Annotated in this window: 53 protein-coding genes (1 of these 53 running past the window's edge); 28 read left to right on the top strand and 25 right to left on the bottom strand. The window is 72.0% G+C overall.

Going from position 1 to position 57,046, the window contains the following annotated elements; all coding sequences use genetic code 11:
* The first annotated feature begins 94 nt into the window (after nt 1-94).
* Nucleotides 95-1,444, top strand: coding sequence for a fibronectin type III domain-containing protein (locus ABH929_RS13940; RefSeq protein ID WP_404561650.1), 1,350 nt, complete (start codon nt 95-97; stop codon nt 1,442-1,444).
* 289 nt (nt 1,445-1,733) lie between these two features.
* On the opposite strand, the gene ABH929_RS13935 is transcribed toward ABH929_RS13940, so the two are convergent.
* A complete protein-coding gene (locus ABH929_RS13935; protein ID WP_404561649.1) occupies nt 1,734-2,660 on the bottom strand; it encodes an NAD-dependent epimerase/dehydratase family protein in 927 nt (308 codons plus the stop codon).
* Between the two features lie 123 nt (nt 2,661-2,783).
* On the opposite strand from ABH929_RS13935, the gene ABH929_RS13930 reads away from it, so the two are divergent.
* The 4 genes from ABH929_RS13930 (at nt 2,784) to opgC (ending at nt 8,709) form a co-directional block, all read left to right on the top strand.
* On the top strand, nt 2,784-3,524 hold the full coding sequence (locus ABH929_RS13930) for a TetR/AcrR family transcriptional regulator (RefSeq protein WP_404561648.1): 741 nt from the start codon (nt 2,784-2,786) through the stop codon (nt 3,522-3,524).
* A gap of 252 nt (nt 3,525-3,776) precedes the next feature.
* Nucleotides 3,777-5,801 (top strand): glycosyltransferase, encoded by a 2,025-nt coding sequence (locus ABH929_RS13925; RefSeq protein WP_374114454.1) that lies wholly within the window; start codon nt 3,777-3,779, stop codon nt 5,799-5,801.
* Complete coding sequence (locus ABH929_RS13920; RefSeq protein ID WP_404561647.1) at nt 5,798-6,208, top strand: ATP-binding protein; 411 nt, start codon at nt 5,798-5,800, stop codon at nt 6,206-6,208. Before ABH929_RS13925 ends, ABH929_RS13920 begins: the two co-directional genes overlap by 4 nt.
* Nucleotides 6,205-8,709: an OpgC domain-containing protein gene (gene opgC, locus ABH929_RS13915; protein ID WP_404561646.1), complete on the top strand. Its 2,505-nt coding sequence runs from the start codon at nt 6,205-6,207 to the stop codon at nt 8,707-8,709. Before ABH929_RS13920 ends, opgC begins: the two co-directional genes overlap by 4 nt.
* Before the next feature lie 69 nt (nt 8,710-8,778).
* Here opgC and ABH929_RS13910 read toward each other — a convergent pair whose 3' ends face one another.
* The 8 genes from ABH929_RS13910 to ABH929_RS13875 form a co-directional block, all read right to left on the bottom strand.
* The gene (locus tag ABH929_RS13910; RefSeq protein WP_404561645.1) at nt 8,779-9,687 is read right to left on the bottom strand and encodes a hypothetical protein; all 909 of its coding nucleotides are present in this window, start codon (nt 9,685-9,687) and stop codon (nt 8,779-8,781) included.
* A 95-nt stretch (nt 9,688-9,782) separates the two neighbouring features.
* Nucleotides 9,783-10,397, bottom strand: coding sequence for a response regulator (locus ABH929_RS13905; protein WP_404561644.1), 615 nt, complete (start codon nt 10,395-10,397; stop codon nt 9,783-9,785).
* Nucleotides 10,394-11,767 (bottom strand): sensor histidine kinase, encoded by a 1,374-nt coding sequence (locus ABH929_RS13900; RefSeq protein ID WP_404561643.1) that lies wholly within the window; start codon nt 11,765-11,767, stop codon nt 10,394-10,396. Before ABH929_RS13900 ends, ABH929_RS13905 begins: the two co-directional genes overlap by 4 nt.
* A 263-nt stretch (nt 11,768-12,030) precedes the next feature.
* Nucleotides 12,031-13,134 (bottom strand): Gfo/Idh/MocA family protein, encoded by a 1,104-nt coding sequence (locus ABH929_RS13895; protein ID WP_404561642.1) that lies wholly within the window; start codon nt 13,132-13,134, stop codon nt 12,031-12,033.
* Entirely contained in the window at nt 13,131-13,976 is an 846-nt protein-coding gene (locus ABH929_RS13890; protein WP_404561641.1) for a ThuA domain-containing protein, read from the bottom strand. Before ABH929_RS13890 ends, ABH929_RS13895 begins: the two co-directional genes overlap by 4 nt.
* 47 nt (nt 13,977-14,023) lie before the next feature.
* Nucleotides 14,024-14,914 (bottom strand): carbohydrate ABC transporter permease, encoded by an 891-nt coding sequence (locus ABH929_RS13885; RefSeq protein ID WP_111084887.1) that lies wholly within the window; start codon nt 14,912-14,914, stop codon nt 14,024-14,026.
* A complete protein-coding gene (locus ABH929_RS13880; RefSeq protein WP_111084886.1) occupies nt 14,911-15,771 on the bottom strand; it encodes a carbohydrate ABC transporter permease in 861 nt (286 codons plus the stop codon). The genes ABH929_RS13885 and ABH929_RS13880 overlap by 4 nt, the downstream gene beginning before the upstream one ends.
* A gap of 148 nt (nt 15,772-15,919) precedes the next feature.
* The gene (locus ABH929_RS13875; RefSeq protein WP_205464016.1) at nt 15,920-17,131 is read right to left on the bottom strand and encodes a sugar ABC transporter substrate-binding protein; all 1,212 of its coding nucleotides are present in this window, start codon (nt 17,129-17,131) and stop codon (nt 15,920-15,922) included.
* Nucleotides 17,132-17,305: 174 nt separating this feature from the next.
* Between ABH929_RS13875 and ABH929_RS13870 the strand changes: the two genes are divergently transcribed.
* From ABH929_RS13870 to ABH929_RS13850, 5 genes are all read left to right on the top strand, one after another.
* Nucleotides 17,306-18,322 carry a LacI family DNA-binding transcriptional regulator gene (locus ABH929_RS13870; RefSeq protein WP_404561640.1) on the top strand — a complete coding sequence of 339 codons (1,017 nt, stop codon included), beginning with the start codon at nt 17,306-17,308 and terminating at the stop codon, nt 18,320-18,322.
* A gap of 492 nt (nt 18,323-18,814) precedes the next feature.
* Nucleotides 18,815-19,552 (top strand): acyl-CoA dehydrogenase, encoded by a 738-nt coding sequence (locus ABH929_RS13865; protein WP_404561639.1) that lies wholly within the window; start codon nt 18,815-18,817, stop codon nt 19,550-19,552.
* Between the two features lie 8 nt (nt 19,553-19,560).
* Nucleotides 19,561-20,112 (top strand): signal peptidase I, encoded by a 552-nt coding sequence (locus tag ABH929_RS13860; protein ID WP_404561638.1) that lies wholly within the window; start codon nt 19,561-19,563, stop codon nt 20,110-20,112.
* Nucleotides 20,109-20,837 (top strand): hypothetical protein, encoded by a 729-nt coding sequence (locus ABH929_RS13855; RefSeq protein WP_404561637.1) that lies wholly within the window; start codon nt 20,109-20,111, stop codon nt 20,835-20,837. Before ABH929_RS13860 ends, ABH929_RS13855 begins: the two co-directional genes overlap by 4 nt.
* Nucleotides 20,834-22,681 carry a choice-of-anchor G family protein gene (locus tag ABH929_RS13850; RefSeq protein ID WP_404561636.1) on the top strand — a complete coding sequence of 616 codons (1,848 nt, stop codon included), beginning with the start codon at nt 20,834-20,836 and terminating at the stop codon, nt 22,679-22,681. Before ABH929_RS13855 ends, ABH929_RS13850 begins: the two co-directional genes overlap by 4 nt.
* Nucleotides 22,682-22,748: 67 nt before the next feature.
* On the opposite strand, the gene ABH929_RS13845 is transcribed toward ABH929_RS13850, so the two are convergent.
* Nucleotides 22,749-23,195, bottom strand: a complete 447-nt coding sequence (locus tag ABH929_RS13845) for a MarR family winged helix-turn-helix transcriptional regulator (RefSeq protein ID WP_194648820.1) — start codon at nt 23,193-23,195, stop codon at nt 22,749-22,751.
* A 121-nt stretch (nt 23,196-23,316) separates the two neighbouring features.
* On the opposite strand from ABH929_RS13845, the gene ABH929_RS13840 reads away from it, so the two are divergent.
* Nucleotides 23,317-24,300: a helix-turn-helix domain-containing protein gene (locus tag ABH929_RS13840; RefSeq protein ID WP_404561635.1), complete on the top strand. Its 984-nt coding sequence runs from the start codon at nt 23,317-23,319 to the stop codon at nt 24,298-24,300.
* Between the two features lie 7 nt (nt 24,301-24,307).
* Here the strand turns inward: ABH929_RS13840 and ABH929_RS13835 are convergent, their stop codons facing one another.
* Entirely contained in the window at nt 24,308-25,339 is a 1,032-nt protein-coding gene (locus ABH929_RS13835; protein ID WP_404561634.1) for a LacI family DNA-binding transcriptional regulator, read from the bottom strand.
* Between the two features lie 145 nt (nt 25,340-25,484).
* Between ABH929_RS13835 and ABH929_RS13830 the strand changes: the two genes are divergently transcribed.
* The 4 genes from ABH929_RS13830 to ABH929_RS13815 all read left to right on the top strand — a co-directional run bounded on the left by ABH929_RS13830 (nt 25,485) and on the right by ABH929_RS13815 (nt 31,160).
* A complete protein-coding gene (locus ABH929_RS13830; RefSeq protein WP_404561633.1) occupies nt 25,485-26,783 on the top strand; it encodes an ABC transporter substrate-binding protein in 1,299 nt (432 codons plus the stop codon).
* A gap of 2 nt (nt 26,784-26,785) precedes the next feature.
* On the top strand, nt 26,786-27,808 hold the full coding sequence (locus tag ABH929_RS13825) for a carbohydrate ABC transporter permease (protein ID WP_111084878.1): 1,023 nt from the start codon (nt 26,786-26,788) through the stop codon (nt 27,806-27,808).
* Complete coding sequence (locus tag ABH929_RS13820) at nt 27,808-28,689, top strand: carbohydrate ABC transporter permease (protein ID WP_123313217.1); 882 nt, start codon at nt 27,808-27,810, stop codon at nt 28,687-28,689. Before ABH929_RS13825 ends, ABH929_RS13820 begins: the two co-directional genes overlap by 1 nt.
* Before the next feature lie 107 nt (nt 28,690-28,796).
* Nucleotides 28,797-31,160 (top strand): glycoside hydrolase family 3 N-terminal domain-containing protein, encoded by a 2,364-nt coding sequence (locus tag ABH929_RS13815; RefSeq protein ID WP_263089571.1) that lies wholly within the window; start codon nt 28,797-28,799, stop codon nt 31,158-31,160.
* A 73-nt stretch (nt 31,161-31,233) separates the two neighbouring features.
* On the opposite strand, the gene ABH929_RS13810 is transcribed toward ABH929_RS13815, so the two are convergent.
* Nucleotides 31,234-32,448, bottom strand: a complete 1,215-nt coding sequence (locus ABH929_RS13810; protein WP_263089532.1) for an FAD-dependent monooxygenase — start codon at nt 32,446-32,448, stop codon at nt 31,234-31,236.
* A gap of 38 nt (nt 32,449-32,486) precedes the next feature.
* Here ABH929_RS13810 and ABH929_RS13805 point away from each other — a divergent pair, with 38 nt between their 5' ends.
* Entirely contained in the window at nt 32,487-32,978 is a 492-nt protein-coding gene (locus ABH929_RS13805) for a MarR family winged helix-turn-helix transcriptional regulator (RefSeq protein ID WP_205464027.1), read from the top strand.
* Nucleotides 32,979-33,005: 27 nt separating this feature from the next.
* Here the strand turns inward: ABH929_RS13805 and ABH929_RS13800 are convergent, their stop codons facing one another.
* Entirely contained in the window at nt 33,006-33,392 is a 387-nt protein-coding gene (locus tag ABH929_RS13800) for a VOC family protein (RefSeq protein WP_263089530.1), read from the bottom strand.
* A 52-nt stretch (nt 33,393-33,444) separates the two neighbouring features.
* Here ABH929_RS13800 and ABH929_RS13795 point away from each other — a divergent pair, with 52 nt between their 5' ends.
* The 3 genes from ABH929_RS13795 to ABH929_RS13785 all read left to right on the top strand — a co-directional run bounded on the left by ABH929_RS13795 (nt 33,445) and on the right by ABH929_RS13785 (nt 36,085).
* Entirely contained in the window at nt 33,445-34,485 is a 1,041-nt protein-coding gene (locus ABH929_RS13795) for a LacI family DNA-binding transcriptional regulator (RefSeq protein WP_404561632.1), read from the top strand.
* A gap of 90 nt (nt 34,486-34,575) precedes the next feature.
* The gene (locus ABH929_RS13790) at nt 34,576-35,607 is read left to right on the top strand and encodes a Gfo/Idh/MocA family protein (RefSeq protein ID WP_263089527.1); all 1,032 of its coding nucleotides are present in this window, start codon (nt 34,576-34,578) and stop codon (nt 35,605-35,607) included.
* Nucleotides 35,608-35,620: 13 nt separating this feature from the next.
* The gene (locus tag ABH929_RS13785) at nt 35,621-36,085 is read left to right on the top strand and encodes a heme-degrading domain-containing protein (RefSeq protein WP_263089525.1); all 465 of its coding nucleotides are present in this window, start codon (nt 35,621-35,623) and stop codon (nt 36,083-36,085) included.
* Nucleotides 36,086-36,278: 193 nt separating this feature from the next.
* Here the strand turns inward: ABH929_RS13785 and ABH929_RS13780 are convergent, their stop codons facing one another.
* From ABH929_RS13780 to ABH929_RS13740, 9 genes are all read right to left on the bottom strand, one after another.
* Nucleotides 36,279-36,578 (bottom strand): Dabb family protein, encoded by a 300-nt coding sequence (locus tag ABH929_RS13780; protein WP_205464032.1) that lies wholly within the window; start codon nt 36,576-36,578, stop codon nt 36,279-36,281.
* Complete coding sequence (locus tag ABH929_RS13775; protein WP_404561631.1) at nt 36,575-37,510, bottom strand: TolB family protein; 936 nt, start codon at nt 37,508-37,510, stop codon at nt 36,575-36,577. Before ABH929_RS13775 ends, ABH929_RS13780 begins: the two co-directional genes overlap by 4 nt.
* 39 nt (nt 37,511-37,549) lie before the next feature.
* Entirely contained in the window at nt 37,550-38,149 is a 600-nt protein-coding gene (locus ABH929_RS13770) for a TetR/AcrR family transcriptional regulator (RefSeq protein WP_404561630.1), read from the bottom strand.
* Complete coding sequence (locus ABH929_RS13765; RefSeq protein ID WP_404561629.1) at nt 38,142-38,993, bottom strand: alpha/beta fold hydrolase; 852 nt, start codon at nt 38,991-38,993, stop codon at nt 38,142-38,144. The genes ABH929_RS13770 and ABH929_RS13765 overlap by 8 nt, the downstream gene beginning before the upstream one ends.
* 148 nt (nt 38,994-39,141) lie before the next feature.
* Nucleotides 39,142-40,167, bottom strand: coding sequence for a glycosyl hydrolase family 18 protein (locus ABH929_RS13760; protein ID WP_404561628.1), 1,026 nt, complete (start codon nt 40,165-40,167; stop codon nt 39,142-39,144).
* A 12-nt stretch (nt 40,168-40,179) separates the two neighbouring features.
* Nucleotides 40,180-41,802, bottom strand: a complete 1,623-nt coding sequence (locus ABH929_RS13755) for a long-chain fatty acid--CoA ligase (RefSeq protein WP_404561627.1) — start codon at nt 41,800-41,802, stop codon at nt 40,180-40,182.
* Between the two features lie 49 nt (nt 41,803-41,851).
* Entirely contained in the window at nt 41,852-42,448 is a 597-nt protein-coding gene (locus tag ABH929_RS13750) for a TetR/AcrR family transcriptional regulator (protein ID WP_404561626.1), read from the bottom strand.
* Between the two features lie 19 nt (nt 42,449-42,467).
* Nucleotides 42,468-42,629: a hypothetical protein gene (locus ABH929_RS13745; protein WP_205464039.1), complete on the bottom strand. Its 162-nt coding sequence runs from the start codon at nt 42,627-42,629 to the stop codon at nt 42,468-42,470.
* Between the two features lie 81 nt (nt 42,630-42,710).
* Nucleotides 42,711-42,932, bottom strand: coding sequence for a hypothetical protein (locus tag ABH929_RS13740; protein ID WP_205464040.1), 222 nt, complete (start codon nt 42,930-42,932; stop codon nt 42,711-42,713).
* Between the two features lie 254 nt (nt 42,933-43,186).
* On the opposite strand from ABH929_RS13740, the gene ABH929_RS13735 reads away from it, so the two are divergent.
* Both ABH929_RS13735 and ABH929_RS13730 read left to right on the top strand, forming a co-directional pair.
* Nucleotides 43,187-44,137, top strand: coding sequence for a helix-turn-helix domain-containing protein (locus ABH929_RS13735; RefSeq protein WP_263089518.1), 951 nt, complete (start codon nt 43,187-43,189; stop codon nt 44,135-44,137).
* 87 nt (nt 44,138-44,224) lie between these two features.
* Entirely contained in the window at nt 44,225-45,199 is a 975-nt protein-coding gene (locus ABH929_RS13730) for an endonuclease/exonuclease/phosphatase family protein (protein ID WP_404561625.1), read from the top strand.
* A gap of 67 nt (nt 45,200-45,266) precedes the next feature.
* Here ABH929_RS13730 and ABH929_RS13725 read toward each other — a convergent pair whose 3' ends face one another.
* Genes ABH929_RS13725 through xylA form a run of 3 tightly spaced genes read right to left on the bottom strand, consistent with a single transcriptional unit; the run spans nt 45,267 to nt 48,962 of the window.
* A complete protein-coding gene (locus ABH929_RS13725) occupies nt 45,267-46,277 on the bottom strand; it encodes an acetylxylan esterase (protein WP_404561624.1) in 1,011 nt (336 codons plus the stop codon).
* A gap of 12 nt (nt 46,278-46,289) precedes the next feature.
* Nucleotides 46,290-47,759 (bottom strand): xylulokinase, encoded by a 1,470-nt coding sequence (locus ABH929_RS13720; protein WP_404561623.1) that lies wholly within the window; start codon nt 47,757-47,759, stop codon nt 46,290-46,292.
* A 12-nt stretch (nt 47,760-47,771) separates the two neighbouring features.
* Complete coding sequence (gene xylA, locus ABH929_RS13715; RefSeq protein ID WP_263089514.1) at nt 47,772-48,962, bottom strand: xylose isomerase; 1,191 nt, start codon at nt 48,960-48,962, stop codon at nt 47,772-47,774.
* 97 nt (nt 48,963-49,059) lie between these two features.
* Here xylA and ABH929_RS13710 point away from each other — a divergent pair, with 97 nt between their 5' ends.
* The 7 genes from ABH929_RS13710 to ABH929_RS13680 all read left to right on the top strand — a co-directional run.
* Nucleotides 49,060-50,241, top strand: a complete 1,182-nt coding sequence (locus ABH929_RS13710) for a Gfo/Idh/MocA family protein (RefSeq protein ID WP_404561622.1) — start codon at nt 49,060-49,062, stop codon at nt 50,239-50,241.
* Nucleotides 50,238-50,945: a ThuA domain-containing protein gene (locus ABH929_RS13705; protein ID WP_404561621.1), complete on the top strand. Its 708-nt coding sequence runs from the start codon at nt 50,238-50,240 to the stop codon at nt 50,943-50,945. The genes ABH929_RS13710 and ABH929_RS13705 overlap by 4 nt, the downstream gene beginning before the upstream one ends.
* Nucleotides 50,942-52,042, top strand: a complete 1,101-nt coding sequence (locus ABH929_RS13700; protein WP_404561620.1) for a Gfo/Idh/MocA family protein — start codon at nt 50,942-50,944, stop codon at nt 52,040-52,042. Before ABH929_RS13705 ends, ABH929_RS13700 begins: the two co-directional genes overlap by 4 nt.
* 70 nt (nt 52,043-52,112) lie before the next feature.
* Nucleotides 52,113-53,165, top strand: coding sequence for a sugar phosphate isomerase/epimerase (locus ABH929_RS13695; RefSeq protein ID WP_263089509.1), 1,053 nt, complete (start codon nt 52,113-52,115; stop codon nt 53,163-53,165).
* A 147-nt stretch (nt 53,166-53,312) separates the two neighbouring features.
* Nucleotides 53,313-54,650 carry an ROK family protein gene (locus ABH929_RS13690; protein ID WP_404561619.1) on the top strand — a complete coding sequence of 446 codons (1,338 nt, stop codon included), beginning with the start codon at nt 53,313-53,315 and terminating at the stop codon, nt 54,648-54,650.
* Complete coding sequence (locus ABH929_RS13685; RefSeq protein WP_205464049.1) at nt 54,647-55,684, top strand: NAD(P)-dependent alcohol dehydrogenase; 1,038 nt, start codon at nt 54,647-54,649, stop codon at nt 55,682-55,684. The genes ABH929_RS13690 and ABH929_RS13685 overlap by 4 nt, the downstream gene beginning before the upstream one ends.
* A gap of 205 nt (nt 55,685-55,889) precedes the next feature.
* Nucleotides 55,890-57,046, top strand: partial view of an MFS transporter gene (locus tag ABH929_RS13680; RefSeq protein WP_404561618.1) — the 5' portion only. It continues 226 nt past the right edge of the window; only the first 1,157 of its 1,383 coding nucleotides appear in the window; its start codon is at nt 55,890-55,892; the stop codon falls past the right edge of the window.

The raw sequence follows: 57,046 nt of genomic DNA, 5'->3' as shown, positions 1-57,046 counted from the left end.
CACATCACGCCCGGACCCGTTCCCCTGGCTCCTGAGCGGTGCTGTGATACCGGAAGCCGTGACGCAGGGAGCCGCGGGGAAGAGGGGAACGCACGTGTACCGAGCACTCATCACCGTCGCAGCAGCGGCGGCGCTCGTCATCGGGGGAGTGGCGCCGGCGACGGCTGCCCCCTCGTCTCCGTCCTCGGCGCCGGGTGCGCCGACCTCCGTCCGGGTCTCGGGCGCTGCCGACAGCGCCACCGTCACCTGGGGTGCCCCGAAGTCCGGCGCGAAGGTCACCGGGTGGACCGTGGCGATCGCCCCCGTGCAGCAGCAGCCCGACGACGGCGTCGACCGGCTGCCGGCGAAGGCACGGTCCGACCGGTTCGGTGACCTCACCCCGAAGACGACCTACACGTTCTCGGTGCGGGCGGTCAGCGGCAAGAAGGCCGGGCGCGCGGTGGCCGTCCGCTACACGGCACCGGCCGTCGTGGAGACGACGCAGTCGCTCTTCGCCCTCGACGCGTCCGGCAACGTCGTGCGGTTCGCCGGGGACGGTTCCGGCACCGGGAAGGTCGTCGCAGCGAACGGGACCGGCTTCACCGCGGACGACGTCGGTGACGTGTTCACCCCGTCGGCCGACCACACCTCGATCCTCTTCCACCCCGCTGACGGCAGCGCGACGCGGACCCTGGCGACCGGCCTGCACCTGACGCCCGACCTGCGTTCCGACGTCGCCGGCAACCTGTACTGGATCGACTCGGTGACGGGTGCGGTGCAGAAGCTCCCCGTCGGCAGCTCCACCGCGGCCACGGCCGTCACGTTCCCGGCCGCGCAGAACTCGGCGTCCCGCTCCCAGTGGGCCGTCGGCCGTGACGGCACCGTCTCCGCCTACACGAGCACGGCCACCGGGGGCCTGGTCAACACCGCCAGCCCGACGGGCACCGTGACGAAGCGGACGGTGGCGTTCCCCGCCGGCCAGACGTACGGGTACCTGTCCGGGCTGCTCGCAGACGGGTCCGGAACCCTCTACGTGTCCTTCCAGTCGCCGGGCGGCTCGGGGTACTTCGGCTGGTACGCCCTGCCCGCCCGCGCCACGGCGTTCACCGTGATCGAGCCGCGGATCGCGTTCGAGTACGCGGCGGTCAACTCGACCGACCTCACGATCCTGCAGTCCGCGCAGTGGTGCGCCGCGATCAGCGAGGGGAGCCCCGGCGGCTGCCACGTCGACCGGACCCTGACGCACCAGTTCGTCCGCAACGCCTCCGGCGCGACCACCGAGCGCACGACGAGCGGGATCACCGCGAACGGTCGTGCACCGTACGTCGGGGCGACGGATGCCCAGGGCGACGTCTTCGTCGCGATCGACGGCGGCGCGACGCCGGGGCTCTGGCGCGTGCCGGCCTCCGGCGGGGCTGCGCAGCAGCTGTCGTCGGCGCAGTACTCGCGGCTGCTGGTGATCTGACCGGCAGACCGAGGCAGGACGGGGTGGGACGCAACGGCGCGTCCCACCCCGTCCTGTGTCGCGGGGTGGGCGGCGTGCGGCGCGCGGGACGTGCGGGCCCCAGGTTCCAAGATCTTGGATCCTCGACGCTCCCTGCGCTGATCCGTGGAACCTCGGCGGCACACCTGCGGCGTGTTGTGGAACCTCGGCGCCACCGCGCCCCGCCCGGCACCCCGCCCGGCACCCCGCCCACGGCACCCCGCCCACGGCACCCCGCCCGCCGCACCCCGCCCGCCGCGCCCCGCCCGCCTCACCCCACCCCCGCGACGGTCCGGCGGCACACCTCGTCCCACGGGGTCGGCTCGATGCCGAACACCGTGCGGCTCTCGGCGTCGTCGACCACGTACGGCGCTGTCCACTGGTAGCTCATGTCGGCGAGCTCCCGCATCATCGGCGACACGAGCCCGAGCGCACGGATCGCCACCGCGGGCATCCGGCGGACGGGCACGGGTGCCTTGCCGGCCGAGGCCAGCACCTCGGTCAGTGCCTGCCGCTGGGTACGAGGAGCGTTGCTCGGCACCATCCACGTGCGGCCGTGTGTCCGCTCGTTCGAGGCCGCCGCCATCAGGGTCCTGGCGACGTCGAGCACGTCGGTGAAGGTGTGCGGCAGGTCGGTCCTGCCGATCATCGTCACGGCCTTCCCCCGCAGCGCGGCCGGCAGCACCCGCGTGACGTGCCCGTTCGCCCCGATGCCCGGCCCGACGTAGTCCGAGGCCCGGACCTCGACCGCGCGGACCCGTCCGGCCCGGTGCGCCGCCAGCGCGTCCGCCCACATCCGCGCGCGGAGGATCCCCTTGTGGTCGGTCGCCGCGTCCGGGGTGTCCGGGTGCATCGGTCCGTCGACCGGGCCGTACGGGTACAGGTTCCCGGTGATGGCGTAGACGGCTCCGGTCCGCTCGGCAGCGGTCAGCATCGACGCCGCGAGCGGTGGCCAGGTGCGCTCCCACTGGGTGTAGTCGCCGGGGTTCGCGCAGTTGTACAGCACGGCGGCGCCGTCGGCTGCCCGGGTGAGCGCCTCGGCGTCGGAGGCGTCGAGCGCGAGGTGTCCGACCCCTGACAGGCCGGTGTCGCGGCCCGAGCGTGTGGCGACGGTGACGTGATCGCCGCGTTCGGCGAGCAGTGCGGCGACGTGGCGGCCCACCGGGCCGGCGCCGATGACGAGGTGGTGGTGCGACATGGTCCCTGCTTCCGTCGGTTCGCGAGAGCGGTGCTCTCGCAACCAGGATGCGTGCTCGGCGACGAAAGAGCAAGAGCACTGCTCTCATTTGTGTGCAGTGCTCTCGTGTGTCATGGTGGCCGGATGGCCCCGACAGCACGCGAGCTCGCCCGGCAGACGGTGCGGGCGGACATCCTGGCCGCCGCGCGCACCCGCCTCACCGACGAGGGGCCCGCAGCGCTCAGCCTCCGAGCCGTCGCCCGCGACGTCGGCATGGTGTCGTCCGCGGTGTACCGCTACTTCCCGAGCCGCGACGACCTGCTCACCGCGCTGCTCATCGTCGACTACGACGAACTCGGCGCAGCGGTCGAAGCTGCGGACGCCGCGGCCGGCCCGGAACCGGGTGCACGCTGGGTCGCCACGTGCCGCGCGATCCGATCGTGGTCCGTCGCGCACCCGGGCGACTTCGCGCTGCTGTTCGGGTCGCCCGTGCCGGGCTACGCCGCACCGCGCGAGACGATCGCGCCCGCCGCGCGGACGACGCTCGCGCTGGTGCGGGTGGTGGCCGACGCGGCCGCGCCCGGCGGGGACGTCACGTCGGCATCGGGAGTGGACGGGAGGCCCGGATCACCCGCCGCGCCCACGGCGGCTCCCGGGGCGGCCGGTCCCGCCGTCGCGGACGCAGTGACCACCCTGCGGTCGTTCGGCATCGCCCTGCCCGACGAGGTCCTGGTCCGCACCCTGATGGCCTGGTCGACGGTGTTCGGGACGATCTCGTTCGAGCTCTTCGGTCACTTCGTCGGCTCGGTGTCCGACGGCGCCGCCTACTTCGACCAGGTGATCGCGCGGCTCGCCGACGACCTCGGGTTCGCCGCAGCGTTCTGACCGGTCGTCTGGTCGGTCCGGGCCGTTGTCCACGACTCGCACTCGGGGCCTGACAGAGTGCCGGTCGCTGCGGTAGACAGGTCCTTACGCCGAGGTCGTGCCCGACGACCGGAGCGGACGGACGGCACGGTGCCCCCTGGGCAGCGGCCGGACGACACCACACCCGGGCGCGCGCTGCGGCCGGGTCCGCGCGGATCAGGAGGCACCCTTGCGACGCAGCTCGGCCGACGGCCCCGCAGACGGAGTGACCGGGTGACCGCGCTCGAGGTCAGCCGCCAGGACCGCCGCCGGCTCACCACCGGCACGGCCCGTCGTCGGCTCGTCACGGTGCGGACGGTCGCGCTCCTGGCGTCGATCGCCGGGGTGAACTACGTCGTCTGGCGCTGGGCCGCATCGGTGAACTGGCACTCCTGGTGGATCGCCGTGCCGCTCATCCTGGCCGAGACCTACAGCGTGATCGACTCGCTCCTGTTCGCGTTCGGGGCGTGGCGCCTGCGCGAGCGCGGTGAGCCCCCGACGAAGCCGTCCTCCGACGTCACTGTCGACGTCTTCATCACCACCTACAACGAGCCCGTCGAGATGGTCGTGCGCACGGCCCGTGCGGCGCAGGCGATCACCCACCCGCACACGACGTGGATCCTCGACGACGGCAACCGCCCCGAGATGCGTGCGGCCGCCGACTCGCTCGGCATCGGCGTCATCACCCGTGGCGCCGACTGGATCGACCGTCCCCGGCACGCCAAGGCCGGCAACCTCAACAACGCCCTGCTTGCGACCCAGGGCGAGTTCCTGCTCATCCTCGACGCCGACCAGGTGCCCGAGCCCGGCATCCTCGACCGCACGCTCGGCTACTTCAAGGACCCGCGGATGGCGCTCGTGCAGACGCCGCAGTGGTTCGAGAACGTTCCCGAAGCGGACCTGCTCGGCAGTCAGGCGCCGCTGTTCTACGGGCCGATCCAGCAGTCGAAGGACGGCTGGAACGCCGCCTTCTTCTGCGGGTCGAACGCGATCCTGCGGCGCGAGGCCCTGATGCAACTCGGCATCTCCCGCTACGTGGTCGAGGTCGAGGCCTCGGTGCAGCGCACGATCACGACGTCGCGGAAGCTGTTGGCCCGTGCGCGTGAGACCGAGACGGATCCGCGGGTGCTCGGTGCGCTGGACGAGGCCGAAGCCGTCGTCGACCGCGCCCGCGACCAGGTCCGGGCCGGCGAACCGCTCGGCGACGTCACCTACGCGTTCCAGCGGGGGATCGACACGATCGCCTTCCGGTTCGCCGCCGCCGACCTCGAGTCCGTGCGGAACGACCTGCAGGAACTCGCCGCGATGTCGACCGACGCGAACACCTTCGCCGGGCTCGACGACGCCGCGCTCGACGTGCTCGGGCGGCGCGACGCATCGCCGGTGGCGGCCATCGAGTCGATCGCGGTGCTCGCACGGGCACTCGACGTCAACCGCGACGACGAGGCGCAGCCGATCATGCCGCTGGCGACGATCTCGGTGACCGAGGACATGGCCACCGCCATGCGGCTGCACGGGCTCGGCTGGAAGTCGGCGTACCACGACGAGATCCTGGCGAAGGGCCTGGCGCCGGAGGACCTGCCGACCATGCTCGTGCAGCGGCTCCGCTGGGCGCAGGGCACCATGCAGGTGTTCTTCCGCGAGAACCCGCTGGTGCAGAAGGGCCTGTCCTGGGGCCAGCGTCTGATGTACTTCTCGACGATGTGGAGCTACCTGTCCGGGTTCGCCGCGATCGTCTACATCGCGGCCCCGGTGCTCTGCCTGTCGTTCGGCGTCGTGCCGGTGCAGGCCTACAGCGTCGACTTCTTCGCCCGGCTGATCCCGTTCCTCGTGCTCAACCAGCTGCTGTTCTGGGTGGTGGCCGCCGGCAGACCGACGTGGCGCGGGCAGCAGTACTCGCTCGCGCTGTTCCCGGTGTGGATCGAGGCGGTGACGAGTGCGTTCGAGAACGTGTTCCGCGGCAAGCCGCTCGGGTTCCGGGTCACGCCGAAGGTGCGCGACGAGACCGAGCAGAAGCCCCGGTGGGACCTCGTCAAGCCGCAGCTCATCGCGATGGGGGCGCTGGTCGCGGCACTGCTCCTGATCGGCATCCGGTACCTGACGGGCCAGGCGTCCGGCATCGCGCCGCTCGTCAACACCGCGTGGGTCGTCTTCGACCTGTTCATCTTCAGCATCGTGATCCGGGCCGTGCGCTACCGCGGCCCGAGCACGGGGATCCAGTCAGAGCACGAGTCGAGCACCGCCGGAGGACCACTGTGAGCGCCGAGACCACCTTCGACGTCGCCGCGACGCCCGTGTCGCTCGACGAGGTCCAGGACCGCTTCGGCGTCTGGTGGGACGGACTCGGCATCGACGACGCCCGGCTCCGCTTCGCGCTGGAGACCGCGCTGGCCGAGGTCGCCGCGAACATCGTGGAGCACACCACGCGGGCCGACCAGGAGACCGGTCGGCGCTACACCGTGCGGCTCGAGGCGACCGATCGGGCACTCACCGCGGAGCTCACCGACAACGGTCTGCCCGTGGACATCGACCTGAGCGCCGTCACGATGGCCGACGTCGAGCATGAGAGCGGACGCGGCCTGGCGCTCGCGATCGCCGCCCTCGACCGTCTGGAGCACCGGCACGAGCACGGACACAACGTCTGGACGCTGGTGTGCGACCGGTGAGGCTGCTGGCGGCCCGCGTGGTCGCCGTCCTCGTCACGATCGCGACACTCCTGCTCGGCGGAGCGCTGCCCGCGTCCGCGATGACGGTGCACGCGGCCGCGGCGACGGAGCCCGCGAGCGGCACGACCTGGTTCGGTCCGGACCTCGACTGGGGCGACGACTCCCCGGCGGGCTACGAGGGACGGCTCGGCGCGACGCCGTCGATGTACGGGGTGGAGATCGACTACCCGCTCGACCGCTCGGCCCGGCGGGAGCTCCTCCGCGCGACGCGTGCCGCGGCGACGCAGGGCGCGGTCCTCGTCGTGAGCCTCGAGCCCGGGCAGTCGCTCCGGTCACTCGACGCCGCCGACGCCCGCGCCGTGAACACCGTGTTCCAGGAGATCCACGACCAGTACGACACCCAGGTGCTCGTGCGGTTCGCGCCGCAGATGAACGGCACGTGGGTTCGTTGGGGACAGCAGCCGACGCAGTTCGTGCAGGCGTTCCGGACGCTCGCGACCGCGGTGCACGGCGGCGACTCCGAGGCGCGCATGGTGTGGTCGCCGTCGTACGGTGCGGGCTACCCGTTCGGCGAGTCCGCCGGGCGCCTGGCGGACCTCTCCGCGACCGACGTCGCGAAGCTCGACACCAACGGCGACGGTGAGCTGACCGCGGCCGACGACCCCTACGAGCCGTACTGGCCGGGCGACGCCGCGGTGGACTGGGTCGGGTTGTCGATGTACTACTTCGGCAAGGGCAAGTCGACCGAAGCCGCTGGTCGTGACGTCCCCCTCACCCGCAACGACGTGCCGGAGCGCGGCGAGGTCGAGTCCCGGTTCGACGAGACGTGGGGCTACGAGCAGCAGCAGGCGGACAGCTTCTACGACCGGTTCGCCGTCGACGGCGACCGGCCGATGCTGCTCGACACCGGTGCGTTGTACGACCACACCCGCCGGGGCGACGCAGAACTGCCGGTCAAGCAGGGCTGGTGGCGGCAGGTGATCGCCTCGGTCCAGGACCGCCCGTTGGTCCGGGGCGTGACCTTCCTCGAGACGAACCGCCGCGAGCCCGAGGCCGGAAACCGTGTCGCCGACTGGCGCGACACCGCGGTGCCGGGGATCGCCGGTTCGTTCCGCACCGACCTCGAGCGCGGCGACCACTTCGCCTTCGGGCCTGTCACGGACCGCGTCACCACGCACCAGGGCAACACCGCGACCGACCAGCAGTACGACACCGGCGGCGACCAGATGGCGTGGATCGTCTGGGTCGCGGTGGGCTTGGCGGTGGTGTTCCTGCTGAGCGGGCTGTTCGGCCGGTTGCTGCCGAGCTGGCGCTACCCCGACGACGGGAAACCCGGGCGCGACCTGCGGCTCGACCTGTTCCGCGGGTTCATCATCCTGGCGGTGGTGATCACCCACATCGAGATCGGCGGGCCGTACTCGTACCTCACGCTGCACGCGGTCGGTGCGATCACCGGCGCCGAGATGTTCGTGTTCCTGTCCGGCATGGTCCTCGGCATGACCTACCCGTTCGCCATCAAGAAGTTCGGCGAGTGGGCGGCTGCGATCGGGGCGTGGAAGCGTGCCCGCAAGCAGTACCTCGTCACGCTCGTGGTGATCGCGGTCGTCTTCGCGCTGAGCTTCGTCCCGTTCCTGAACACCGACGCGATCACGACGTTCACCGACCGGGGGACCGGTACCGGGGGCGTCGGTGCCGAGGGCCGGGTGTACGACCTGTACCCGAACGCGATGCAGCTGCTCGGCTACCCGCCGCCGTGGTACGCCATCCGACAGTTCCTGCTGCTCGAGATGGGCCCGTGGCCGTTCAACATCATGGGCCTGTTCGTGGTGCTGAGCCTGTTCATCCCGCCCCTGCTCTGGCTGATCCGCCGCGGCTTCTGGTGGGTGGTGCTCGTCGTGAGCTGGGCGCTGTACGTGTTCCAGGCGCTCAACCCGGAGTTCCGCCCGCTGAACTCGCAGTTCGAGGCGGTGTTCCCGCTGCTCACCTGGCAGGTCGTGTTCACCCACGGACTCGTGCTCGGGTACTACCGACGGCAGATCATCGGCGCGCTCACCGGGCGGCTCGGCAAGGTCCTGGTCGGCATCGGCGTCGGCGGCTACGCGGCGTTCCTGGTGTACGTCTGGGCGGCGAACCACGCCGGGTTCACGCCGGTCCCGTTCCCGGCGTCGATGTACGAGGACCTGTACAACACGGCGTACCAGCGGGTGGACCTGCAGTGGGGCCGACTGGTCGACATCGCGTTCTTCGCGATCGTTTCGTACGCGATCCTGACGGTGTTCTGGAAGCCGATCTCGACGGCGATCGGGTGGCTCTGGATCCCGATCGGGCAGGCGAGCCTCTACGTCTTCGTCTGGCAGGTGTTCTTCGCGCTGGCGATCGCATCGATCCCCGGCGTGCCGTGGGGCGACTTCTGGATCGGCTTCGTGGTGCACTCGGCGTTGATCCTGCTGGCCTGGTACATGGTGCGGAAGAAGTTCCTGTTCTCGGTCATCCCGCGCTGACGCGCGCACCGACGGACGGGAGGCCCGTGGCGGCGTCGCCACGGGCCTCCCGTCCGTGTCCGGGTCGCGTCAGCGGACCGCGACCACCAACGGCGTCGGGTTCACCGGGTCCGGCGGGACGGGGAGCGAGCCGCGGATCTGGTTCTGCGCCTGGCAGTCGCTCGTGCAGTTGGTGGCACCCTGCGACAGCTCGACGGCGTCCTCGCCGAGCACGCCGCCCAGCCGGCCACCGGGCTGGACGGTCCACGTGGTGGTCGTCGCGGTCTGCGACGTCTTCGTGGCGACCTGCGGGCTGTCCTTGCCGAGGAGCATCTGGTGCGAACCACTGCCGGACGCCACGGCCGCGACGCCGTCACCGAAGTTGATCTTGCCCGTGTACGGGTTCGTGAAGTAGAAGAGTCCCGCACCGAGCGTGTGGGTGAACGTCACCGGGCCGGCGAACTCGGTCTCCATCTGGAAGACGCCGCCCTGGGCGCCGTCCTTCGCCTGGATCTTGTACTTGCCCAGACTCGTCGAGAAGATCGCGACCAGAGTGTCGTCCTTCACGTCGAGCGACGCCAGCTCGGCGCCGGCGAGTTGGCCGGCGGTGAGCGACGGGACCTTCGAGGCGAACACCACCGTCGGCTTCGTCACCATCCGCTGCGTGTCCGCCGCACCGGTCAGGGTGTAGTCGTACACGCCGAGGTCGGCGATGCGGATGTCGAAGCCGTTGTGCTTGCCACGGACCTTGATCGAGCCCGAGACGGCGACGCCTTTGACCTTGAAGTCCTTCCCCACTGCGGGGTTCGTCGTGGTCCCGTTCACCGTGACGGCGTAGTCGCCACCGGTCGAGGTCTTGCCGGACGCGTTCGCGGGGGAGACCCCGACGAGGGCGGCTGCGGCCACGGCGCCGAGGGAGACCGCGGCGGCGATGCCGGTGAGTCGGCGGCGCGTGCGCACGGTGTGCGTGGAAGCCGGGTTCGTGGGTGCGGCGTGCATGGGTGCCTCCTGGGGAGGGGCCGGGGTGGCCCGTACACGTCGATCGTCGCCGGACCCGGTCGACGGCACCATCGGACCTTGGTACTAGTACCCGGTCACCAGCCGTGGTCGCGGGCCCAGAGTGCGGCGCTCGTCCGGTCGGCGACCCCGATCCGCCGGAACAACGAACCGACGTGCACCTTCACGGTCCGTTCGGCGATCCCGAGTTCGGTGGCGATCTGCCGGTTCGACAGTCCGCGAGCGAGCCGCACCAGGACGTCACGCTCGCGTGGGGGCAGGTCCGGACCTGGGTCGGCGGGCGCGGCCCCGGGCAGGAGCGCACGGGCCACCCGCGGGTCGATGGGCGTCTCGTCCCGGCCAGCGGCGCGAACCGCGGCGACGACCTCGTCGGGGGAGGCGTCCTTGAGCAGGTAGCCGGTCGCGCCCGCGGCGAGTGCGGCTCGGACGCGGTGGTCGTCGGAGAACGTGGTGAGGACGAGCACCCGGACATCGGGCAGCAGGGCGCGCACCTGCCGGGTGGCCTCGACCCCGCCGGCGCCCGGCATCGACAGGTCCATCACCACGACGTCGGGTCGGAGCGCGGGGGCGAGCGCCACGGCGTCCTCGCCCGTCGACGCCTCGCCGACGACCGCGCAGTCGTCGGTCGTCGCGAGGACGGCGCGCAGGCCGCCCCGGACGAGGGCGTGGTCATCGACCAGGAGCACCCTCACCGCAGGTCCTCGGCGTCCGCGGGGACCTCGAGCTCCCAGGTGGTGCCGGTGCCGGACCCGGTGCGGAGGCGCAGGGACCCGCCGGTGTCCTCGGCGACCTCGCGCAGCAGCGTCGTCCCGAGGTGCCCGGCGCGGGTCGAGCCGACGACGACCGCCGGGTCGAACCCGGTGCCGTCGTCGGCCACGACCACGCGCACGACGGCTCCGGACCGGTCCACCGTGACCTCGACGCGGCTCGCCCCGGCGTGCTTGACGGTGTTCCAGACGGCCTCGCGGACGAACCGCACGACCGCGAGGAGCGCCGCCGGCGAGGCGTCGACGACGTCGGGCGAGCGGATGACCGTGGTCAGTCCGGCGGCGCGAGCCCGTGCGCAGGCGTCCTCGAGCGCGGGAGCGAGTCCGTCGGGCGTCGGGGCCGCTGGACGGATCGTCGACATCGACGTCCGGAGCGATGACACCGCCGACCGGAGCACGACCGCGACGTCGCGCGTGGCGGGGTCGGCGCCCAGCGACAGGGCGAGGCCGGCGACGTCCTGCACCGGGCCGTCGTGCAGTTCCGCGGCCATCCGGCGACGTTCGGCGGCCTCGGCGTCGAGCGCGCGGCCGAGCAGCCGTTCGCGCAGCCGCTGGCCGGAACGGATGCGGACGAGCAGCCAGAGCAGCAACGGGACGAGCAGTGCGAGCACGACGGCGACGACGCCGAACGCCAGGGCGGCGAACGACCCCCGCAGGTCCGCAGCTCGGGCGAGCACGTCGTCGTAGGGCTGGTACGCCTCGAACAGCAGCGCTTCCCCCGAGGGCGTGTGCACCGCCTGGTACGCCTCGAGCAGCGGCCCGTGTCCGCGTTCGTAGCGGTTCTCAGGCTCGTCGAGGTCGGACACCTCGGCGTCGGACCGGTCGGACTCCAGTGCCTCGAGGTCCTCGGCGGACAGCGGGAACCGCTCGCCGACCAGCCGCCGTTCATCGGACCACAGGACGGTCCCGTCCGCCGCCCAGAGCTTCATGCGCACGGCCGATCCGGCCCGGAGCTCGCCGGCGACCGCGTCATCCAGTCGAGTTCGGGCGGCGGCGTGATCGGCGTCGGTCGCGGCCGGGTCGGCGATCACGTCGAGCAGCGCCGGTTCGACCACGACCCGTGCCAACGCCGCGGTGTCGGTGGTCGCGTCGCGGACGGCGAACGACTCGGCGATGCGCTGGGAGACGAGTGCCCCGGTGGTCGCGACGGCGGCCCCGCCGACCACGGCGGCGAGGACGACCCCGACGAGGACGCGCCCCCACGGAGTCCGCCCCGTCCGTCGCCGCGGGTCGGCGGCCACCACCACGACCGGCTGCGCGGTCGTGCCACTGTCCGACGACCGTTGTCCGTGCACAGGGACACCGTAACCGGCGCGCCGTGATCGTGGAACAGGCGGACGGGAGGCCCGTGGCGGCGTCGCCACGGGCCTCCCGTCCGTCCTCGGTCGCGTGCACCGCACGCGCCGCGCCCGACAGGAGCGGTCGCGGTCCCGACTCGCCGCTCACGTCCGCCGAGGTTCCGATCGGGAGCCTGACGGCCGCCGACATGCCGAGATCTCGGAACCTCGGGGGAACACGCGCGGGCGTGCCGCGCGGGCGTGCCGGGCGGGTCGTGCGCCTACGACGTGGGCACGGACGCACTCAGCGCCTCGCGCACCGAGCCCCACGCGGCCAGGCGGTCGCGGACCGCCTCGTGCCGCTCGGCGGCGAGTGCGTCGGCGTGTGCACGCTCGAGCACCTCGTCGATGACGATGCGCTGCCCGGTGCGGGTCGAGGCGATCGCCGCCTCGACCATCGCGAGGCTCATGACGTTGCCGTGCACCTCGCCGTCCGGGGTCTCGCCCGAGCGCACGGCGTGCACGAAGGACGTCAGCGCCCCGGCGATCTCGTGCCCCACACTGGCAGCGGCCGACGGCGCACCGGCGGTGCCGTCGAGGTCGCTGGACGGGTCGTGGTCGCCGTCCCACAGCGCCGTGCCGGCGGCACCCGAGGCCCGCCAGTCGCCGTTCCACGAGGTCTCGGCGCCCGGTGCGCACCACGAGCCGTCGTACACGTACCGGACGTCGTCCTCGAAGGCGAAGACCGCTGCTGCCGCCGCGTCGCCGCGGTACCAGGACCACGACGGGTTCCACGACTCGCAGTACACCGACACCGGGTCGCGTTCGAGCACGTAACGGGCGGAGTCGAACGCGTGGATCGCCATGTCGAGCAGCAGGACGTCGTCCATCTGCTCGCGGAAGCCGCCGAAGTGCGGGGCCTTGGCGAACCGGGTGCCCAGGCCGCCGATCGCGCCCAGACCGCGCACGTGCTGACGGAACGCGACGAGCTGGTCGTTGTAGCGCCGCGACTGCGACACCATGAACAGCTGTCCGGTGGCCTCGGCTGCCGCGGCGAGCGACAGTGCTTCGGCGACGGTCTGCGCTGCGGGCTTCTCGCCGAGCACGGGGAGACCCGCGTGCAGAGCCTGCAGTGTGACGGGGTGGTGCGCGACCGGGACGGTGATGTCGAGCACCGCCTGTGCGCCGGTCTCGGCGGCGAGCACGGTCAAGTCGGTGCCGACGGGGATGCTCGGGTCGCCGGCGTGTTCGGCACCGGCCCGGGCGGCGTCGAGGTCGAGGTCGACGATGCCGACCAGCTCGACGTCGGGGTCGGCTGCGACGGTGCCGAGCCAAGCCCGACCCATGCCCCCGGCGCCGACCTGCAGGACGCGGAGCGCGGTCACGCCTGCGCCCCGGCGTGGTCGTCGACGGGGGCGTCGCCGACGGCGGCGTCCTCGACAGGGGCGTCCTCGACGGGCGCGTCGTCGAACGGGCCGCGGTAGTGCTGCCCATCGAAGTACTCGCCGAGGTCGTAGCGGCGGAGCGTCGGGATCTCACGCTCGCGCTCCGGCCGCGCCCACTCGGTCGCGTTCGCGATCACGCGGCGGACGTCCTCGTGGTGGTACACGGGGAAGTCCTGGTCGCCGGGCGAGAAGTAGAAGATCTTCCCCAGGCCGCGGCGGTACGTCATGCCGCTCCGGAACACCTCGCCGCCGGTGAAGCCCGAGATGAAGACGAGCTCGTCGGGGGTCGGGACGTCGAAGTACTCGCCGTACATCTCCTGCTCGGGGATGACGATCGGGTTCGGGACACCGCGGGTGATCGGGTGCTGCGGGTTGACGGTCCAGACGAGTTCTTGGTCGTGCTCGCTCCGCCAGCGCAGGGTGCACGTGGTGCCCATCAGCTTGCCGAAGATCTTCGACCAGTGGCCGGAGTGCAGGACGACCAGGCCCATGCCGGACAGGACGTGCTTGTGCACCCGGTCGACCACGGCGTCGTCGACGTCCTGGTGCGCGGCGTGCCCCCACCAGGTCAGGACGTCCGTCGCGGCCAGGACCTCGTCGGTCAGGCCGTGCTCGGGCTCCTGCATGGTCGCGGTCCGGACGACGGCCTCGGGCAGGTTCTCGCGGATGCCGTCGGCGATCGCGCCGTGCATGCCGTCGGGGTACCGCTCGGCGACGTGCTGCTCGACCTGCTCGTGGACGTTCTCGCCCCAGACGGTGATGCGCAGCGGGGTGGTGGTCATGGTGTGCCTTTCTGGCTGGGTTGCGTGGTGGCGTCGGTCCGGGGCCGTCACTTGACGGCACCGCCGAGGGCACCAGCGGAGATGTACTTCTGCGCGAAGATCAGCAGGACGGCAGCGGGCAGGGACGCCAGCACCGAGGTCGCCATGACGGGCCCCCAGTCGGTGACGTTCGACCCGATGTAGTTGTAGATGCCGAGCGTGATCGGTCGGACCGCGGTGGTCGACGTCAGGGTCAGTGCGATGAGGAAGTCACCCCACGCGCCGAGGAACGTGAAGAGCGCCGCGGTGACGATGGCGTTCCGGCTGATCGGCACGACGATCGACACGAATGCCCGGAAGTCGCTGGCGCCGTCGACGAGTGCCGCCTCGACCAGGCTCGGCGGGATCGACTCCATGAACGCCCGCATGAGCAGGATGGCGAACGGCACCTGGACCGCGCTGTCGGCCAGGATCAGCCCGACGTAGCTGTTGAGCAGCCCGATGTTGTTGAACAGCGTGTACAGCGCGTTCGCGATGACGATCGCCGGGATCATCTGGGTGATGAGCAGCACGAGCAGGAACACGCGGCCGCCGCGCATCCGGAACCGGGCCAGCCCGTAGGCGGCCGGCGTCGCGATGGCCAGCGTCAGCAGGACGGTGCCGAGGCCGATGATCATGCTCGACAGGAAGTTCTGCCCCTGCTGGGCGAACGCCGCCTCGTACCCGGCGAAGGTGGGGGAGAACGGGAACCACGTCGCCGTGGCGGCGCCGGACGTCGCCTGCAGGCTGGTGTTCACCATCCAGTAGACGGGGAACACCATGATCGCGAGGAACACGCACCCGAGGATCGTGAACGGGATGCCCTTGGCGGAACCGCGCGGGCGGGGTGCCCGGGTGGTCCGCTTCGTCGTGATCGCGCGGGTGGCGGTGACGGTCTGGTTCGCGAGTCCGACGCTCATTCGTCGACCGCCTTCCGGGAGATCGCGATGTAGACCATCGCGAAGACGAACGAGACGACGATGAGCACGTTGCTCACCGCGGCTCCGATGCCGAACTGGAAGTTGATGAACGACTGGTGGTACGCGTTCGTGGCGAGGGTCTGCGTCGAGTTCGCCGGCCCGCCGCCGGTCAGGCCGAGGATGATGTCCACGACCTTCAACGTGTAGACGACCCCGAGCACGACCACGACGCTGACCACCGACCGGATGCTCGGCCACGTGATGTACCAGAACGCCTTGAACCCGGTGGCGCCGTCGAGCGACCCGGCCTCGTAGAGCTCCGGCGGGACGGACTGTAGGCCGCTGTACAGGATGGTCGTGTTGAACGGGATGCCGAGCCACACGTTGACGCCGATGACGGCGATGAGCGCGAGGCTCGGGCTGACCAGCCACGGGACCGGGGCGATGCCCACCAGGCCGAGGAGCTGGTTGAGTGCCCCGCTGTCCTGGTCGAGCAGCCACTTCCACACCGCGCTCGAGGCGATGAGCGGCAGCAGCCACGGCAGGAGCAGCAGCCCCCGCAGGAAGCCCGACAGCGGGAAGTGCCGGCGGAAGAACAGCGCGAGGCTCAGCCCGATGACGAACTGCAGGATGATCGAGCCGGCCGTGAACAGGGCGGTGTTCACGAGGCTCGTCGTGAAGACCGAGCTCTGGAACACCGAGATGTAGTTGCCGAGCCCCACCCAGGGGGCTTCGCCGGTGAAGAAGGTCGCCGTCGTGTAGTCCTGGAAGGACATGATGATGTTCTTCACCACGGGGTAGCCGAAGAAGACGGCCACGAAGACCGCCGCTGGCACCACGAAGAGCCATCGGGTCACGCCGGATCGGAACCGGGCTCGTCGCTGCCCGGGTCGGGGGGTCACCACGGGCGGGATCGTCCGTGGTCGTGTCTGTGTCGAGGCGCTCACGCCGGGGTCCTTTCCTGCACGCCGGAGGGAGCCGACCGGTCGGCCGGCTCCCCGTGGACTACTGCTCTTGCGACTGCGCCTGCTTGAGCGCTGCCTCGGGGCTGGCCTTGCCGGTGAGGGCGAGCTGGACGGCGGTGTAGATCTTCGTGGCGGCCTTGGGCCAGTCGGGTCCGAGCTCACCGGTGCGGGCGCGGGCGGTCTGCACCGTGGTGACGAAGGACGCGACCTGCGGGTGGTCCTTCGCCCAGGCGGCGCCGGCCTCGAGGTTGGTCGGCACGTTGCCGCTCACCTCGGACAGGGTCTTCTGCATCTTCTGCGAGTGGAGGCAGCCGACGAACTTGCCGGCGAGCTGCATCTTGTCCTTGTCGCCGGTCTGCGGGACGGTGAACGCCTCGCCGCCGAGCGGTGCGACCGTGGCCTCGCCGGTGCGCGTCGGGATCGGCACGCTGTCGAACTCCAGGCCCTTCTTCTCGTTGAGCGCCGGCAGCTGCCAGGGACCGTTGATCATCATCGCGGCCTTGCCGGCCAGGAACTGGTTGTTGACGTCCGCCTGGGCCCAGTTGATCGAGCTCTTCGACATCGAGCCGTCGTCCTGCAGGTCCTCGACGAGCTGCAGCGCCTGGGTGGCGTCCGCGGTGGCGATGTCCTTCTCGTCGCCGCCGTTCGACCAGAAGAACGGCAGGAACTGCCAGGTGCCCTCGTACGTGTTGATGTTGCTCATCGCGAAGCCGTAGGTCGAGCCCTTGGTGAGTGTCTTCGCGGCGGCCTTGAGCTCGTCCCACGTCTTGGGCGGCTGGACGCCGGCGTCCGCCAGGAGCTTCTTGTTGTAGTAGAGCGCGATGGAGTTCGTGTTCGACTGCAGGCCGTACAGCTTGCCCTTGTAGGTGCTCGCCGCCTTCACGCCGGGGACGTCGCCGTCGGCGTCCAGACCGTAGTCCGACAGGTCGGACAGGGCACCGGAGGAGGCGATCTGCTGGACGTCGGGGTTGTCGAGCATGAGGACGTCGGGCAGCGTCTTCGACGATGCCTGCTGCAGCACCTTCGCGATCAGGCCGGCGCCGGCGACGTGGTTGATCGTGACCGTCGCGCCGACGTCCTTCGCGCACTGCTTGTAGACCGGGTTGTAGTTCGCGTCGTAGTAGTCCTCGATCGTCAGGGCCTTGCTGCCGCCCGACGAGGCCGATCCGGAGCCGGAGCAGCCGGACAGGACCAGGGGGATCGTGGCGACGACGGCGACTGCGCCGACGAGGGCGCGCGTCCGGCGGGACATGGAGGGGAATCTTTGCTTCATTGCAGAGCTCTTCTCTTGACGGATGCTGGGGCAGGCACGCATCGACGAGGCCGCTGACGTCATCGTCGCTGTGCTCCTGGGGCGAGAAGCTAACAGATAAGCGCTTCACCTGTAAAGCGCTTTTCTGTCTTCCCGCGCGCTAGGATCAGCGCCATGGCCACGATGCAGCAGGTCGCCGATCGGGCGGGGGTCTCGATCGCCACCGTGTCCTTCGTGGTGAACGGGACGAAGTACGTGACCCCCGGCACGACCGCGCGGGTGAAGACCGCGATGCGCGAGCTGAAGTTCCGCGGCAACGTCGTCGCCCGGGCCCTGGCGAGCCGGCGGACCCGGATCATCGCGCTGCTGTTCCCGACCACCGGCAACCGCTTCAGCCCGACGACCTCGCAGTTCTTCATGAGTGCGGCGGAACGGGCGTCCGAGCGGGGACACCACCTCGTGCTCTGGCCGGTGGACCCCGCTGGTGACGACCTCGACGACCTCGTCTCGGGCGGGCTCGTGGACGGCGTCATCCTGATGGAGGTGCGGATGGACGACCCGCGGGTCGCTGTCCTCACCGAACTGGGCGTGCCGTTCACCCTGATCGGCCGGACCCGTGACAGCAGCGGTCTGCCCTTCGTCGACATCGACTTCGAGACGACCATCGAGGACAGCCTCGACCACCTCGAGACGCTCGGGCACCGCCGCTTCGGACTCGTGCTCGAGGACCTCGAGGGCACCCCGATGGCCGGCTACGCCCCGCACCTGCGCGTCGAGGCGACCTTCCGGCGAGCGATCGCCGAGCGCGGGTTGGCCGGAACGGTCGTCACCGCCGGGCCGGGCAGCGACGGCGGACGCCAGGCCACGAGCGACCTGCTCGCGGCGGACCCCGACGTCACCGCGCTGCTCGTGATGAAGGACGACTCGTCCGCCGGCGTCCTGGTCGGGCTCTACACCGCCGGCCGGCGGGTCCCCGAGGACGTCTCCGTGCTCAGCATCGCGTCGTCCGAGGCCAACGCCGACCAGCACTACCCGCGGCTGTCGACCATGGTCGCGCCGGGACAGGAGCTCGGGATCCGAGCCGCCGACGCCCTCATCGAGCAGCTCGACGGCACGTCCGACGACCTGCCGCACTTCCTGCTGCCGTGCACGCTCCGCACCGCGGAGTCCACGGCCCCCGCGCCCGCCTGACCACCTGACGGCCCCATCCGAGTCTCGGCGCCGCGTCCCCGAGACTCGGGCGCAGCGACAGTCCTCGCGCCGGCGCCCCCGAGGACTGTCGCCCACCCCGAGACTCGACCCGCGCCCGTGACGTGGCCAGGAGACCGACGGGAGGCGCGGGGCGGGCCCGCACCGCGCCTCCCGTCCGACGGGTGGTCGCGTGACCCGCCCGCGAGACTCGCGCACAGCGACTCGCCTCGCACCGTCAGCCCCAAGGACTGTCGCCTACCCCGAGACTCGGCAATGCGCCCGCCCACCCACCGGCCGATCGTGATCCTGGTGCTCGTGTTCCGCCGCTCGATCGTGTCGGGCCTCACCTCCGGTGCGGTCAAGGGGTGACGCGTCCATTGATTCCTGAGGGATAGTCCGCCAGGATCGGAGCAGACGTCGATGGCGACGGCCGGGACCAACCACCCCGGCCGTGGCCGCCACCGATCGGCGTCACGGATCAGGAGACTCGTCATGGCTGACAGCACTGCGCCCCCGCGCACCCGCACCCACGGCCGTCGCGCCGCGGACGACACCGCCCGCCGCACCCGGCGCCGCAACCGGGTGTTCGCACTCGCTGCCGGCGGGGTCCTCGTCATCGGTGGCGCGGGCTACACGCTCGCGTCCTGGACGGACACCGAGTGGGTGTTCGGCGGCGACGGCTCGGGCGGGCCGGGCGTCGGCACCTCCGGATTCGAGGTCGAGCAGAACGTCACGGCACCGTTCGCCGCGGCTGGCTTCACCTCGGACGAGACGAACCCGGGCCAGGCGCTCCGGTTCACCGTCGACGCGCTCGCCCTGTCGCCGGGCACGGCGACCTACGCCCCCGTCGCGCTCCGCACCACCGCCGACTCGATCGCCGGCGACCTGGTGCTCCGAGCAGCGGTCCCGGCGTCCGGGGTCACGGTCTCCGACGCCGACGACGTGCTGTGGAACGCCCTGCAGGTCCGGGTCGCCGCGATCACGGACACCACCGCCGTGTGCGACGCCACCGCGTTCGACGTGCCGTGGACGAGCGTCGCGTCCGGGCCGCTCGGCACGGCTGCCGCGACGATCGCGCGGCCCCTCGCCGCTGCCGGCGGGTCGACGCAGGTGTACTGCTTCGAGGTCTCGCTGCCGGCGTCGCCGACGCTGCCCGCCGGCACCACGGTCGACGCACTCCAGGGGCGGACGGCCGCGCCCGCGTGGCAGTTCGCCGCCGAGTCCGACTGAGCGCGGCCGTGCGCGGCCCCACCGCGCCGACGTCCTCCGACGAGGGCGCGGCGCCGCCCCGTCGTCCCGCCGACCGCGTCCGCTCCGTCGTCCTGACGGTCGCCGGCGCGATCGGACTCACGTGCCTGCTCGCCTGGGCCGCCGTGGCGTTCACCGGGCTGTCGTTCGTCGTCGTCACCACCGGGTCGATGGCCCCGACGATCCCTGCGGGCGGGCTCGCCATCACGCACCGCGTGCCCGCGGCCGAGATCACCGACGGGGACGTCGTCACGGTCCCACGTGCGGGGTCGGCCCTGCCCGTCACCCACCGGGTGGTCGCGGTGGACCGGGTCCCGGGGGACACCGCGGCGCGGTCGCTGACCCTGCGGGGCGACGACAACGCATCGGACGACCGCGACCCGTACGTCGTCCGGCACGCCGGACTCGTGCTCGCGCACGCGCCCGGCCTGGGCTCGGTGCTCGTCGTGGTCACGAGTGCCCCGGCCCGTGGGCTGGCGGTCGCGGTCGTCGGCGTGCTCGTCGCGTGGGCGTTCTGGCCGGCCCGGCGGGAGGACTCGTGACCCGCGTCCTCGCCACCTCCGCGGCGGTCGCCGCGGTGCTCGTCGGTGCGACCGGGATCGGCACGACGGCGGTGGCGGTCGCCGCGACGGACTGGAGGCCCGTGGCCGAGACCGGCACGCCGGGCCGGCTGGTGCTGCACACCGGTCCGGAGCCCCTCGTGCTGCCCGGGGCGGGGCACGACGGCGACGTCACGTGGCAGGTGCGGACGAGCGTCGACGAACCCGGCCCCGTCACCCTCGACCTGCAGCTCACCGGGCGGGGCGGGCTGCCGGGCGGGACGGACGGCGTGCTCGTGTCGGTGGCGACGTGCGACCAGCCGTGGGGCGACCCGTCCGGTGCCCCCACGTGCGGAGGACAGGTCGCTGCCCTCGTCGACGCCGTCCCCCTCGTCGACTGGGCGGCCACCGTGCCGTCGGTCCGTGTGCCCGATGCGGACGGCGACGGGGCGGCGTACCTGCTCGTCCGGTTGTCCCTCGGTGACGCCGCGACCACGGTGCCCCGGACCGCCGAGGTCGGCGTCGGCGTGACGGCCCGCGGCGGGGATCCCGTCGTGTCCGGACGCCCGGCGCACGGCAGCGGCGAACGCGACGGAGACGGCGCTGGCGTCGGCCCGGTCGTGCTCGCGATGACGGGTGGTGGGTTCGCGGGGCCGGTGCTCGTCGCGGTCGCGGCCCTGCTCACCGGCGTCGCCCTCCGGCTCCGACGCCCCAGGAGCCGGTCGTGAGCCGGCGTCCGCTGCACCTGCGCCGAGGCCGGATCGCGGTCGTCACCGGCATCGTCGTCGCAGCAGCCCTGGTCACGCCCACCGCCGTGCCGAGCACCGCGTCGTGGTCGGACCGCGAGTGGGCGCACGGGGCCGTGGGGACGTCGTCGTTCGACTGCGGCACCGACGCGGACTACACGTCGACGGCCTCGAGCCGGTTCCTGGGCGGGAGCATCGCCGGCATCGACCTCGACGACGTCGCCACCGTGCGCGGGGTCGACGTCGCGAAGACCGGCGCCGCACCGGCATCGGTCGAGCCGGCCACCGCGCCCGAGCTCGGCACCGGCGGCCGCCCGTTCACGCAGGCGTTCGGCAACCCGCTCGACGTCGGGCTGCTCGGCGACGTGGCGGGCATCGACCTCACCGGTCTCGGCCTCGGACTGCCGGCCGGTTCGGCCGGAGCGGTGAACCAGGTCGCGACGGCGTCGGGAACCGGAGAAGCCGTGGCGGCGTCGGGGCTCGTCGCGGACTCCGGTGGCGTGCTCGTCACACCGACGACCCCGTCCGGCGACCTGCCCGACCCGGCCTCGATCACGCTCGGCCGCGCACTACCAGGCATCGCGGACGTCACCGACGTCGGGCTCGACGTCGGGGCCGTCGGTGCGAGTGCGCAGCTCGCCGGGTGCGACGCCATCAGCCAAGACGTGTGGGGCGGGGTCGTCCAGCGCACGCTCGCGACGAACCTGCGTGCCGCGGTGCAGCAGGTCGCAGCCGACAGCGGTCCCGCCGGGCTCGAGCGCGACTACGGGATCGCGAGCCTCGACCTCCGTGTGGACAGCCCGCTCGTCGGAGCGCTCGTCACGGCGGTGAACGACACGGTGGTGCAGCTCGACGCCGCGGTCGACGCGCTCGGCGGGCAGGACGGGGTGCTCGCACGCACGATCGACCAGGGCGTGCTCGGAGTGCTCGGCGGGCTCACCGGCAGCCTCGGGCTCGGCACCATCGGGGGCACGGTCGAGATCACCGGGCCGGACCTGGCAGGCGCGGTCGCGCCGCTGCTCGCCGAACCCGTGCAGGACGCCGGCGGCACACTGTCGCTCGACCTGTCGGCCGGATCCGTCCGGGTCGACCTCGCGCACCTGCTCGGCGACGACGAGCACGGGCTCAACGACCTGCCGCCGAACCACGAGGTGGTGCTCGACGCCGTCACCCTCGGTGCGCTGGCCGACCGGATCGGGCAGGTCGTGGACGCCTGGGCGGGGAAGATCACGACCGCCCTGACGACCGCGCTCGGGGCGCTGCACGTCCGGATCGCGCTCGCCGCCGACCTCAGCGCACCCCTGGTGCTCGGCATCCGCGTGAAGATCGCCACGCTGTCGATCGGCGTCGACACCGGGGTCGCGGCGCTCATGGCTGGGCAGACGAAGCTGTCGGTCGGGGTCGCGCTGGTCGGACTCGACCTGGGCGGCCTGCTCGGCGTCGTGACCGGCCTCGCGACGTCGCTCGTGGACCCGTTGACCCAGGCGGTGGTGGGGACGCTCACGACCCGGTTGTTCGCGCTCGTCGGGACGCTCGGCACAACGCTGACGACGACGATCGGCGGCCCGGTCGTCCGTGCGCTCGGGACGGTCCTCGCGCGGCTGCCCGGGGTGCTCTCGCTCCGGGTGAACGTGCAGCAGGACCTCGCCGCCGCCGCGACCCCTGCCGGCCGTGCGACGACCGGGCAGTACACGCAGACCGCACTCCGCCTGTCGATCGCGGACGCCCTGGTGCCCGGGGGACTGGCCCGCGTCGACCTGGCCAGCGCCGTGGTGGGGCCGAACTCCGTGCCGCTCCTCGATGCCGCCCGTGCCCGAGATAGGTAGCATCGTTACCTAGCTGCGCATGGCGGACAATCGCCGGAGCCGCACGCTGACCGCCCGTACCCTGCCCTCAGGGGCTCGGGGCGCCGAGGTCGACGGCCGCGATGATGCGGTCGACGATCCGGACGAACCGGACCCTGTCCCGTTCCGAGAAGGAGGCCAACAGCTCGTGCAGGTGCTTGTTCGTGCCGTCCATGGCGATCGAGTAGTCACGCCTTGCGGTCTCGGTCAGCTCGATGTGCCGACTCCGCCCGTCGGCCGGGTTCGGCACACGGCTGAGGTGTCCGCTCTGCTCGAGTCGGTCCACCATGCCGGTCACCGCCGGTCCGGTCAGGCCGAGGTGCTGCGCGAGGTCCTTCACGCGGACGGTCCGGTCGGCCGCTTCGGCGCGGGACACGAACTGCAGCACGGTCAGGTCGCTGCCGGACACGTCGAGTTGCTCGCGCAGCCGCGCTCGCAGCGCGGACACCGCTGCTTCGAGTCGCGTCAGTGCCGCCACGAGGTCGAGATCGCTCACGGGAGCGCCCCTTTCGAACCGGTCGGGTATGCGCCACCGTACGCCGTGCTCACCGGGTCAGCGTATCCACATAACGAGTCGCGCGGTCAGGTTCGGGTGTCCGGCACGGGGGCGATGCACCGTGACTGACCCCTCCGAGGCCCCGCGCGCCGGTGGGCGCGCGAGCGAGCCGGTCCGCTTCGAGGTGTCCGGCATCGATCCGCAGTCCGCGGCGCGTGACCTGGCCACGGTGCACGGTGCCGAGCAGTGGTCCGCCCAGCAGACCGGCAGCGAGTTCGTCTACCGCTACACCGCGGTCGGCGACACGGAGATCAGCATCCGTCGGTCCCAGATGCGCGGCGTGCTGCGCGGTGCGATGCCGATCAGCACCGACTACATCGTCGCGTGGATGACGAGCGGCAGCGCCCACCTCGACGTCGCCGGGCAGCGGGTGGACCTGCACCGGAACGTGCCGACGCTCCTGCCCTGCGACACCGCGTTCGTCTTCGCAGCCGAGGACCACGACCAGCGCCTGGTGCACCTCGACCGGGAGCTCGTGCACCGGATCGCCGGCGAACAGCTCGACCTGGGGGACCGGCCGCTCCGCTTCGACCACGCGCGCGAACCGGACAAGGCGATGTACGGCCGGTGGCAGGGTGCCCTCGCCGCGCTGTCCCGCGCGCTCCGTGTCGGCGGCCCGGACTCGGAGACCTGGACCGAGGCGAAGTCGCTCGCGATCGCCGCGTTCCTCGAGACCTTCCCGCCGCAGCTCGACGACTTGCCGGCGGAACTGGCCCTGCCGCGGAACGCCCGGCTGCGCGCCGCCGTCGAGTACGTCCACGCGCATGCGTCCGAGACCGTGACCATCGCCGACCTCGCCGCGGTGGCCGGCCTGAGCGTGCGGTCGGTGCAGGAGTCGTTCCGTCGGGTGTTCGACGTGTCCCCGCTCACCTACCTGCGGGACGTCCGTCTGGACCGCGTGCGCAGCGAACTCCTCGCACTCGACCCGCAGGTCGGAGCGATCGGGGACGTCGCCCGACGCTGGGGGTTCGCGCACCTCGGCCGGTTCTCGGCGTCGTACGCGGCACGGTTCGGCGAGTACCCGAAGCAGACCCTGCGCCGCTGATCAGCGATCAGGCGCGCGGCGCGGGGCCGGTGCTGGAACGCACCCGCAGCGTGGTCGACAGGCGGACGTGGTCCGACGCGGCCTCGCCACGGAGCATCGTCAACAGCATCTCGACCGCGCGGGACCCGAGTTCGGCAAGCGGCTGCGAGACGGTGGTGAGGGGTGGTGCCGTGATCGACGCCTGGGGGACGTCGTCGAACCCGACGACGGACAGGTCCTCCGGCACCCGCAGGCCGAGCTCCGCCGCGGCCCGCAGCACACCGACGGCCGACGAGTCGTTCGCGGCGAACACCGCGGTCGGTCGCTCGTCCATCGTGAGCAGGTCCCGCGCCACGGCCGCGGACTGCTCCTCTTGGTAGTCGCCGTCGCGGACGAGCCGCTCGTCGATCGTGAGTCCGGCGGCGGTCAGTGCGGAGCGGTACCCGGCCTCGCGCAGCTGGGCGGACGCCAGGTCGACGCGGCCGCGCAGGTGCGCGATCCGGGTGTGCCCGAGCGCGAGCAGGTGCTCGACGGCCTGGACGGCCCCGCCCTCGTTGTCGGCGTCGACCGTCGCGTGGCCCTCGGGTCCGGTGTGCGGGTCGATCGCGACGACCGGGATCGACGAGCTCGACAGGGCCGTGGTCGGGGTGACGACGATGGCGCCGTCGATGAGGGTGCCGGACAGGCGTGACAGCGACCGGCGTTCCCAGCCCGGACGGTCGGCGCCGGTCATCAGGCCGGCGTAGGCGAGCAGCTCGTAGCCGGTGCCGGTCGTCGCGCTCGAGATGCCGCGCAGGAGCTCGGTCGAGAACGGCTCGAACTCGGGCACCAGGATGCCGACGACCCCGGTGCGGGAGCTCCGCAGGCTGCGGGCGACCAGGGACGTCTCGTAGCCGAGGTCCGCGACGACCTGCTGCACGCGGATCATCGTGGCCGCGGCGACGCCGTCGCGCTGGTTGATGACCTTCGACACGGTGGGGATCGAGACCCCCGCGACCCGTGCGACGTCGCCGATCGTCACCCGGCCGGCACCGGGACGCGCGCCGAGTGCCGAGTCCATGTGCTCACCGTACCGCTGATGCGGCGTCGAAACGGCGTAGAAAACGTTATCGATATCGATTGACAAGCGGCAGGAGCACCTGGCACGCTCTCCGCAGCGGCAGTGGATGTCGCTGCATGTCAACGACGACACGAGGAGTTCCACGATGACGAGGAAGATCCGTGCCGCGGCAGCCATCGCGCTGATCGGGGCGACAGCACTGGTGGCCACGGGCTGCTCGGCAGGCGGCAACGCGGCCGACGACGGCAACGGGATGGTCACGATGACCTTCTGGCACAACTCCACCACCGGACCGGGCAAGGCCTACTGGGCCTCGACGGTCACGGCGTTCGAGGCGAAGTACCCGAACGTCACCATCAAGACGCAGGCCATCCAGAACGAGGACCTGGACGGCAAGCTGCAGACCGCGCTCAACTCGGGCGACGGACCGGACGTCTTCCTGCAGCGCGGTGGCGGCAAGATGGACGCGATGATCGCCGCCGGGCAGCTCATGGACATCTCCGACTCGATCAGCGCCGACGCGAAGAAGTCGATCAGCGCCGGGACCTTCGCGGGCTACGAGAAGGACGGCGCCACCTACGCCATGCCGGGCGCCGTGCTCCCCGAGGGCATCTGGTACTCGAAGGACCTGTTCCAGAAGGCCGGCATCGACGGCACCCCGACCACGATGGACGAGCTGAACGACGACATCGCGAAGCTCAAGGCCGCCGACATCGACCCCGTCGCCGTCGGCGCGAAGGACGCCTGGCCCGCCGCCCACTGGTACTACAACTTCGCGCTGCGCGAGTGCAGCCAGAAGACGCTCGAGGGCGCGGCGAAGTCGCTCAAGTTCGACAACGCCTGCTGGACGAAGGCCGGCGAGCAGCTCGAGGACTTCAACGCCACCGAGCCGTTCAACAACGGCTTCCTGACCACCGCCGCGCAGCAGGGTGCCGGCAGTTCCGCCGGTCTGCTCGCCAACCACAAGGCCGCCATGGAGCTCATGGGGGCGTGGGACCCGGGCGTGATCAGCTCGCTCACCCCGGACGGCAAGCCGCTGGCCGACCTCGGCTGGTTCCCGTTCCCGACCATCGACGGTGGCAAGGGTGACCCGAAGTCGATGATGGGCGGCGTCGACGGCAACTCCTGCTCGGCGAAGGCCCCGAAGAAGGCCTGCACGGACTTCCTCAACTTCATCGTGCAGAAGGACAACCAGGAGGCCTACTACACGGCGTTCCAGGCCATCCCGGTCAACCAGGAAGCCCAGTCGGTCGTCGACGCGGACTACCTGAAGTCGGCCCTCGCCGCCTACCAGGAGGCCCCGTTCGTCTCGCAGTACCTGGACACCCTGTACGGCCAGAACGTCGGCAACGCGCTGAACACCAGCGTCGTCGACCTGCTCGCCGGCAAGGGCAGCGCGAAGGACATCGTGGACACCACCAACCAGGCTGCGGCCAAGGGCTGACCATGACCCTCGACACCTCGCTCGGCACGACCCCGGCCACCGGGTCGGACACGGCCGCGGGGACGTCCCCGGCGGGGAGCGGTACGCCGCTCCCCGCCGGACGGCGGTCCACGCGCCGCATCGCGGACTGGCGGAAGCGCGTCGAGATCGCGGTGCTCGCCGGCCCCGCGGTCATCGTCTTCGTCACGTTCGTGATCCTGCCCGTGGTGCTGGCCGCCTACTACGGGTTCTTCAAGTGGCAGGGCTACGGCCCGCCCACCGACTTCGTGGGGCTGCAGAACTACCTGATCATCTTCCAGGACAAGGCGTTCCACGCGGTCCTGATGCACAACGGCTTCATCGTCGTGCTGTCCCTCGTGCTGCAGGGGCCGATCGCCATCGTGCTCGCGCTGCTGCTCAACCAGAAGATGCACGGCCGCGGGCTCGTCCGCGTGCTCGTGTTCGTGCCGTACGTCATCTCCGAGGTGATCGTCGGCACCGGCTGGAGCCTGATGCTCCAGTCGAACGGCGCGGTGAACGACCTGCTCCAGGGCATGGGCCTCGGCGGGCTGCGGGCCGACTGGTTGTCCAACCCGGACATCGCCATCTGGACCCTGCTCGTGATCATCTCGTGGAAGTACATCGGCTTCGCGGTGATCCTGTTCCTGGCCGGCCTGCAGAGCATTCCCGAGGAGCTGTTCGAGGCGGCGGCCATCGACGGTGCCGGCTACTGGCAGATCCAGCGGCGGATCACCCTGCCGCTGCTCGGCCCCACCATCCGGATCTGGGCGTTCCTGTCGATCATCGGCTCACTGCAGCTGTTCGACCTCGTCTACATCATCTGGGGGCAGTACATCTCGTCGACCGCAGGCACCTCGACGATGGCGACGTACATGGTCGCCAACGGTCGCACGTCCGGCAACTTCGGTTTCGGCAGCGCCGTCGCCGTGGTCATGTTCGTGATCTCGCTCGCCGTCGCCCTGATCTACCAGCGCTTCGTGCTCCGCCGCGACACCGCGGGTGCACTCACCGAGAGGAAGAACTGATGGCCACCACGAGCATCGTCGCCCCCGGGCGGCGGGCCACGCGGGAGCGGCGGTCCAGCGCGGCCATCGGTCGCGCGAACCCGCTCACCTACCTGGTGGCGATCCTGTTCGTCGCCGCCAACCTCGCCCCGGTGCTGTACATCGTGCTGGGCGGCTTCCGGACGAACTCGCAGATCACCACGAGCCCGGCCGGGCTGCCCGCGCCGTTCGAGCTCGGCAACTACGGATCCGTGCTGTCCAGCGGGATCTTCTGGCAGCAGCTCGCGAACTCGACGATCAGCGCCGTGACCACCACCGCGGGCGTCGTCGTGCTCGGCCTGATGGTGAGCTTCGTGCTCGCCCGCTACCGGTTCGCCGGCCGCGGTGCGCTGTACGCCCTGTTCGCCGCCGGTCTGATGTTCCCGATCACCGTCGCGATCACGCCGCTGTACCTGCTCGTGAAGGACCTGGGGCTGACGAACAGCCTGGCCGGCGTGATCCTGCCGCAGATCGCCTTCGCCCTGCCGACCACGGTCATCATCCTGGTGCCGTTCCTGCGGGCGATCCCCGACGAGCTCGAAGAGGCAGCGTCGATCGACGGCGCAAGCCGCCTCGGGTTCTTCTTCCGCATGGTCGTGCCGCTGTCGCTGCCGGGTGTCGTCACGGTCGGCATCCTGGCGTTCATCGCGAGCTGGAACAGCTACATCCTGCCGCTGTTCATCCTGAACAACGAGGGCAGCTACACACTGCCGCTCGGCGTGCAGGCGTTCTCGTCGCAGTACTCGGTCGACACGGCCAAGGTGCTGGCGTTCACGTCGATGTCGATGATCCCGGCACTGGTGTTCTTCACCATCTTCCAGCGCCGCATCGTCGGCGGCCTGACCGGGGCGGTGAAGGGGTGACGACGACGGACGCGACCCGGGACACCGGACGCCAGCCGCGCCTCCAGGCCGACCACGACGCACCCGACGCGACCGGACCCGACCGCGCCACCGCCCTGCTCGCCGCCATGACCCTCGACGAGAAGGCGGCGCAGCTCGTCGGCTACTGGCTCGACCAGACCGGCGTCGTCGCGCCCATGCAGGGTGAGATGGCGGCGGCCGCCGACGGCCGCACCCTGGCGGACATCACCCGCGACGGCATCGGCCAGTTCACCCGCGTCTACGGAACGCGACCGGTCGAACCCGACGACCGCGCGGCCTGGCTGTGGGCGGAACAGCGGCGACTCAAGCGCGAGACCCGGCTCGGGATCCCAGCGCTCGTGCACGAGGAGTGCCTGACCGGGCTCGCCGCGTGGAAGGCCGCGACGTTCCCCACCCCGCTGGCGTGGGGTGCTGCCTTCGACCCCGCCCTCGTCGAGCAGGTCGGCGCCGCCATCGGCGCGTCGATGCGGCAGCTCGGCGTGCACCAGGGGCTCGCCCCGGTGCTCGACGTGGTGCGCGACCCGCGATGGGGGCGGGTCGACGAGTGCATCGGCGAGGACCCGTACCTGGTCGGCACCGTGGGGACCGCCTACGTTCGCGGCCTGCAGGCGGCCGGCGTCGACGCGACGCTCAAGCACTTCCTCGGGTACTCCGCCTCGCAGGCGGGGCGGAACCACGCGCCCGTGCACGTCGGCGCGCGCGAGGTCGCCGACGTGTACCTGCCGCCGTTCGTGATGGCCCTGCGCGACGGGGGCGCCCGGAGCGTCATGAACTCGTACGCCGAGATCGACGGCGTGCCCGTCGCGGCGAACGGCGAACTGCTCACCGGCCTGCTGCGTGACGACCTCGGCTTCGACGGCACCGTCGTCGCGGACTACTTCTCGGTCGCGTTCCTCGAGGTCATGCACGGCATCGCCGCCGATCGTGGCGACGCCGCGGCGCTCGCGCTCGAGGCCGGCATCGACGTCGAGCTGCCCACCGGGGACGCGTACCTCGCGCCGCTCGTCGAGCGGGTGCGGTCCGGTCTGGTCGACGAAACCCTCGTCGACCGCGCCGTCCTGCGGGTGCTGCGGCAGAAGGAGCGACTGGGGCTCCTCGACCCACAGGCGTTCGAGGACGAACCGCCCACCGGGATCGACCTGGACACGCCGCTGCACCGGTCGTTGGCGAAGCAGTTGGCGGCGCGGTCGCTGGTGCTGCTCTCGAACCACGACGTGCCGGCCGGCACGCCTGTCCTGCCGCTGCGCGCCGGAGCGTCCGTCGCCGTCATCGGCCCGAACGCCGACCGCGCCGAGGCCCTCCAGGGCTGCTACTCCTTCGCGAACCACGTGCTCGCGTCGCACCCCGACCTGCCGCTCGGCTTCGCCATCCCGACCGTGCGCGAGGCGATGGTCGACGCCCTCGGCGACGATGCCGTGCGTTCCGCCGCGGGGTGCGCCGTCACCGGGTCCGACCGTGCCGGGTTCGCGGACGCCGTCGCGGTGGCCGCTGCGTCCGACGTCGCGGTCGTCGTCGTCGGCGACCAGGCCGGACTGTTCGGCCGCGGGACCGTCGGCGAGGGCAACGACACCGAGTCGCTCGACCTGCCGGGTGTGCAACGCTCGCTCGTCGAAGCGGTCGTCGCCACCGGCACGCCGACCGTGATGGTGCTGCTGACGGGGCGGCCGTACGCCATCGGGTGGGCGCTCGACGGCGACGCCGGGGCCGACCACGGTGCCGGTGGCTCGCTCCGTCCCGCGGCCGTCGTGCAGGCCTTCTTCCCCGGCGAGGAGGGCGGCACCGCCATCGCCGACCTGCTCACCGGCGCCGCGTCACCGTCCGGCCGCCTGCCCGTCTCGCTGCCGCGTGCCGCCGGCGCCCAGCCGTACACGTACCTGCACCCGAGGCTCGGCGGACCCTCGGACGTCACCGCCGCCGACTCGACCCCGGTGCGTCCGTTCGGCTTCGGCCTCGGGTACACGACGTTCGCGTACGAGGAGCTGACGGTCGACGCGTCGGTGCCTTCCGACGGGTGGTTCGACGCTTCGGTGACCGTCCGGAACACGGGCGCACACGCGGGCGAGGACGTCGTCCAGCTCTACGGCCACGACGTGCACGGCAGCGTCACCCGACCCGAGGTCCAGCTGCTCGGCTACGCGCGCGTCGCGCTCGCCGCGGGGGAGTCCACCCGGGTCCGCTTCCGCGTCCCCGTCCAGCGGTTCGCGTTCACCGACCGTCGCATGCGCCGGGTCGTCGAACCCGGGGACGTGCAGGTCTGGGTCGCCTCCCACGCGGCGGCGTCACGACCGGGAGGCACGGTACCGGCAGGTGGGATCGTCGCGTCCGGCGGCGGGGCGGTCCGACGGCCCGTTCCCGGCTCTGCGACATCGCGCGCCACGGTCGAGGTCACGGGGCCGGTGCACGAGGTGACGCTGGACGACCCGCGGGTCGTCGAGTGGGAGGTCGGATGATCTGACGCCGTGCTGGCGGGCCGGCGGACCGTGCGGTCGGATCAGGGCGCACGATCCGCCGGCTTCGGCGGCGCTACTGCCGACCCTGCTGCGTCGCCCCGGGCAATGGCGGCAGGGGGCGATCGCTGTCGGCGACGCGGGTCAGCCGTGCTGCCAGCGGTCGGAAGAGCGCCGACAGCAGCACCTTGTCCGCCACACCCCGGGCGGCGAGCCCGAGCCGGGTCTGCGGGTACGCGAAGTGCACGATGCCCTTCGGGATGCCCTGGATCTTGTCGACGAGGGGGCGCATCCACGCGTCGAAGGCGTCGAGCGCGCGGTCGAGATCCTCGTCCGCCGTGACCGATGCCGCCAGAACGTACCCGCTCGTCAGGGCGAGCGAAGCGCCACCGCCGCCCATCGGCGTCACGCACCAGGCCGCATCGCCGATCACGCAGACACGGCCGCGGTGCCAGCGCGGCATCCGGATCTGGGTGAGCTCGTCCAGGTAGACGTCGTCCGAGCCGTCGAACCCGTCGAGCACGCGCTCGGTCTGCCAGCCGGCGTCGGCGTAGCGGGTCCGCAGCGTCGCCAGGGCCTCCGACCGCGAGCGGCCGACCAGGTCGTCGCCGCCGGCGTAGGCCAGGATCGCCCGGGTCGTGCCGTACGGGTCCGGGCGCAGGTGGACCTGACGGCCGCCGACGGCGTTGTACCAGCGCCACCGGTCGTCGTCGGACGGCGTGCGCGGGATCGTGCCGAAGACCATGGTCACCCCGAGGTCGCGCTCGTCGACCTCGCCCTCCGCGGCGAACAGCCGGTCGCGGGTGCGGGAGCGGACGCCCTCGGCGATGACCACGAGGTCGGCGTCGAGCACCCGTCCGGCGTCGGTGGTCACGGTTGCCCGGCGTCCGCCGACGTGGTCGACGACGTCCTGGATCGTCTCGCCGTAGACGATGTCGACGTCGGCGGGCAGGTCGTCGAGGATCACCCGGGCGAAGTCGCCGCGCAGGACCTCGAGTTCGGCGGTGGCACCGTCCGGACCGTCGGAGGGCAGCTCGGACCGGACGGCACCGTCACGATCGACGATCACCGTGCCGGTCTCGGTCGTGTTGCGGGCGCGGACGGCATCGACCAGGCCCATGCGGTCGAGTACCTCGCGGGCGACCCCGCGGACGTCGACGTTCTGCCCGCCGTCGCGGAAGGACGGCGCACGTTCGATCACCGTCACCTGCCAGCCGACGTGGCGCAACCACCAGGCGGCGGACAGGCCTGCGATGCTGGCTCCGGAGATCACTGCGTGCTGTGAGGTCATGCTTTACAGTAAAGCAACTGCACAGTAAAGGAACCTGGATGCCCGACATCGACCCCCTCACCACGGTGTGGTCCGACGACGAGGTGGCCGTCATGCACGCGCTGCGCGACTGGGCCGTCACCTTCGACGAACTCCAGCGCCACCTGTCGTCGTGGATCGGTCTGCCCGGTTCCGACGCGAACGCCCTCGGGCAGATCGTGTGGGCGGACCAAGCCGGCGAGCCACTCTCCCCGGCGCAGTTGGCCCGGCGGATCGGCATGACGTCGGGCGCCACGTCGGTGTTGCTCGACCGCCTTGAGGGTGCCGGGCACGTCACCCGGCACCGCGAGAGCGTCGACAGGCGTCGCGTGACCCTGCGGCCGACCGAGTCGGCGCGTGCGGAAAGCGGGCGGTTCCTCGCGTTCTCCGGTGCCGAGATCGCCGCGACGGTGCGGGACGCCGACCCGGAGGAGACGCGGGTCGTCCTGGCGTTCCTGCGGCGCATGACCGACGCTGCCGCGTCGGCGAACGGTCGCCTGCAGGCGCGCTGAGGGGACCGACGGGCCGCGTCGCCGCGCTCAGTGCTCCTTGACGAGCGCCTCGACGTTGTTGCCGTCGGGGTCGCTCACGAACGCCGTGTAGGCGCGGTACTCGGGCCAGTACCGAGGCTCGTGGCGCGAGACCCCGCCGGACGCGACGGCCGCCCGGTGGAACGCATCGACCTCGGTGCGGCTCGCCGCCTCGAACGCCAGGTGCAGACCACGGGTCACCGCCGCCGTCGTGGGTGCGGTCTCGAGCGAGACGCTCGGGGTGTTCTGGCCGGTGGTCCAGTACTCCGCGACGGACTCGGTGCGGTAGCCCGCCTCGACCCCCAGCGGCGCGAGTGCCGCCGTGGAGAACGCCTCGCTCGCGGCGAAGTCGCTGGCGAAGACCCCGAGGTGGTGGATGAGGCGACGGCTCGGCATGGCTCGAACCTAGCCGCCCGGTCGAGCCGTTCGCACGTGCCAGACTGGCCGGGTGACGACGGGGACCGACGACCTGCCGGAGCGGCGCCCCACCGGTGGCCGCCTGCCGACCATGCGCGACGTCGCCGAGCACGTCGGGATGTCCCGGCAGCTCGTCTCGCTCGTGCTCCGCGGGGCCCCCGGTCCCAGTGCGGCGTCCCGCGACCGGATCCTCGCGGCGGCCGCTGAGCTCGGCTACCGCCCGCACACCTCGGCCCGGCTGCTCCGCGAGGGCCGCACGCGACTCATCGGCGCGGTCTTCAGCATGCGCAACCCGTTCCAGGTGCGCTTCGTCGAACGGCTCTTCGCCCGTGCGGCCGAGCAGGGCTTCGGTGTCGCCCTCGGGCCCGCCGATGCCGAGCGGACCACGGACCAGGTCGTGGCCGACCTGCTCGGCGAACGCGTCGAGGCCCTCGTCGTGTTCAACCCCGACCCCGACGCGACCGCGCTCCAGGAAGCGAGCCGCCTCGTGCCGGTCGTGCTCCTCGGTGAGTGGACGGATGCCTCGTACGCCGACAACGTGCACGTGGACGAGGTCGGCGGGCTCCGCGCGGCGGTCGAGCACCTGGTCGACCTGGGCCACCGACGCATCGCGTACGTCGGTGGCGAGGACGGGCTCGTCGGCCTCGATCGCGCGACCGCCTACCGCGACGCGATGCAGGGCGCCGGACTCGCAGCCGAGACCGACGTCGTCCCCAGCGGCTTCAGCGAAGAAGGTGGCGCCGCAGCCGCCCGCACACTCGTCGCCCGCGACGCCCTGCCGACCGCCGTGATCTGCTGCGGGGACCAGTGCGCCACCGGCCTGCTCGCCGTCTTCGCGCAGCACGCGGTCGACGTACCGGGGCGGGTGTCGGTGGTCGGCTTCGACGACAGCTACCTCGCATCGCTCAGCTACCACCGCCTGACGTCGGTGCACCAGGACGTCGAGGCGACGGTCGACGCGGCGCTCGCTGCGGTCCTCGACCGGACCTCGGGAAACGGTGGTGCGCGGCGTCGTGTCGCGACACCGACCGGGCTCGTGGTGCGCGAGTCGACGGGGCCTGTCGCGCGCTGACGCGGAACGACATCATCGTCGTCGCACGACGTCGGCCTTGTCGTTCCGCATCGCCCGCACGTTGACTTGGCTCGTGCTAACCTCGCCACCATGATCCCGAGCGCCCTGCCTGCACCCGACGTCTTCACCGCCGACTCCGGCGAACCCGCCCTGCGTTGGGGCATCATCGGCCCCGGTTGGATCGCGGGTGAGTTCGCCGACGCGCTCGGTGCCCACACCGCCCAACGCGTCGTCGCGGTGGCCTCGCGTTCGCTCGACCGGGCCGAACGGTTCGCCGCGGAGCGGGAGGTCGAGACAGCGCTCGGCAGCGTCGACGCGCTGCTGGCACGGTCCGATGTCGACGTCGTGTACATCGCGACGCCGCAGAGCGACCACGCGCCGACCGCCCTCGCCGCGATCGCCGCCGGCAAGCACGTCCTGGTCGAGAAGCCCTTCACGGTGACCGCTGCCGAAGCACGTGCGGTCGCCGATGCCGCCCGCGCAGCCGGCGTGTTCGTCATGGAGGCGATGTGGAGCCGCTACCTGCCGCAGGCCTCGGTGCTCCGGACCCTCCTGGCCGACGGTGCCCTCGGGGACGTCCGGTCCGTCCTCGCCGACCACGGCCAGGCGATCCCGTTCGGCCCGGAGCACCGCCTGTTCCGTCCGGAGCTCGGCGGGGGCGCGCTGCTCGACCTCGGCATCTACGCCGTGCAGTTCGCCTCGATGGTGCTGGGGTCCCCGGACCGCGTGACGGCACGGGGCCGGATGACCGAGTCCGGCGTCGACGCCTCCGGTTCGCTCGTCCTCGAACACGGCGCCGCCCAGGCCGTCCTGCACACGACCATCGCCGCGCGGACGCCGACGACCGCGTCGATCGCCGGCACCGAGGGCACGATCGAATTCGCCGGACCGTTCTACAACCCGACGACCTTCACGATCGCGGCAGCAGCACACGGTTCGCCCGTCCTGCACTGGCAGGACCCGACACCACTGCGGGGCTTCTCGGCCCTGGCCTGGGAGGCCACCGCCCTGGCACGCTTCGTCGGCGAGGGGCGGACGGAGTCCCCGCTGCACACCCTCGACGAGACGATCTCGATCCTCGAGACCGTCGACACCGCCCGCGCGCAGATCGCCGCGGGCTGAGCAGGAGACGACGATGTCCGATCGCATCACCACCCTCGAACAGCAGGAGCGCGACCTCGTGCTCGACGCATTCACCCACGACGACGCCTGGGAGCTGGGCTCCCTGATCCGCGGCATCGCCCACGAGGCCGGGCACGCCGTCGGCATCGACATCCGCCGGCCCGGCCTCTGCCTGTTCCGCGCGGCGACCCCGGGCATCACCCCGGACCAGCACGTCTGGATCGACCGCAAGGCCGCGGTCGTGCTCCGGATGGAGCAGTCGAGCGCCCTCGTCGACGCGCGGCTCTCCGCCGCCGGGGTCGATCCTGCTGCGATCGGATGGCTCGGTACCGAGTACGCCGTGACCGGGGGGTCGTTCCCGATCCGGGTCCGCGGAGCCGGGGTGGTCGCGGCCGTGACGGCCTCCGGCCTGTCCTCGATGGAGGACCACGACCTGGTCGTCGCTGGCCTGCGCGCGTTCATCGCCTCACGTCCCTGACGTGACCAGATGCGGACGGGAGGCCCGGTGCCAGCTGGCACCGTGCCTCCAGTCCGTCCCACGGTCGCGTGCGCGACCCGCGAGGTTCCAGGACTTGCCGCTCACGTTCCCCGAGGTTCCGCGAACGGCGCCGGATCGCCCCGAGATGCGACGATTTCGGAACCTGGAGGTGCCCAGCGGACGACCCGCGCGCTCAGGCGGGCAGCGGCACGAAGTCGAACTCCTGGAACGACGCGACCTCGTCCGCCCAACGGGTGGCGACGAAGCGTTGGTGCGCGGGGTGTGCGTCGTACGCCGAGTAGGTGTCCTGGTCGGCGAACACCATCGAGAACTGGAACCGGAAGTCGCTCTGCGTGGACACCTGGCGCGACACCGTGAAGTCCCGCACGCCGGGGATCGCCGGCAGGGTGTCGCGGGCGGCCTCGAGGAACGCGGCCTCGTGCGGGGAGCCGGCGGCGTGGACGAGCGTGAAGCAGACGGTGTGGACGATCATGCGGGTTCTCCGGTGGGGTAGTCGACGAAGGCGAAGGCGGACCCGTCGGGCGCCCACCCGTTGACGTTGAGGGTGCCCTGCCCGCCGTCGAGCTCGACGATGGTCTCGGCTGCCTGCCAGACCTCGGGTCCCCAGGCGCTGACGGATCCGTCACCGGTGACGAGGCGCAACCGCACGCGCTTGTCGGCCGGGTGCCCTTCGGTGCCGGGCGGGAACGACAGGTAGACGGCGGCGTCGTCGGTCGGGGCGGGATGTGGGAACCAGTTGACGTGCTCGTCGACGGTGAGCTGCTCGATCCCGGTGCCGTCCGGGCGGATCCGGGCGATCTGCGCGTGTCCGGGCGCCCGCTCGAACTGCTCGGTGTTGAACAGGATCCACGCGCCGTCCGGGGTCCACTCGGGGCCGTCGGCGGCAGCGGGCTCCGTCGTCACGGCGCGGTCCGCGCTGCCGTCGACGCCCATCACCCGGATGGTCCCGGACGACCAGACGGCGTCGCCGGAGGGGTCGAGCCGCACGTACGCGAGCTCGGAGCCGTCGGGGCTGACGCCGTGCAGGAAGTGCAGGCCGCCGTCGTCCGCGGTGACCCGGGTCGCTGGGCCGCCGGCGAGCGGGGCATTCCAGATGTGGAAGTCGTTCGCGCTGACGTGCACGGTGACGCCGTCAGGGTCGAGCACGTGGTCGTTGTTCAGGGGCGGGACGCCCTCGATCGCGACGCGCTCCGGAGCTGCGGCACCGTCGGCCGGCATCGTCCAGAGGACCCCGTCACCGTTCAGCACGAGACGGCCGTCCGTGGTCCAGTTCGGCGCTTCGTAGAGCCGCTCGGCCGACTCGTGCACGGTGGTCACGCTGCGGTCGGCTCGGTGCCAGATCCGGATCCGGCAGGTCTGGCCCGGTGCGAGCACGCGACCCGGGGCTGCATCGTCGAGGGGCATGGCACACCTTTCCACAGTGAATGTTGGCTCGTGACAACCCTACCGGTTCAGCGAGCCTGGATCGTGGCCAGGAGCGGTCGTCGCGCGGAACCCCCGGTCGAGGAACGCGATGATCCACTCGAAGCTCGCGTCGACGTCGGTGCGCATCTGGAACCCGCCGGACGTCTCGATGGTCGCGAAGCCGTGCAGGACGCTGCGCAGCAACCGGAGTGCGTGCACCTCGTCGGCGGGGTCGAGTCCGTAGCCGCGCAGCGCCGCTGCGAACGAGGCGAGGGTGCGCTCCAGGGCCACGGCCAACGGGTCGTCCGGCCCGGTGGGACGGATCCCGACCGTCGCCTCGTACCGGCCGGGGTGCCGCTGCACGTACCGGCGGACGGTCTGTGCGGCCGCCTCGACGGCATCGCGCCCGGCGAGTCCCTGCATCGCGTCGCGCAGGTCGTCGCCGAGTTCGTTCGCGGCGAGGATCGCGATCCGGCGGGTCAGGTCGGTGAGCCCGTCGACGTGCTTGTACAGCGACGGCGACTTCACGCCGAGCCGTTCGGCGACGACGCTCATGCTCAGCCGCGCGAGCCCGATCTCGTCGGCCAGCCCTGCCGCCGCGGTGGTGACGGCGGCGGGGTCGAGTCCAGCCCTAGCCACGGTGGCCACCGACCGGCGCGAGCGTGCGGCCGAGGAAGGGGAGCACGAGTGCGAGGACCTCGGTCGGGGTCTCGGTGTGCGGGTAGTGCCCGGCACCGTCGATGACGGCCAGCTCGCCGAGCCCGTCGGGCAGGTCGGCCAGGATCCGCTCGCCCTCGGCACGAGGGACGGCCCAGTCGGGGTCGGCGCTGCCCTCGATCACCAGGACGGGGCACCGCACGTCCGACAGCCGTGCACCGGCGTCGGCGGGCGAGGTCTTCGTCATCGCGCGCAGCACCGCCATCCGCTCGGGCTGCCGCAGTGTCGACTCGATGCGGCCCAGTTCCTCGATCCAGTCGGTCGGCTTCGTCGGCACGGCGAGGTCCAGGTAGGCCAGCCAGCCGGCCAGGCTCCCGGTCGTCATCACCTTGGCGAGCTGCAGAGTGCCGGCTCGGTGGCGGCGGTTCCGGACCAGGCCGCCGAGATCGAAGGACTGCTTGCGCGTGAACGGCGCGAGCTCGACGATGCCGGTGACGACGTCGGGGGCATCGGCGGCGGCGATGGTGGCCGCCCCACCGCTGATCGACTGCCCGACGATGACCGCGGGGCCGCCGAGGTGCCGGACGACGGCGACCAGGTCGCGGGCGATGTCGGCGCGCTGGTACGACGCCCAGTCGGCGCTCGAGTCGCCGCACCCGCGGATGTCGACGTTCGCCACCCGGTAGCCGGCGGCGACGAGCTCGGGGACCAGGAACCGGTACGCGTGCCGGCTGTCGCCCATGCCGTGCGCGAGGACGACGAGCGGGCCGTCGCCGGTGACGTCGTACGCGATGGTGCCTTCGTCGGTGCGCAGGTGTTCGAGCATGACTGCCTCCATGGCTCAGTGTGTTAGCTAAAAGCTAAGACCGTTAGCCGACGTTGTCAAGCCCGCCACGGCAGTTGCGTCGCGCGACGGTGGACGGGAGGCCCGTGGCGGGCCCGCACCGGGCCTCCCGTCCGCTCGTCGGTCGCCGTCAGTGCACCGTGTCCAGCGTGTCGGACAGGTCCAGGGACCAGACGGCGACCCCGGTCAGGCCGAGCCGCTCGGCGAGGGCCACGCGCTCGCGCAGCGACCGCGCGTCGGACCACCACAGCACCTCGCCGCTGGGCAGGGTCGCCGTCCACTCGCCCGCTGTCGCGTTCCAGGTCGGGGTGGTGCCGGCCTTCCGGACGCGACGACGGGCCTGGTCGTCGGACAGCTGCCCCGCCGGTCGCGGCCCCTGCCAGTGGTAGCCGTACCCGGCGACGCCGAGCACGATCTGGTCGGCGGGCGCGAGGGTGGCGAGCGCCCTGGCGGACTTCGTCGCCCACGGCAACGACCCGACCGGCCCCGGCGCGTCCGGCTCCCACGGGCCGTGTTCGTCGTAGGCCATCAGTGTGAGGTGGTCCAGCGGAGCGCGGAGTGCCCTGATGTCGTACCCCGTGCGCGCGTACCCAGCCGCGGTCGTCGACGCCGACAGGGCGATGTCGAGCCGGACGTCGTCGCCGACCGCCGTACGGAGCTCCCGCGCGAAGGCGGTGAGCCCGGGAGCGTCGGCTGCATCCAGCGCCTCGAGGTCGATCATGACCGAGTCCCACCCACCGGTCTGCACGTCTGCCGCGAGGGAGCGGACGACGTGCGCGCGGTTGGCGGCCGACCGGAGCATCCGCCGGGCGATCGGTTCGCTGAAGTCGCCGTCGGCGTAGTTGCTGACGAGCAGCTGCGCCGCGAGCCCGCGGGCGTGCGCCCGGTCGCGCTGGGTCCTGGCCTCGTGGGACGGTGCGGTGACGCGCGTGCCGGTCCGGTTCACCAGCAAGCCGTCCACGCCGACGACGTCCACGGCAGCGGCATTGGTGTCGATCAGCATCGGATCGGCGCCTTCGGGTTGGAAGCCGGTCACGTCGAAGTCCGTGGTGGTCCGGTCGTTCGCGGCGACGTTCGCGGTGCCCGTGCACCCGGTCAGGACGAGTCCCGCGGTCAGGGCGACGGCGAGGAGGGCGGAACGCGGCCTGGTGATCACGCTCCGAGTGTCTCAGGCCGGAGCGGCCGCCGCGTCGACCGGTGTGCTGAACTGCTCGACCAGCGTGCGCTTCAGGACCTTGCCGCTCGGTCCGAGGGGCAGGGCGTCGACCACGTGCACCACGCGCGGGAACTTGTACGCCGCGATCTCGTCGGACACGAAGTGGACGAGCTCGTCGGGGGTGACGGTCGCGCCGGCGCGGAGCACCACGGCAGCCTCGATCTCCTGGCCGTGCAGCTCGTGCGGCACACCGAAGACCGCTGCCATGGTGACGTCCGGGTGCGTCGCCAGCACTTCTTCGACCTGCCGCGGGTACACGTTGTAGCCGTTGCGGATGATCATGTCCTTCGTGCGGTCGACGATCGTCAGGTACCCGTCGTCGTCCTTCGTGCCGAGGTCACCGGTGCGGAACCACCCGTCGACGATCGCGGCGTCGGTGTCCTCCGGGCGGTCGAGGTACCCGTTCATCAGGTTGTGGCCGCGGATGACGAGCTCGCCGATCTCACCGTGCGGCAGCAGCACGATCGCGTCGGGCGTGGCCGGGTCGGCGATCTCGACGTCGACACCCCACACGGGCGTCCCGATCGTCCCCGGTCGCGACGCGCGACCGACGTGGTTGAAGGTGGCCACGGGCGACGTCTCGGTCAGTCCGTAGCCCTCGTGGATCGGCGCATCGAACACGGACTGGAACCGCTCGAGGACGGCCAGCGGCAACGACGCGCCGCCCGAGATCGCGTAGCGCAGGTCCGGTCTGGCGTCGCCTCGGGTCGCGGCGTCGAGCAGTGCCATGTACATCGTCGGCACCCCCATGAAGATCTCGCAGCCGTGCTCGACCATCGCCGACAGTGCTGCGTCGCCGTCGAACTTCGGGAGCATCACGATGGTGGCGCCCGCGCGGAACCCGGTGTTCATCGTGCAGGTCTGACCGAACGTGTGGAACAGCGGGAGCGCCCCGAGCAGGACGTCGCCGCGGTGCATGTCGAAGGTGCTCATCAGGTTCGTGTTGACCTGTTCGAGCAGGGCGAAGTGCGAGCCCTCGGCACCCTTCGGCTTGCCGGTGGTCCCGCTCGTGTACAGGATCGTCGCCGTGTCGAAGGGGTCGCGGGGGACGTAGGTGTCGAGGGGCTCGGCCGCCGCGGCCAGGGCCTCGAGGCGGTCCGGGCCGTCGTGGTCGTCGTGGTCGGCCGGAGCGAGGACGGTGATGACGTCGACGCCGGCGAGTTCGGCACCGGCTGCGCCCTCGGCCAGCAGCGGGGCAGCGCAGACGAGCAGCATCGCGCCGCTGTCCTGCAGCAGGTACTCGATCTCGCGCCGCTTGAGCAGCGCGTGCACGGGGACGACGACGGCGCCGAGCGCGAGGGTGGCGTAGTAGACGCGGGCGAAGTCCGCGACGTTCGGCACGAGCATCGCGACGCGCGATCCCTCGGTGACCCCGCGGGCGCGGAGCGCTCCGGCGTAGGCGAGGGTCTCGGACCACAGTTCGGCGTAGGTGGTGCGGTGGTCGCCGACGATCACGGCGACGTCGTCCGGGTACCGCACGGCGGACTCGGCCAGGATCGCGGCGACCGAGGCGGTGGCCCGGGTCGGTCTGGGGGTGCCGTGGTGGGCGGCGGTGGTGGGCTCGGTGCGCGTCATTCCGGTCTCCGTCTTCGGTGACGAGTGGTTCTCCGGATCATACGTGCGGTCAGAACGTCGTGCGCTCCTCGAACACCGACATGATCATGGCCGCTCCGAGCCGCGCGCTCCGGGCGGGCTTCGCCGATCCCTGCACGGCTGACTCGACTCGGGCGCCCTCGACCAGCAGCGACAGGGTCTCGGCGATGTGCGCCGGCATGTCCGCACGGGTGCAGAGCAACGTGAGGTGGCTCTCGACGTCGCGGAAGTGCTCGGCCGCGAGTGCGGCGATCTCCGCGTCCTGCCGCCCGAGCTCGGCGTGTCCGTTGATGAACGCGCAGCCGCGCCACCCCTCGTCCGCGAAGCACTCCTCCAGGTAGCTGAAGATGCCGAGGATCTCGTCACGGGGATCCGCCGAGGTGGTGGCGATGTGGTCCAGGGCCCGACGCCACGCGCCGTGCCAGCGTCGCAGGACCGCCACCACGAGCGCCTGCTTGGACGGGTAGGCCGCCGTCAGTTCGTCCACGCTCATGCCCGCGTGCGCGGCGACGTCCTCGAAGCGCACCGGGATCACGCCGTGCGCCGTGAAGAGGTCGTCGGCGGCCTTGGATGCGGTGCGCTGCGCGGTCGTCTCGATGGCCGGGGGCGTGAGTGTGAGGAGCGTCATGAGGAAGTGGGGTCGGGGGTCAGGCTGCGAAGAAGTCCGCGTAGGACGGGTCCGCGTGACCCATGTGCGCGCTGAGACGGGCCTGGACGATCTGGTCGAGGTCGGCGGGTGGGGTCAGCCCACGCCGGCGCCACTCGAGGGGGCTCTGTCGGAGCTGTTCGAGCGTGCTCTGGTCAAGCATCGTGGCGTTCCTGTTCTGCGAAGAGTGCGGTCATGTCGATGGCCTGGGTACGGACGTCCTCGAAGGCGTCGCCGTCCCGGATCACGCGGAGAGTCCGATCACGGCGGCTGCGGAAGCGAGGACGCTCACCGAGACGATGCCGGTGGTGACCGCTGCGATCTGCAGGGTGCGCTGACGCTGCGCGTCACGGAGTTCACTGAACGTGCCACGGTGGCGGTTCCGTCGGCTCTGCGCCGAGGCCGCTTCGAAGGCGTACTCGGGGGCGCTGATCGGGTGGACCGGAGCTGCGGTCACGGTGGTCATGTCGTCCTCGTGTTCTCCTGAGCGGCCCGATGCCGCTGGATGAGACGACCGTACGAGCAGGAAGTCCGTCGGTGTGCGCCAGGACCGATGACTCGACGGATCGCGGATGTCGGCAGTGGCCCGGCGGTCGAAATCCGGACATCGTCCCGTCGCCGTGCACATCCGGTCCACGCGTCGGCGGGCGCGGGGAGCGCTTCTCGGACAGTGGTGCGGACGGGCGGCCCTGCGTCCGTCACACTGCACTCGGTGAACCGATGACAGACGAACGAGCTCGCGTGCAGGACGACGTCCGGTCCGCCGACGTCGACGAAGCACGCGACTTCCTGGTCGGGGCGTACGACGCCTCCGAGTGGCGCGCCGAGACGACCGCGCAGCCGTTCACCTTCCGGTACTCGGCGGTCGGTGACTCGACGATGACGTTGCGCGCGATCCGGTTCGACGGGCACCTGGACGGCGTCATGACGCCGTCGGACGACTTCGTCGTGCAGTGGATCACCCGGGGCACCGGCTTCATCGGCGAGGGCGACGACCGTCTCGTGAGCGCCGTGGGCCGGCCGCAGCTGTGGCCGCAGGACGGCGCCGCGTTCACGTACCAGGACTACGACCAGCGTCTCGTCCAGATCAACCGGGCATCGCTCGAGGAGGTCGCGGGCGAGCGCGGTGCGGCGTCGGGCGGCGTGCAGCTCGACCACACCGTGCAACCCGACGACCGGGCGGTGACGATGTGGCGGAACACGGTCAAGCTCATCTCGCACACGGTGCTCGATCGGCAGGTCTCACCGCTGTTGCAGGCGGAGATGGGCCGGCTGGGGGCGCTGGCGCTGCTCGAGCTGTACCCGGTCGTCTCGGCCACGCTGCCGGACGAACTCCTGCTTCCGCGCAACGCGCACATCCGCCGGGCCGTCGAGTACGTGCACGAGCACGCCCACCTGCCGATCACGAGCACCGACCTGGCCGAGGTGGCCTCCCTGAGCCTGCGTGCTCTGCAGCAGGCGTTCCAGCGGCAGCTCGGGGTGAGCCCGAACGGGTACCTGCGCGGGGTCCGTCTCGACCGCGTGCGCGACGAGCTCCTGCACGCCGACCCGGCGGGGACGAGCATCGCCGACGTCGCCCGGCAGTGGGGGTTCGCCCACGCTGGTCGGTTCTCGGCCGCCTACCTCGAGCGCCACGGCGAGTACCCCCGGGACACGGTGCGGCGGGCCTGACCTCGGTCGGCGCCCGCGGATGCGTCCCTGAGAGCTCCGACACACGATCGGGGGCGTCCTACCACCCCGACACGGCACCGTGAGACCGTGCTGATCCGCCGAGCCGTCGCCCCCGTCGTCGTCTCCGGGGTGGTGGTGCTCGGCAGCGCGTTCGTCTTCGCCCCGTGGCTCGGGATCGCCCGCGCGCCGGTGCTCGCGGCGGTGCTGCCCGCACGCGCGGTGGTGTCCGTCTGCGTCGTCGTCGCAGCCGTGGTGCTGATCGTCCTCGGCGTCGCGCGGCGCCGGTCGCGTGTCATGGCCTTCGCGGTCGGTGCCGTGCTCGTCGCCCTCGCGGGAGCCAACGGTGCGGTCCTCGAGACGAGGGGCTTCGACGCCGGTCCGCCGCACGTGGCGGGCGGCCTCCGCGTGTTCGAGTGGAACACGAACGGCGGTCTCGTCGGGCCCACCGCGATCGGGCGCGCAGCCTCGGCGGGCCGTGCCGACGTGGTCGTGCTGCCCGATGCCGGCTCGTCCGCCGCCGCCGAGGCCGTCGCCGCCGCGATGGGATCCGGTAGCGGACCGATGCGCGTGTTCGCCGAGCCCGGCGCGCAGGTCGCCGTGCTCGTCCGGGACGACCTCGCCGCGCAGGCCACGATGCACCCGGGCATCGACCCCGTGAAGACCCTGGTCGTGTCGGTTCCCGGAGGCCCCGTGATCCTCGCAGTGCACGCACCGCAGCCCCTCCTGCGCGGACTCGCGGGGTGGCGTGCGGACCTCGACTGGGTGCGGCGGCGGTGCGCGGACGATGCCGACGTCATCGTCGCCGGGGACTTCAACGCATCGGTGGACGCGTTCGGTGGCGGCGGACTCGGATCCTGTCAGGACGCCGCGTCGACCGTGCACGCGGCAGGCCTCGGGACCTGGCCCACCTCGGTCGTCCCGGCGCTCGCGATGCCGCTCGACCACACCCTGGTGAGCCCGGCGGCGGGCGCGGTGCGGTCGTGGACGGTCGTCAGGACCGAGGACGGGTCAGGAGCTCGGCACCGACCGACCATCACGGTCATCGGTGTGCGGGCCTGGTGAGCCGCTCGCTCGCGCCGCGGTCGGCCGCACCGGTGGGATCGGAGACGGTTCAGGAACGCTGCACGGGTCAGACCACACCCCGTGACCGCAGGAACGCCACCTGGCGTTCCCAGTGCCGGAAGCCGCCGCCCTCGTGCCCGTTGTACGGGTAGACCTCGATCTGGCGATCGTCCGGGCCGAGCGCGCCGGTCGACCCGAGCGCGTTGAAGGCGGCGAAGGTCGTGCGCGGCGGCACGACGTCGTCCATCAGGGCCACGGAGAACAGCGCCGGGGCGGTGATGCCGGCGGCGTGGTTCACCCCGTCGAAGTACGCCGCGGTGTCCCAGACCGTGTCGGCTGCGTCGCGGTGGACGGACAGGTAGGTCGCGATCTCCAGGTACGGGCCGCCGACGGCGACGTCCGTGCCGTTCTCCCAGTCGCACAGGAACGCGACGTCGGGCAGCACCGCGGAGATCGGTCCGACGTGGGCCTCGACCAGAGCAGCTGCGGCGATGGCGATGCCGCCGCCCTGGCTGCCGCCGGTCAGGGCGATGCGCCCCGGGTCGACACCGGGCAGCGTCCGCACGGCGTCCACCAGGCGGACGGCGTCGGTGTACACCCGGCGGTAGTAGTGGTCCGCGGGGGATCCGATGCCGCTCGTCATCCACCCGCTCGCGTGCGGTCCGGAGCCGTGCGGATCGGGGGTGTCGCCACCGGCCCACCCGCTGCCCTGGCCACGGGTGTCCATGACGACGTGCACGTACCCGGCGAGGGCCCAGTGCACGCGTTCGCCGGGGCGCCCGCGGCCGCCGCCGTAGCCGAGGAACTCGACCACGACGGGCAGCGCGGTGTCACGACCGGCCAGCGGTCGCGAGACCCAGGCGCGCACCGGATCGCCGGCGAACCCCGGGAACGTCAGGTCCTCGACGACGAGTCCGGTCACGGGGGTGTCGGCCGGAGCGAGGACGGGAGCCGTCCCCGCTCCGGCCGTCCGGGCCGCGGTGATCGTGTCCGCCCAGAACGCGTCGAAGTCGGCCGGTCGCCGGACGTCGGGTCGGTGCCGACGGAGTTCGTCGAGCGGGAGGTCGGTGCGTGCCATGGGTCTCCTCGGTCAGCGCGCCGCGGCGCGGTACTGCTCGAGCACCTCGGGGTGCGGGTCCGCCGGCACGGTCGTCGTCGCGATGTCCCACGACGGCAGCGCGCCGGTCAACGCCCAGGCTGCCTGACGCGCAGCCCCGGACGCCACGTACTCGCCCGGTTCCGGGATGAGCACGTCGCGTCCGAACACCTGCGCGGCGACGGTCCGGACGGCGTCGTTCCGCGCGGCCCCGCCGATGAGCAGCAGTCGCGACACGGTCACGCCGGTGCCCTCGACCGCGGCGAGTCCGTCGGCCAGGGCACAGAGCATGCCCTCCACCGCGGCGCGCGCCAGGTGCGGTCGGTCGGTCGTACCCGGGGTCATCCCGAGCAGTGACGCGGTCGCGTCCGGCCGGTTGGGCGTGCGCTCGCCGACGAAGTACGGCACCAGCACGAGGCCGTCGGCCCCGGCCGGCGCCTGCAGCGCCAGCTCGCCGAGCGCGGCGTGGTCCACGCCGAGCAGGCCGCCGATCACCTCGAGCACGCGGGCTGCGTTGAGCGTCGTGACGATCGGGAGGCGCGACCCGGTCCCGTCGGCGAAGCCCGCCACGGTCCCGCTCGGGTCCAGGACCTCGGTCGCGGTGACGCCGAAGACGGTCCCGCTGGTCCCCAGGGACACCGCGATGTCCCCGGGGGCGAGCCCGAGGCCGAGCGCCGCACCGGCGTTGTCGCCGAGTCCGGCGCCCACGACCAGTCCGGCCGGCGCGGCCGCGCTGTGCGGCAGCGTGACGTCGACGGCGAGCGTCCCCATCGCCTCGTCGTGGGCGACCACTCGCGGCACGACGACCGTGTCCGCGGTCGGCTCGGAGCCGGCGACGCGCATCGGTCGACCGAGCGCGAGTTCGAACAGCTCCGGGTCGTACTCCCGGCGCACGGGGTCCCAGTAGGCCGTGCCGCTGGCATCCGAGGCGTCGGTGGCGAGTGCGTCCAGATCGGGGCCGAGCGGACTGGCGTCGGCCGGGCCGTACCCGCGCAGCCGCCACGACAACCAGTCGTGGGGGAGCGCGACAGCTGCGACGCGGCCGGCGTTGTCCGGCTCGGCGTCGCGGAGCCACCGCAGCTTGGTACCGGTGAACGATGCCACCGGGACCAGACCCGTGCGGGCGACCCAGGATTCCCGTCCGATCTCCTCGACCATCTGCGCGGCCGCACCCGCACTGCGCACGTCGTTCCAGAGCAGGGCGTCGCGGACCACGTGACCGTCGGCGTCGAGCGCGACCATGCCGTGCTGCTGCCCGGCGATCGCGACGGCGCCGACGTCGGTGAGCCCGCCGGCGTCCGCGACCGCGGTGCCGAGGGCGTCCCACCAGTGGCGGGGGTCGACGGACGTGCCGTCCGGGTGGGCGGCACGTCCCTCACGGACGACGGCACCCGTCGCCGCGTCGCGGATCGTGACCTTGCAGGACTGGGTCGACGAGTCGACGCCGGCGACGAGCTGTGTCATCCCCGCAGCCTGTCAGCGCGCGCCGAGCAGGTGCTCGATGGCGAGCTGCTGCAGCCGGACGAAGCCGAAGCCCTTGCCGCCGAAGTACGCGTCGGCGTCGAAGTCCTCGTAGGCCGAGCGGTCGGACAGGAAGGCGTCGTAGGACTCGCCGTCGTTCAGGGTCGGCGTGCTGAGCTCCCCGACCTTCGAGGCCTCGAGTGCGGCCTGCACCTCGGGGTCGGCGCGGAAGGCCTGCGCACGCTCCTTGAGGAGCAGGTACATGCGCATGTTCGCGGCCGCCGAGTCCCAGACGCCGGTGATGTCCTCGGTGCGGCTCGGCTTGTAGTCGAAGTGGCGCGGGCCGTCGTAGGCCTGGCCGCCCTGCGGCGAACCGTGCTCGAGCAGGTCGACGAGCGAGAACGCGTTCTGCAGGTCGCCGTGTCCGAACACCAGGTCCTGGTCGTACTTGATGCCGCGCTGACCGTTGAGGTCGATGTGGAAGAGCTTGCCCTGGTAGAGCGCCTGGGCGATGCCGGCCGTGAAGTTCAGGCCCGCCATCTGCTCGTGGCCGACCTCGGGGTTGATGCCGAACAGCTCGGGGCGCTCGAGCGTCTCGGTGAAGGCGATCGCGTGGCCGAGGGTCGGCAGGAGGATGTCGCCGCGGGGCTCGTTCGGCTTCGGCTCGATGGCGAAGCGGATGCCGTAGCCCTTGTCGGTGACGTAGTCGGCGAGCAGGTTGACGGCCTCGCGGTAGCGCTCGAGTGCGGCCTGCACGTCCTTCGCGCTGTCGTACTCGGAGCCTTCGCGGCCGCCCCACATCACGAAGGTCGACGCACCGAGCTCGGCGGCGAGGTCGATGTTGCGCAGGACCTTGCGGAGCGCGAAGCGGCGGACCTGCCGGTCGTTGGAGGTGAAGCCGCCGTCCTTGAACACGGGTGCGGAGAACAGGTTCGTCGTCACCATCGGCACGATGAGGCCGGTGGCGTCGAGCGCACCCTTGAGGCGGTCGATCTGCGTCTGCCGTTCGGCGTCGGTCGAGCCGAACGCGAACAGGTCGTCGTCGTGGAAGGTCAGGCCGTAGGCGCCGAGCTCGTCGAGCTTCTCGACCGCCTCGACCACGTCGAGGGCCGGGCGGGTCGGCCCGCCGAAGGGGTCGGAGCCGTTGTAGCCGATGGTCCAGAGACCGAAGGAGAACTTGTCTGCACGGGTGGGCGTCGTTGCCATGGTGGTCACCGTTCGTCGTCGAAACAAAATGTTGCCGCGCCCAACATAAGCGGTAGTGTTGGCTGTGGCAAGGACGTGATCGCAAAGGAGCGAGCGGATGGCACAGGAACGACTGCGGATCGCCATGGTGGGGCACGGCTTCATGGGAGCCGCGCACTCACAGGCATGGCGGACCGCCCCCAGGTTCTTCGACCTCGGGGTCGAACCCGAGATGGCGGTGATCGTCGGGCGCGACCCGGAACGCACCGAGGCCGCTCGTGTGCAGTACGGCTGGCAGTCGGCGTCGACCGACTGGCGCGCCGTCGTGGCCGACCCGGACATCGACGTCGTCGACATCGTGTCGCCCGGGTCGTCGCACGTCGAGATCGCGATCGCCGCGCTCGAGGCCGGTAAGCACGTCCTGTGCGAGAAGCCGCTCGCCAACACCGTCGAACAGGCCGAGGCGATGACCGCCGCTGCCGCAGCCGCCCGGGCGCACGGGGTCCGCGCCATGGTCGGGTTCAGCTACCGCCGGGTGCCGGCCATCGCCTTCGCCCGACAGCTCGTGCAGGACGGCCGGATCGGCACCGTGCGCCAGGTCCGCGCGCTCTACCTGCAGGACTGGCTCGCCGACGCGGACGGCCCGATGACCTGGCGCCTCGACAAGGAGCTCGCCGGCTCCGGTGCGCTCGGCGACATCGGCGCGCACGCGATCGACCTCGTCGAGCACGTCACCGGCGCCGAGCTCACCCGGGTGTCGGGTCTGCTCGAGACCTTCGTGACCGAGCGCCCCCTGCTCGCCGACGGCGTCGGACTCTCCGGCACGGCGTCGAGCGAGCGCGGGCAGGTCACCGTCGACGACGCCGCGTTCTTCACCGCCCGACTCGGCGGCGGTGCGGCCGATGGTGCGATCGGCACGTTCGAGGCCACGCGCTACGCGACCGGCCGGAAGAACGGCCTGACGCTCGAGATCAGCGGGTCCGAGGGAGCGATCCAGTTCGACCTCGAGTCCATGAACGAACTGCGGCTGTACGAGTCGTCGGCACCCGCGGGGGAGCAGGGCTTCCGCCGCATCCTGGTCACCGAACCCGAGCACCCCTACATGGCGGCGTGGTGGCCCACCGGACACCTCATCGGGTACGAGCACACCTTCAGCCACCAGGTGAAGGACTTCGTCGACGCGATCGTGGCCGGCACCGACCCGGCGCCCTCGTTCGAGGACGGCCTGCACGTGCAGCGGGTGCTCGACGCCGTCGAACGCAGCGCTGCCGACGGCAGCAGCTGGACGGCGACCTCGTGACCGCCGCCGACGGCACACGCCAGGCGCTCGTCGTCCGCGGGGGCTGGGACGGCCACCAGCCCGTCGAGACCACCGACCTGTTCGTCCCGTTCCTGCGTGACAACGGGTTCGCCGTCCGGGTGTCGGACTCGACGGCCGTCTACGCCGACGAGTCCGTCATGGCCGAGGTCGACCTGATCGTGCAGGTCGTCACCATGTCGACCATCGCCGACGACGAGTTCGCCGGGCTGCAGCGCGCGGTCCTGGGCGGCGCCGGACTGGCCGGCTGGCACGGCGGGATCGCGGACGCGTTCCGGAACACCGCCGACTACCTGCACATGGTCGGCGGCCAGTTCGCCCACCACGCCGGCAAGCACCCCGACGAGCGCGTCGGGGAGCAGTCCGACAACTACATCCCGTACACGGTGCACCTCACCGACCTCGGACGATCGCACCCGATCACGCAGGGCATCGAGGACTTCGACCTCGTCACCGAGCAGTACTGGGTGCTGTCCGACGAGTACAACGACGTCCTCGCGACCACCACGCAGGAAGCGCGCGACTTCGACGCCTGGAACCGTCCGGTCACCGCACCGGCGATCTGGACACGGCAGTGGGGTGCTGGCCGCGTGTTCGTCTCCGCGCCCGGGCACCGCCTCGAGGTCGTCGAGTCGCAGCCACTCCGCACCATCATCGAGAGGGGCCTCCTGTGGGCAGCACGATGAACGAACCCGTACTCCGCGTCGGGGTGGTGGGCGTCGGCGTGATCAGCCAGCAGTACTTCGAGCACTTCCCGGCCCTGCCCGGCCTGTCGCCCGTCGCGGTCGCCGACCTCGACGTCCGCCGGGCGCAGACGGTCGGCGCCGCACAGGGCGTGCGCGGCACGAGCGTCGACGAGCTGCTCGCGGCCGACGACGTCGACGTGGTGCTCAACCTGACGATCCCCGCCGCCCACGCCGACGTCGCGACCCGGGCGCTCGCCGCGGGCAAGCACGTCTACGGCGAGAAGCCCCTGGCGATGTCCACGGCCGAGGCCGAACCGGTGCTCGAGGCCGCCCGGACCGCGGGCCTGCGGGTCGGCAGCGCCCCGGACACCGTGCTCGGCACCGGCATCCAGACCGCTCGGGCCGCCATCGACGACGGCCTGATCGGCACCCCGGTCGGCGCGGCCGTCGCCTGGAGCGCCCCCGGCCACGAGCTCTGGCACCCGGCACCCGCGTTCTACTACCAGCCCGGTGGCGGCCCGCTGCTCGACATGGGCCCGTACTACCTGACCAGCCTCGTCACCTTCTTCGGACCGGTCGTCCGGGTGAGCGGCAGTGCCACCCGCTCCACCCGCGAGCGGACCGTCGCGACCGGACCGAACGCCGGCACGGCGATCCCGGTCGACATCGACACCCACGTGGTCGCGATCCTCGAGCACGAGAACGGCGTCGTCTCGACCGTCACCGTCTCGTTCGAGGTGTGGGCGACCCGCGCACCGCTCTTCGAGGTGTACGGCACCGCCGGCACCCTCGGCGTCCCGGACCCGAACCGGTTCTCGGACCCGGTGTCGATCGCCACCGCGGACGACCGCGAGTGGCGAGAGCTGCCGGTCTCCGCCGGGTACGCCGACGCCGGTCGCGGGTACGGGCTCGCCGACCTGGCGCACGCGATCGCCACGGACCGTCCGCACCGGGCCTCGGGCGATCTCGCGTTCCACGTGCTCGAGATCATGGAGGCCGTCTCGGCCGCGGCCCGCGACCACGCGGTCGTCGACGTGCACTCGCGCGTCGACCGCCCCGCCGCCGTCTCCGCCGGGTCCGCACCCGGGTCGTGGTGACGGACGTCGACCACAGCACGGACCTCGACCACAGCACCCACCTCGACCACCGCACGGAAGGACGACGACGATGACGACGACGGACGCGAGCGACCAGGCGGAGCCGACCCGGGCCTCCCGGCCGGTCACGCTGTTCACCGGACAGTGGGCCGACCTGCCCTTCGAGGAGGTCGCCCGGCTCGCCGGCGACTGGGGGTACGACGGACTCGAGATCGCCTGCTGGGGCGACCACCTGGACGTCCGGCGCGCCGCGACGGACCCGTCGTACGTCGCCGAGCGCAAGGCGATCCTGGAACGCAACGGACTGCGTGTCTGGACCATCGCGAACCACCTGGTCGGTCAGGCCGTGTGCGACGACCCCATCGACCAGCGGCACGAGGACATCCTGCCGCCGCACGTCTGGGGCGACGGCGAGGCCGAGGGCGTCCGGCAGCGTGCCGCCGAGGAACTCCAGTGGACCGCGCGCGCCGCAGCGGCACTCGGCGCCGACACCGTCACCGGGTTCTCCGGCTCGTCGATCTGGAAGACCGTCGCGGGCTTCCCGCCGGTCCCGCCGAGCATGATCGACGCCGGGTACCAGGACTTCCACGACCGCTGGTCGCCGATCATCGACGTGTTCGAGGAGGTCGGGGTCCGCTTCGCGCTCGAGGTGCACCCGTCCGAGATCGCGTACGACTACTGGACCGCCGAGCGCACCCTCGAGCTCTTCGCGGACCGGCCGGCGTTCGGGTTCAACTTCGACCCCTCGCACTTCGTCTGGCAGGACCTCGATCCCGCTGCGTTCCTGCTCGACTTCGCCGACCGGGTGTACCACGTGCACTGCAAGGAGTCGGTGAAGCAGCTCGACGGGCGCAACGGCCGGCTCGGCTCGCACCTGCCGTGGGGCGACCCGCGCCGCGGCTGGGACTTCGTGACCGCCGGACACGGTGACGTGCCGTGGGAGCGCGTGTTCCGCGTGCTGAACCACATCGGGTACACCGGACCGACCAGCGTCGAGTGGGAGGACGCCGGCATGGACCGCCTCGTCGGAGGACCCGAGGCGCTGGCGTTCGTGCGGCAGCTCGGCACGATCGCACCGCCGTCGGCCTCGTTCGACGCCGCGTTCTCGCGGTCGCGAGGTTGAGCCGGGATTGAGCCGGGGCCGAGACTCGGGCTGAGCGACACTTCGCGGGCCCGCGAGCGCGAGGACTGTCGCTCAGCGCGAGACTCGGGCACCCATCCACCCGCCCACCCACCGACGCACCCGCCCAACAGACCGACGAGGAGGCCCATGGTCCGGCAACCGACCACGACACCCGGCAACGCCGCGCGCGTCCTCCGCCTGGTGCACGAGGAAGGCCCGGTCACCCGCGCCGAACTCACCCGGCGCACCGGCCTGAACCGTTCGACGGTCCTGGCGCTCGTCGGCGAACTCGTCGAGGCCGGACTCGTGCTCGAGGAGATGCCGTCCGCCGGTGCCCCCGGCGTCGGGGTCGGACGGCCGAGCGGTGTCGTGCGTGCGTCCGGCGACGTGCTCGCCGCAGCCGTCACGGTCGAGATCGACGCGGTCGGGGTGACCCTCGTCGCCCTCGACGGCACCGTGCGCGACCGACTCGTCGAGCCGCAGGCCACCGTACCGACGGCAGAACGGGCGATCGACGCGGTCGAACGGATCTTCGACGTCCTGAGCACCCGGACCGCCGCGCGGGCGAGGACAGCCCCAGGCGCCCGGATCGTCGGCGTCGGCGTCGCCGTCCCCGGCATCGTGCGCGTCGAGGACGGCACCGTCCGCAACGCCCCGCACCTCGGCTGGCGCGACGAACCGCTCGCGGTGCCGCTCGCTGCACGTCTCGGCCTGCCCGTCCGGGCTGCGAACGACGCCAACCTCGGTGCCTGGGCCGAACGCCTGTACGGCAGCGCCCGCGGAGTCGACGCCCTCGTGTACCTGAACGGCGGCGCGAGCGGAATCGGCGGCGGGATCGTCAGCGCCGGGCGGCCCTTCAGCGGCGCCGACGGGTACGCGGGGGAACTCGGCCACACCTTCGTGGCGGCGAACGGCATCCGGTGCCACTGCGGCGCCATCGGGTGCCTCGAGACCGAGGCGTCGCGGTCGGCGCTCACCGACGTCACCGGGACACCGCCCGACGACCTCGACGCGCTCGCCGCAGCGCTCGCCGAGCACCGGCCCGAGGTCGAGCGGGTGGTCGACCGTCAGGTGACGGCCCTCGCCACCGCGCTCCGCAACGCGATCCACACCGTCAACCCCGAGGTCGTGGTCCTCGGCGGGTTCCTCAGCACGTTGCTCGGACACGTCGGGGACCGCGTCGAGAACGACGTCCGGGCGCAGACGATGGCCGCGATGACCGACCGGCTGCGCGTCGTGCCGGCAGCCCTCGGGCGGGACGTCCTGCTCCGCGGCGCCGCCGAACTCGGGTTCCGCGACCTGCTGCGCGACCCGACGGCGGCCCGGCTCGTCCCGAGGCCCGCTCCAGCCGACTCCACGACCACCCACACGTCCGACCGCTCCACCACCCACACGTCCGACCGCTCCACCACCCACACGTCCGACCGCTCCACCACCCACACGTCCGACCGCGACGACGCGGCCGAGGAAGCGAGAACCCCATGACCTCCATCCAGCGCCAGCGCACCAGCGTGCTGCTCGGGACCCAGGACCTGACCGTCGAGGACCGTCCAGTCCCGGAGGTCGACCCGGGCGACGTGCTCGTCCGGGTCGCCGCCGTCGGGGTGTGCGGCTCCGACGTGCACTACTACCGCCACGGCCGCATCGGGGACTTCGTCGTCGAGGAGCCCCTCGTCCTCGGTCACGAGCTGTCCGGCACGATCACCGCCGTCGGCGCTGGCGTCGACCCCGCCCGCGTCGGCGAGCGCGTCGCCGTCGAACCGCAGCGCCCGTGCCACCGGTGCGCGCAGTGCCTGGCCGGCCGCTACAACCTCTGCCCGCACATGCGCTTCTACGCGACCCCACCGGTCGACGGTGCCTTCGCCGAGTTCGTCACGATCGAGGCCGAGTTCGCCCACGTCCTGCCCGACTCCGTCTCGTTCGAGGCCGGCGCCCTGCTCGAACCGCTGTCCGTCGGGATCGCCGCGGTCCGCAAGGCCGGCATCGTCCCCGGCTCCTCGGTCCTCATCGCCGGTGCCGGTCCGATCGGGATCATCTGCGCCCAGGCCGCGCGGGCCTTCGGCGCCACCCGGATCGTCATCAGCGACCTGGTCCCCGAGCGCCGGGAGCGCGCGTTGCACTACGGCGCCACCGAGGTCGTCGACCCGACCGTGGTGTCCGTCGCCTCGGACATCGCCCCGGTCGACGCGTTCATCGACGCCAGTGGTGCTCCCCGTGCCGTGTCCGACGGCATCAAGGCCGTCGGACCGGCCGGCGCCGCGGTGCTCGTCGGGCTCGGCAACTCCGAGATGACCCTGCCCGTCGAGCACATCCAGAACCTCGAGGTCACGGTCACCGGCATCTTCCGCTACACCGGCACGTGGCCCGTCGCGATCGGCCTGGTCGCGTCAGGGCAGATCGACCTCGACTCGCTCGTGACGGGTCGGTTCGGCCTCGACGAGGTCCGCGAGGCACTCGAGAGCGACACCGACCCGGAGTCCCTCAAGTCGGTCGTCTACCCCGGCGGCGTCCCCGCCTGAGCCGACGTGCGCGACGCGCGCCGGGTCCTGGACACCGCACAGGGCGGACGGGAGGCCCGTGGCCAGGCCGCCACGGGCCTCCCCCCACCGGCACGGCCGACCCGCCGCTGGCGCGTCGGCCCGGAACCGGCGGCGTGGGCCCAGTCCGGCACGTGACCCGGAACGGGGCCACCGGTGCGTCACCGGGACGCGCTACGGTTCGCGCATGACCGCTTCACCGGCCGCCGTCGTGCCGCAGCGCACCGACCGGCGCGCGCTCGTGTCCTGGGCGCTGTGGGACTGGGGGTCCGCGGCGTTCAACGCCGTCGTCACCACGTTCGTGTTCAGCACGTACCTGGCCAGCCGGGCGTTCGTCGACCCGGCGAAGGTGTCCGACACCTCCGCCGCGGGCACGGCGTTGGTGGAACGTGAACTCGCTCACAACGCCGCGGTGGTCTCCACGGCCCTGACGATCGCCGGCATCGTCGTCGCGCTCGTGGCACCTGCGATCGGGCGCCTGGCGGACTCGTCCGGGCACCGCCGCCGGTCCGTCCTCATCGCCACGATCGGCATCGTGCTGTCCATCGGCGGGATGGTCTTCGTCGCACCGAGCCAGCCGTACCTGGTGCTCGGAGCGGCGCTGCTCGGCATCGGGACGGTCGCGTACGAGATCGCGAGCGTGGGCTACAACGCCATGATCGGGCAGATCGCCTCGGGGGAGCGCACCGGACGGGTGTCCGCGATCGGGTGGGCGGCCGGGTACTTCGGCGGCATCGTGCTGCTCGTACTGCTGCTCGTGCTGTGCATCCAGGACTTCCGCGGCGACGGCGTCGTCGGCGGACTGCTGCAGCTACCGGCCACCGTCGCGACCGGGCAGTGGGACGTCCGCGTCGCGATCGGCATCGCCGCCGTGTGGCTCGCGGTCAGCTCGATCCCGCTCTTCATCGTCGTGCCCGAGGCCGCGCCCGACCGCCGGCACACCGGCGGCGTGTTCGGTGCCTACCGCGACCTGGGTCGGGACATCGCCCGGCTCTGGCGCGAGCGGCGGAACGTGCTCGCGTTCCTGGTCGCCAGCGCGGTGTTCCGCGACGGTGTCGGGGCGGTGTTCACCTTCGGCGGGATCATCGCGGCGCAGGTGTTCGGCTTCACCGCCTCGCAGGTCATCCTGTTCGCCATCGCCGCGAACGTCGTCGCCGGCGTCGCCACCTTCGTGTCCGGACGGCTCGACGACCGCTTCGGCTCGCGCGCGCTCATCATGGTGTCGCTGATCGGACTCGCTGCCTGCGGGCTCGGCGTGCTGGCGGTCGGTACTCGGACGGAGTGGTTCTGGGTGCTCGGGCTGACCCTGGCGCTGTTCGTCGGGCCCGTGCAGTCGTCGTCGCG

This window comes from Curtobacterium sp. AB7 (assembly GCF_044909335.1).
Lineage (GTDB): Bacteria > Actinomycetota > Actinomycetes > Actinomycetales > Microbacteriaceae > Curtobacterium.
The sequence above is the reverse complement of the archived record's forward strand: the minus strand, read 5'-3'. Positions and strand labels throughout refer to the sequence as shown.

Excerpts from the sequence above, each read along its gene's own strand:
- ABH929_RS13695 (WP_263089509.1), top strand. The coding sequence starts at position 52,113 with ATGACGACGACGGACGCGAGCGACCAGGCGGAGCCGACCCGGGCCTCC.
- ABH929_RS13765 (WP_404561629.1), bottom strand. The coding sequence starts at position 38,993 with ATGCTCGAACACCTGCGCACCGACGAAGGCACCATCGCGTACGACGTC.
- ABH929_RS13740 (WP_205464040.1), bottom strand. The coding sequence starts at position 42,932 with ATGACCACCGTGACCGCAGCTCCGGTCCACCCGATCAGCGCCCCCGAG.
- ABH929_RS13820 (WP_123313217.1), top strand. The coding sequence starts at position 27,808 with ATGGCCACCACGAGCATCGTCGCCCCCGGGCGGCGGGCCACGCGGGAG.
- ABH929_RS13885 (WP_111084887.1), bottom strand. The coding sequence starts at position 14,914 with ATGAGCGTCGGACTCGCGAACCAGACCGTCACCGCCACCCGCGCGATC.
- ABH929_RS13750 (WP_404561626.1), bottom strand. The coding sequence starts at position 42,448 with ATGACGCTCCTCACACTCACGCCCCCGGCCATCGAGACGACCGCGCAG.
- ABH929_RS13735 (WP_263089518.1), top strand. The coding sequence starts at position 43,187 with ATGACAGACGAACGAGCTCGCGTGCAGGACGACGTCCGGTCCGCCGAC.
- ABH929_RS13935 (WP_404561649.1), bottom strand. The coding sequence starts at position 2,660 with ATGTCGCACCACCACCTCGTCATCGGCGCCGGCCCGGTGGGCCGCCAC.
- ABH929_RS13875 (WP_205464016.1), bottom strand. The coding sequence starts at position 17,131 with ATGTCCCGCCGGACGCGCGCCCTCGTCGGCGCAGTCGCCGTCGTCGCC.
- ABH929_RS13830 (WP_404561633.1), top strand. The coding sequence starts at position 25,485 with ATGACGAGGAAGATCCGTGCCGCGGCAGCCATCGCGCTGATCGGGGCG.
- ABH929_RS13745 (WP_205464039.1), bottom strand. The coding sequence starts at position 42,629 with ATGCTTGACCAGAGCACGCTCGAACAGCTCCGACAGAGCCCCCTCGAG.
- ABH929_RS13825 (WP_111084878.1), top strand. The coding sequence starts at position 26,786 with ATGACCCTCGACACCTCGCTCGGCACGACCCCGGCCACCGGGTCGGAC.
- ABH929_RS13755 (WP_404561627.1), bottom strand. The coding sequence starts at position 41,802 with ATGACGCGCACCGAGCCCACCACCGCCGCCCACCACGGCACCCCCAGA.
- ABH929_RS13865 (WP_404561639.1), top strand. The coding sequence starts at position 18,815 with ATGGCTGACAGCACTGCGCCCCCGCGCACCCGCACCCACGGCCGTCGC.
- ABH929_RS13835 (WP_404561634.1), bottom strand. The coding sequence starts at position 25,339 with ATGGACTCGGCACTCGGCGCGCGTCCCGGTGCCGGCCGGGTGACGATC.
- ABH929_RS13690 (WP_404561619.1), top strand. The coding sequence starts at position 53,313 with ATGGTCCGGCAACCGACCACGACACCCGGCAACGCCGCGCGCGTCCTC.
- ABH929_RS13710 (WP_404561622.1), top strand. The coding sequence starts at position 49,060 with ATGGCACAGGAACGACTGCGGATCGCCATGGTGGGGCACGGCTTCATG.
- ABH929_RS13725 (WP_404561624.1), bottom strand. The coding sequence starts at position 46,277 with ATGGCACGCACCGACCTCCCGCTCGACGAACTCCGTCGGCACCGACCC.
- ABH929_RS13685 (WP_205464049.1), top strand. The coding sequence starts at position 54,647 with ATGACCTCCATCCAGCGCCAGCGCACCAGCGTGCTGCTCGGGACCCAG.
- ABH929_RS13805 (WP_205464027.1), top strand. The coding sequence starts at position 32,487 with ATGCCCGACATCGACCCCCTCACCACGGTGTGGTCCGACGACGAGGTG.
- ABH929_RS13810 (WP_263089532.1), bottom strand. The coding sequence starts at position 32,448 with ATGACCTCACAGCACGCAGTGATCTCCGGAGCCAGCATCGCAGGCCTG.
- ABH929_RS13780 (WP_205464032.1), bottom strand. The coding sequence starts at position 36,578 with ATGATCGTCCACACCGTCTGCTTCACGCTCGTCCACGCCGCCGGCTCC.
- ABH929_RS13700 (WP_404561620.1), top strand. The coding sequence starts at position 50,942 with ATGAACGAACCCGTACTCCGCGTCGGGGTGGTGGGCGTCGGCGTGATC.
- ABH929_RS13910 (WP_404561645.1), bottom strand. The coding sequence starts at position 9,687 with ATGCACGCCGCACCCACGAACCCGGCTTCCACGCACACCGTGCGCACG.
- ABH929_RS13930 (WP_404561648.1), top strand. The coding sequence starts at position 2,784 with ATGGCCCCGACAGCACGCGAGCTCGCCCGGCAGACGGTGCGGGCGGAC.
- ABH929_RS13785 (WP_263089525.1), top strand. The coding sequence starts at position 35,621 with ATGTCCGATCGCATCACCACCCTCGAACAGCAGGAGCGCGACCTCGTG.
- ABH929_RS13815 (WP_263089571.1), top strand. The coding sequence starts at position 28,797 with ATGACCCTCGACGAGAAGGCGGCGCAGCTCGTCGGCTACTGGCTCGAC.
- ABH929_RS13790 (WP_263089527.1), top strand. The coding sequence starts at position 34,576 with ATGATCCCGAGCGCCCTGCCTGCACCCGACGTCTTCACCGCCGACTCC.
- ABH929_RS13775 (WP_404561631.1), bottom strand. The coding sequence starts at position 37,510 with ATGCCCCTCGACGATGCAGCCCCGGGTCGCGTGCTCGCACCGGGCCAG.
- ABH929_RS13890 (WP_404561641.1), bottom strand. The coding sequence starts at position 13,976 with ATGACCACCACCCCGCTGCGCATCACCGTCTGGGGCGAGAACGTCCAC.
- ABH929_RS13800 (WP_263089530.1), bottom strand. The coding sequence starts at position 33,392 with ATGCCGAGCCGTCGCCTCATCCACCACCTCGGGGTCTTCGCCAGCGAC.
- xylA (WP_263089514.1), bottom strand. The coding sequence starts at position 48,962 with ATGGCAACGACGCCCACCCGTGCAGACAAGTTCTCCTTCGGTCTCTGG.
- ABH929_RS13870 (WP_404561640.1), top strand. The coding sequence starts at position 17,306 with ATGGCCACGATGCAGCAGGTCGCCGATCGGGCGGGGGTCTCGATCGCC.
- ABH929_RS13720 (WP_404561623.1), bottom strand. The coding sequence starts at position 47,759 with ATGACACAGCTCGTCGCCGGCGTCGACTCGTCGACCCAGTCCTGCAAG.